The 55,832-nt window shown below is 76.0% G+C and carries 58 protein-coding genes (1 of these 58 running past the window's edge); 33 read left to right on the plus strand and 25 right to left on the minus strand.

Going from position 1 to position 55,832, the window contains the following annotated elements:
* Positions 1 to 278: 278 nt before the first annotated feature.
* Positions 279 to 758, minus strand: coding sequence for an Lrp/AsnC family transcriptional regulator (locus F1544_RS13005; RefSeq protein WP_167586020.1), 480 nt, complete (start codon positions 756 to 758; stop codon positions 279 to 281).
* A gap of 74 nt (positions 759 to 832) precedes the next feature.
* Between F1544_RS13005 and F1544_RS13010 the strand changes: the two genes are divergently transcribed.
* Positions 833 to 2,155, plus strand: a complete 1,323-nt coding sequence (locus F1544_RS13010; protein WP_308470055.1) for an ArgE/DapE family deacylase — start codon at positions 833 to 835, stop codon at positions 2,153 to 2,155.
* 21 nt (positions 2,156 to 2,176) lie between these two features.
* On the opposite strand, the gene F1544_RS13015 is transcribed toward F1544_RS13010, so the two are convergent.
* A complete protein-coding gene (locus F1544_RS13015; RefSeq protein WP_167586022.1) occupies positions 2,177 to 3,349 on the minus strand; it encodes an epoxide hydrolase family protein in 1,173 nt (390 codons plus the stop codon).
* Between the two features lie 78 nt (positions 3,350 to 3,427).
* Here F1544_RS13015 and F1544_RS13020 point away from each other — a divergent pair, with 78 nt between their 5' ends.
* Positions 3,428 to 3,928 (plus strand): MarR family winged helix-turn-helix transcriptional regulator, encoded by a 501-nt coding sequence (locus tag F1544_RS13020; protein ID WP_167586024.1) that lies wholly within the window; start codon positions 3,428 to 3,430, stop codon positions 3,926 to 3,928.
* Entirely contained in the window at positions 3,925 to 4,821 is an 897-nt protein-coding gene (locus F1544_RS13025) for an NmrA family NAD(P)-binding protein (protein ID WP_167586026.1), read from the plus strand. Before F1544_RS13020 ends, F1544_RS13025 begins: the two co-directional genes overlap by 4 nt.
* Positions 4,822 to 4,843: 22 nt before the next feature.
* On the opposite strand, the gene F1544_RS13030 is transcribed toward F1544_RS13025, so the two are convergent.
* Positions 4,844 to 5,710, minus strand: a complete 867-nt coding sequence (locus F1544_RS13030; protein WP_167586028.1) for a DNA-formamidopyrimidine glycosylase family protein — start codon at positions 5,708 to 5,710, stop codon at positions 4,844 to 4,846.
* Between the two features lie 68 nt (positions 5,711 to 5,778).
* On the opposite strand from F1544_RS13030, the gene F1544_RS13035 reads away from it, so the two are divergent.
* The 4 genes from F1544_RS13035 (at position 5,779) to F1544_RS13050 (ending at position 8,905) form a co-directional block, all read left to right on the plus strand.
* Positions 5,779 to 6,831 carry a CapA family protein gene (locus F1544_RS13035; RefSeq protein ID WP_167586030.1) on the plus strand — a complete coding sequence of 351 codons (1,053 nt, stop codon included), beginning with the start codon at positions 5,779 to 5,781 and terminating at the stop codon, positions 6,829 to 6,831.
* Between the two features lie 67 nt (positions 6,832 to 6,898).
* Complete coding sequence (locus F1544_RS13040; protein WP_208971812.1) at positions 6,899 to 7,261, plus strand: hypothetical protein; 363 nt, start codon at positions 6,899 to 6,901, stop codon at positions 7,259 to 7,261.
* Positions 7,258 to 7,692, plus strand: coding sequence for a hypothetical protein (locus F1544_RS13045; protein ID WP_308470056.1), 435 nt, complete (start codon positions 7,258 to 7,260; stop codon positions 7,690 to 7,692). The genes F1544_RS13040 and F1544_RS13045 overlap by 4 nt, the downstream gene beginning before the upstream one ends.
* 49 nt (positions 7,693 to 7,741) lie before the next feature.
* On the plus strand, positions 7,742 to 8,905 hold the full coding sequence (locus F1544_RS13050; RefSeq protein ID WP_167586032.1) for an MFS transporter: 1,164 nt from the start codon (positions 7,742 to 7,744) through the stop codon (positions 8,903 to 8,905).
* Here the strand turns inward: F1544_RS13050 and F1544_RS13055 are convergent.
* Together F1544_RS13055 and F1544_RS13060 are read right to left on the minus strand one after the other, a co-directional pair.
* Positions 8,902 to 9,282, minus strand: a complete 381-nt coding sequence (locus F1544_RS13055) for an ATP-binding protein (RefSeq protein WP_167586034.1) — start codon at positions 9,280 to 9,282, stop codon at positions 8,902 to 8,904. The two genes, F1544_RS13050 and F1544_RS13055, sit on opposite strands and share 4 nt — an antisense overlap.
* 139 nt (positions 9,283 to 9,421) lie before the next feature.
* Positions 9,422 to 10,114, minus strand: coding sequence for a Pr6Pr family membrane protein (locus tag F1544_RS13060; protein ID WP_167586036.1), 693 nt, complete (start codon positions 10,112 to 10,114; stop codon positions 9,422 to 9,424).
* Positions 10,115 to 10,141: 27 nt separating this feature from the next.
* Here F1544_RS13060 and F1544_RS13065 point away from each other — a divergent pair, with 27 nt between their 5' ends.
* The 3 genes from F1544_RS13065 to F1544_RS13075 all read left to right on the plus strand — a co-directional run bounded on the left by F1544_RS13065 (position 10,142) and on the right by F1544_RS13075 (position 12,652).
* Positions 10,142 to 11,029, plus strand: coding sequence for an Fpg/Nei family DNA glycosylase (locus F1544_RS13065; protein ID WP_167586038.1), 888 nt, complete (start codon positions 10,142 to 10,144; stop codon positions 11,027 to 11,029).
* A gap of 74 nt (positions 11,030 to 11,103) precedes the next feature.
* Positions 11,104 to 12,246, plus strand: a complete 1,143-nt coding sequence (locus tag F1544_RS13070; RefSeq protein ID WP_208971814.1) for a glycerophosphodiester phosphodiesterase — start codon at positions 11,104 to 11,106, stop codon at positions 12,244 to 12,246.
* A gap of 136 nt (positions 12,247 to 12,382) precedes the next feature.
* Positions 12,383 to 12,652 (plus strand): hypothetical protein, encoded by a 270-nt coding sequence (locus F1544_RS13075; RefSeq protein WP_167586039.1) that lies wholly within the window; start codon positions 12,383 to 12,385, stop codon positions 12,650 to 12,652.
* 9 nt (positions 12,653 to 12,661) lie between these two features.
* On the opposite strand, the gene F1544_RS13080 is transcribed toward F1544_RS13075, so the two are convergent.
* Positions 12,662 to 13,267 carry a helix-turn-helix domain-containing protein gene (locus F1544_RS13080; protein ID WP_208971815.1) on the minus strand — a complete coding sequence of 202 codons (606 nt, stop codon included), beginning with the start codon at positions 13,265 to 13,267 and terminating at the stop codon, positions 12,662 to 12,664.
* Between the two features lie 43 nt (positions 13,268 to 13,310).
* On the opposite strand from F1544_RS13080, the gene F1544_RS13085 reads away from it, so the two are divergent.
* Positions 13,311 to 14,315, plus strand: a complete 1,005-nt coding sequence (locus F1544_RS13085) for an isopenicillin N synthase family dioxygenase (RefSeq protein WP_167586041.1) — start codon at positions 13,311 to 13,313, stop codon at positions 14,313 to 14,315.
* A gap of 397 nt (positions 14,316 to 14,712) precedes the next feature.
* On the plus strand, positions 14,713 to 15,213 hold the full coding sequence (locus F1544_RS13090) for a hypothetical protein (RefSeq protein ID WP_167586043.1): 501 nt from the start codon (positions 14,713 to 14,715) through the stop codon (positions 15,211 to 15,213).
* Positions 15,214 to 15,378: 165 nt separating this feature from the next.
* On the opposite strand, the gene F1544_RS13095 is transcribed toward F1544_RS13090, so the two are convergent.
* Positions 15,379 to 16,680 (minus strand): HNH endonuclease signature motif containing protein, encoded by a 1,302-nt coding sequence (locus F1544_RS13095; protein WP_167586045.1) that lies wholly within the window; start codon positions 16,678 to 16,680, stop codon positions 15,379 to 15,381.
* A 123-nt stretch (positions 16,681 to 16,803) separates the two neighbouring features.
* Here F1544_RS13095 and F1544_RS13100 point away from each other — a divergent pair, with 123 nt between their 5' ends.
* Positions 16,804 to 17,466: an HAD-IA family hydrolase gene (locus F1544_RS13100; RefSeq protein ID WP_167586047.1), complete on the plus strand. Its 663-nt coding sequence runs from the start codon at positions 16,804 to 16,806 to the stop codon at positions 17,464 to 17,466.
* Here F1544_RS13100 and F1544_RS13105 read toward each other — a convergent pair.
* A complete protein-coding gene (locus tag F1544_RS13105; protein ID WP_167586048.1) occupies positions 17,463 to 18,287 on the minus strand; it encodes a phosphotransferase enzyme family protein in 825 nt (274 codons plus the stop codon). The genes F1544_RS13100 and F1544_RS13105 overlap by 4 nt on opposite strands.
* Before the next feature lie 5 nt (positions 18,288 to 18,292).
* The gene (locus F1544_RS13110) at positions 18,293 to 19,141 is read right to left on the minus strand and encodes a helix-turn-helix domain-containing protein (RefSeq protein WP_167586050.1); all 849 of its coding nucleotides are present in this window, start codon (positions 19,139 to 19,141) and stop codon (positions 18,293 to 18,295) included.
* 103 nt (positions 19,142 to 19,244) lie between these two features.
* Here F1544_RS13110 and F1544_RS13115 point away from each other — a divergent pair, with 103 nt between their 5' ends.
* Positions 19,245 to 19,940: an SDR family NAD(P)-dependent oxidoreductase gene (locus F1544_RS13115; RefSeq protein ID WP_167586052.1), complete on the plus strand. Its 696-nt coding sequence runs from the start codon at positions 19,245 to 19,247 to the stop codon at positions 19,938 to 19,940.
* 24 nt (positions 19,941 to 19,964) lie between these two features.
* Here the strand turns inward: F1544_RS13115 and F1544_RS13120 are convergent, their stop codons facing one another.
* Positions 19,965 to 20,501, minus strand: coding sequence for an SSI family serine proteinase inhibitor (locus F1544_RS13120; protein ID WP_167586054.1), 537 nt, complete (start codon positions 20,499 to 20,501; stop codon positions 19,965 to 19,967).
* Between the two features lie 147 nt (positions 20,502 to 20,648).
* Between F1544_RS13120 and F1544_RS13125 the strand changes: the two genes are divergently transcribed.
* From F1544_RS13125 to F1544_RS13140, 4 genes are all read left to right on the plus strand, one after another.
* Positions 20,649 to 22,703 carry a HelD family protein gene (locus F1544_RS13125; RefSeq protein ID WP_308470057.1) on the plus strand — a complete coding sequence of 685 codons (2,055 nt, stop codon included), beginning with the start codon at positions 20,649 to 20,651 and terminating at the stop codon, positions 22,701 to 22,703.
* 136 nt (positions 22,704 to 22,839) lie between these two features.
* Positions 22,840 to 23,850, plus strand: a complete 1,011-nt coding sequence (locus tag F1544_RS13130; RefSeq protein WP_167586056.1) for a hypothetical protein — start codon at positions 22,840 to 22,842, stop codon at positions 23,848 to 23,850.
* Entirely contained in the window at positions 23,847 to 24,239 is a 393-nt protein-coding gene (locus tag F1544_RS13135; RefSeq protein WP_167586058.1) for a hypothetical protein, read from the plus strand. Before F1544_RS13130 ends, F1544_RS13135 begins: the two co-directional genes overlap by 4 nt.
* Positions 24,236 to 25,579 carry a hypothetical protein gene (locus F1544_RS13140; protein WP_167586060.1) on the plus strand — a complete coding sequence of 448 codons (1,344 nt, stop codon included), beginning with the start codon at positions 24,236 to 24,238 and terminating at the stop codon, positions 25,577 to 25,579. Before F1544_RS13135 ends, F1544_RS13140 begins: the two co-directional genes overlap by 4 nt.
* 25 nt (positions 25,580 to 25,604) lie before the next feature.
* Here the strand turns inward: F1544_RS13140 and F1544_RS13145 are convergent, their stop codons facing one another.
* Positions 25,605 to 25,925, minus strand: a complete 321-nt coding sequence (locus F1544_RS13145) for a hypothetical protein (protein WP_167586062.1) — start codon at positions 25,923 to 25,925, stop codon at positions 25,605 to 25,607.
* 134 nt (positions 25,926 to 26,059) lie between these two features.
* Positions 26,060 to 28,120, minus strand: a complete 2,061-nt coding sequence (locus tag F1544_RS13150) for a patatin-like phospholipase family protein (RefSeq protein WP_167586064.1) — start codon at positions 28,118 to 28,120, stop codon at positions 26,060 to 26,062.
* A gap of 124 nt (positions 28,121 to 28,244) precedes the next feature.
* Here F1544_RS13150 and F1544_RS13155 point away from each other — a divergent pair, with 124 nt between their 5' ends.
* On the plus strand, positions 28,245 to 28,568 hold the full coding sequence (locus tag F1544_RS13155) for a rhodanese-like domain-containing protein (RefSeq protein ID WP_308470058.1): 324 nt from the start codon (positions 28,245 to 28,247) through the stop codon (positions 28,566 to 28,568).
* Between the two features lie 24 nt (positions 28,569 to 28,592).
* Here F1544_RS13155 and F1544_RS13160 read toward each other — a convergent pair whose 3' ends face one another.
* Complete coding sequence (locus F1544_RS13160) at positions 28,593 to 29,543, minus strand: glucosyl-3-phosphoglycerate synthase (RefSeq protein WP_167586066.1); 951 nt, start codon at positions 29,541 to 29,543, stop codon at positions 28,593 to 28,595.
* Positions 29,544 to 29,807: 264 nt separating this feature from the next.
* Between F1544_RS13160 and F1544_RS13165 the strand changes: the two genes are divergently transcribed.
* From F1544_RS13165 to F1544_RS26360, 5 genes are all read left to right on the plus strand, one after another.
* Positions 29,808 to 30,257, plus strand: a complete 450-nt coding sequence (locus F1544_RS13165; protein WP_167586068.1) for an ATP-binding protein — start codon at positions 29,808 to 29,810, stop codon at positions 30,255 to 30,257.
* A gap of 136 nt (positions 30,258 to 30,393) precedes the next feature.
* Positions 30,394 to 32,595: a SpoIIE family protein phosphatase gene (locus F1544_RS13170; RefSeq protein ID WP_167586070.1), complete on the plus strand. Its 2,202-nt coding sequence runs from the start codon at positions 30,394 to 30,396 to the stop codon at positions 32,593 to 32,595.
* Positions 32,596 to 32,605: 10 nt separating this feature from the next.
* The gene (locus tag F1544_RS13175) at positions 32,606 to 33,361 is read left to right on the plus strand and encodes a glycosyltransferase family 2 protein (protein WP_167586071.1); all 756 of its coding nucleotides are present in this window, start codon (positions 32,606 to 32,608) and stop codon (positions 33,359 to 33,361) included.
* Positions 33,351 to 34,823: an MptA/MptB family glycosyltransferase gene (locus tag F1544_RS13180; protein ID WP_167586072.1), complete on the plus strand. Its 1,473-nt coding sequence runs from the start codon at positions 33,351 to 33,353 to the stop codon at positions 34,821 to 34,823. The genes F1544_RS13175 and F1544_RS13180 overlap by 11 nt, the downstream gene beginning before the upstream one ends.
* A complete protein-coding gene (locus tag F1544_RS26360; protein ID WP_208971817.1) occupies positions 34,816 to 35,622 on the plus strand; it encodes a GNAT family N-acetyltransferase in 807 nt (268 codons plus the stop codon). The genes F1544_RS13180 and F1544_RS26360 overlap by 8 nt, the downstream gene beginning before the upstream one ends.
* Before the next feature lie 36 nt (positions 35,623 to 35,658).
* Here the strand turns inward: F1544_RS26360 and F1544_RS13190 are convergent, their stop codons facing one another.
* Positions 35,659 to 36,492: an LLM class F420-dependent oxidoreductase gene (locus tag F1544_RS13190; protein ID WP_167586073.1), complete on the minus strand. Its 834-nt coding sequence runs from the start codon at positions 36,490 to 36,492 to the stop codon at positions 35,659 to 35,661.
* A 220-nt stretch (positions 36,493 to 36,712) separates the two neighbouring features.
* Between F1544_RS13190 and F1544_RS13195 the strand changes: the two genes are divergently transcribed.
* From F1544_RS13195 to F1544_RS13205, 3 genes are all read left to right on the plus strand, one after another.
* Positions 36,713 to 37,108 (plus strand): helix-turn-helix domain-containing protein, encoded by a 396-nt coding sequence (locus tag F1544_RS13195; protein ID WP_208971818.1) that lies wholly within the window; start codon positions 36,713 to 36,715, stop codon positions 37,106 to 37,108.
* Between the two features lie 82 nt (positions 37,109 to 37,190).
* Positions 37,191 to 39,764 (plus strand): DEAD/DEAH box helicase, encoded by a 2,574-nt coding sequence (locus F1544_RS13200; RefSeq protein WP_167586074.1) that lies wholly within the window; start codon positions 37,191 to 37,193, stop codon positions 39,762 to 39,764.
* Between the two features lie 17 nt (positions 39,765 to 39,781).
* Positions 39,782 to 40,084, plus strand: a complete 303-nt coding sequence (locus tag F1544_RS13205) for a TMEM199/VMA12 family protein (protein ID WP_167586075.1) — start codon at positions 39,782 to 39,784, stop codon at positions 40,082 to 40,084.
* 7 nt (positions 40,085 to 40,091) lie between these two features.
* Here F1544_RS13205 and F1544_RS13210 read toward each other — a convergent pair whose 3' ends face one another.
* The 4 genes from F1544_RS13210 to F1544_RS13225 all read right to left on the minus strand — a co-directional run bounded on the left by F1544_RS13210 (position 40,092) and on the right by F1544_RS13225 (position 45,161).
* Entirely contained in the window at positions 40,092 to 40,835 is a 744-nt protein-coding gene (locus F1544_RS13210; protein ID WP_167586076.1) for a GAF domain-containing protein, read from the minus strand.
* Positions 40,836 to 40,931: 96 nt separating this feature from the next.
* Positions 40,932 to 41,693, minus strand: coding sequence for a GAF and ANTAR domain-containing protein (locus tag F1544_RS13215; protein ID WP_167586077.1), 762 nt, complete (start codon positions 41,691 to 41,693; stop codon positions 40,932 to 40,934).
* Positions 41,694 to 41,871: 178 nt separating this feature from the next.
* The gene (locus F1544_RS13220) at positions 41,872 to 44,568 is read right to left on the minus strand and encodes a SpoIIE family protein phosphatase (RefSeq protein WP_167586078.1); all 2,697 of its coding nucleotides are present in this window, start codon (positions 44,566 to 44,568) and stop codon (positions 41,872 to 41,874) included.
* Positions 44,569 to 44,675: 107 nt separating this feature from the next.
* A complete protein-coding gene (locus tag F1544_RS13225) occupies positions 44,676 to 45,161 on the minus strand; it encodes an Lrp/AsnC family transcriptional regulator (RefSeq protein WP_167586080.1) in 486 nt (161 codons plus the stop codon).
* 103 nt (positions 45,162 to 45,264) lie between these two features.
* Between F1544_RS13225 and F1544_RS13230 the strand changes: the two genes are divergently transcribed.
* The gene (locus tag F1544_RS13230) at positions 45,265 to 46,944 is read left to right on the plus strand and encodes an alpha-keto acid decarboxylase family protein (protein WP_167586082.1); all 1,680 of its coding nucleotides are present in this window, start codon (positions 45,265 to 45,267) and stop codon (positions 46,942 to 46,944) included.
* Here F1544_RS13230 and F1544_RS26365 read toward each other — a convergent pair.
* A complete protein-coding gene (locus F1544_RS26365) occupies positions 46,937 to 47,893 on the minus strand; it encodes a DUF389 domain-containing protein (RefSeq protein WP_167586084.1) in 957 nt (318 codons plus the stop codon). The genes F1544_RS13230 and F1544_RS26365 overlap by 8 nt on opposite strands.
* A gap of 200 nt (positions 47,894 to 48,093) precedes the next feature.
* Between F1544_RS26365 and F1544_RS26370 the strand changes: the two genes are divergently transcribed.
* Positions 48,094 to 49,653 carry a molybdopterin-dependent oxidoreductase gene (locus tag F1544_RS26370; protein WP_208971819.1) on the plus strand — a complete coding sequence of 520 codons (1,560 nt, stop codon included), beginning with the start codon at positions 48,094 to 48,096 and terminating at the stop codon, positions 49,651 to 49,653.
* 200 nt (positions 49,654 to 49,853) lie between these two features.
* Entirely contained in the window at positions 49,854 to 50,558 is a 705-nt protein-coding gene (locus F1544_RS13245; protein ID WP_167586086.1) for a fasciclin domain-containing protein, read from the plus strand.
* Positions 50,559 to 50,616: 58 nt separating this feature from the next.
* Here F1544_RS13245 and F1544_RS23555 read toward each other — a convergent pair whose 3' ends face one another.
* Entirely contained in the window at positions 50,617 to 51,159 is a 543-nt protein-coding gene (locus tag F1544_RS23555) for an SRPBCC domain-containing protein (RefSeq protein WP_208971820.1), read from the minus strand.
* A gap of 41 nt (positions 51,160 to 51,200) precedes the next feature.
* On the opposite strand from F1544_RS23555, the gene F1544_RS23560 reads away from it, so the two are divergent.
* Both F1544_RS23560 and crcB read left to right on the plus strand, forming a co-directional pair.
* Complete coding sequence (locus F1544_RS23560) at positions 51,201 to 51,620, plus strand: fluoride efflux transporter FluC (protein WP_208971821.1); 420 nt, start codon at positions 51,201 to 51,203, stop codon at positions 51,618 to 51,620.
* On the plus strand, positions 51,617 to 51,982 hold the full coding sequence (crcB, locus tag F1544_RS23565; RefSeq protein ID WP_308470059.1) for a fluoride efflux transporter CrcB: 366 nt from the start codon (positions 51,617 to 51,619) through the stop codon (positions 51,980 to 51,982). The genes F1544_RS23560 and crcB overlap by 4 nt, the downstream gene beginning before the upstream one ends.
* Before the next feature lie 22 nt (positions 51,983 to 52,004).
* Here crcB and F1544_RS13255 read toward each other — a convergent pair whose 3' ends face one another.
* Genes F1544_RS13255 through F1544_RS13265 form a run of 3 tightly spaced genes read right to left on the minus strand, consistent with a single transcriptional unit; the run spans position 52,005 to position 54,292 of the window.
* On the minus strand, positions 52,005 to 52,574 hold the full coding sequence (locus F1544_RS13255) for a TIGR03086 family metal-binding protein (protein ID WP_167586088.1): 570 nt from the start codon (positions 52,572 to 52,574) through the stop codon (positions 52,005 to 52,007).
* A 33-nt stretch (positions 52,575 to 52,607) separates the two neighbouring features.
* The gene (locus tag F1544_RS13260; protein WP_167586089.1) at positions 52,608 to 53,903 is read right to left on the minus strand and encodes an RNA polymerase sigma factor; all 1,296 of its coding nucleotides are present in this window, start codon (positions 53,901 to 53,903) and stop codon (positions 52,608 to 52,610) included.
* A gap of 32 nt (positions 53,904 to 53,935) precedes the next feature.
* A complete protein-coding gene (locus F1544_RS13265; protein WP_167586091.1) occupies positions 53,936 to 54,292 on the minus strand; it encodes a YciI family protein in 357 nt (118 codons plus the stop codon).
* 231 nt (positions 54,293 to 54,523) lie between these two features.
* Between F1544_RS13265 and F1544_RS13270 the strand changes: the two genes are divergently transcribed.
* Entirely contained in the window at positions 54,524 to 54,907 is a 384-nt protein-coding gene (locus tag F1544_RS13270) for a VOC family protein (protein WP_167586093.1), read from the plus strand.
* Positions 54,908 to 54,932: 25 nt separating this feature from the next.
* Here the strand turns inward: F1544_RS13270 and F1544_RS13275 are convergent, their stop codons facing one another.
* Positions 54,933 to 55,526: a TetR/AcrR family transcriptional regulator gene (locus F1544_RS13275; protein ID WP_167586095.1), complete on the minus strand. Its 594-nt coding sequence runs from the start codon at positions 55,524 to 55,526 to the stop codon at positions 54,933 to 54,935.
* Between the two features lie 16 nt (positions 55,527 to 55,542).
* Positions 55,543 to 55,832, minus strand: partial view of a DUF2705 family protein gene (locus F1544_RS13280; RefSeq protein ID WP_167586097.1) — the end only. 514 nt of this gene lie beyond the right edge of the window; the window shows 290 of its 804 coding nt (coding positions 515-804); its start codon lies off the right edge, out of view; the stop codon is at positions 55,543 to 55,545.

Here is a 55,832-nt window from a genome sequence, read left to right on the forward strand (position 1 = left end):
CCCCCCGACAGGGCGCCGCGCAGCAGGCCCCGCAGGGGCGAGGCCGCCGCCAGGGCGGCCACGACGACGAGGCCCAGCGCCACGAGGACCGCCGTGCGGCGGCCCCGGCGGCGCCGGGGACGCGGCGGGGACGGGGGGGTGGAGCTGGTCAACGGGGCCTCCCGGTCGTGGTGCGGACCTCGCACGCGCCGAGTCTCGCCCACCGCCACCCCGCCGGGGCGCGCGTCCGGGGGCGGTCCAGCAGTTCGGCCCAGCGGAACCGCCCGGCCGGCGGCCCGTCAGTCCCGGAGCGGGACGGGGAGCGGCAGGGGACCCGGGTCCTTCACCGACCCCAGGCGCAGCAGGGTGGTGGCGCGGCGGGCGCCGATGCGGGGCAGCGCCCGCAGGACCTCCTGCAGCTCCGCGGTCCCCGCGGCCGCCACGTGCAGGAGCACGTCCTCGGCCCCGCTGACGGCGTCGGCGCGCACGACCTGCGGCATCAGCGCCACGGCCCGGGCGAACCGCGCCGCGCTCTCCTCGTCGTGCTCGTCCAGCACCACCAGCACGAAGGCCTGCAGGGCGACGCCCACCTGCTCGGGGTCGACCCGGGCGTGCACCCCCGTGATCACCCCGTCGGCGCGCAGGCGCGCCACGCGCCGCAGCGTCGCCGCCGGGGACAGCCCGACGGCGCGGGCCAGCTCGACGTTCGGCACGTCGCCCCGCTCCTGCAGGACGCCGACGATCGCCCGGTCGAGGGCCTCGAGACCCGCTCTGCGCACAACACCATTGTGCGACGCGCCGGGAGCGCGGCGCGCGGTTGCGCCCCGGCCGGATCGCGTCGGACGGTGCCGTCGTGTCCGCACACCACGCGCCCCCGGTCCCGCCGCCCCCGTCCGGTCCGCCGCCGGGCCGGCTGTCCGCCCGCGAGGCCGCGGTGCTCGACGCCGTCGACGGGCCGTGGGCCGTCGAGCGGCTCGTGGAGCTGGTCGCGGTCCCCTCGCTCGGCGGCACGGCCGCCGAGGCCGAGGCCCAGCACCTGGTGGCGCGCCGGCTCGACGAGCTCGGCACCGACGTCGACCGCTGGGCCATCGACCTCGACGAGGCCGCAACCGACCCAGACGCCCCCGGCCAGGAGGTCGAGCGCAGCGAGGCGTGGGGCGTCGTGGGCACGCTGCCCGGCCGGGACGGCGGACGGCCGGGGCTGATCCTCTGCGGTCACACCGACGTCGTGCCAGCCGGGGACCCGGCGCAGTGGCCAGGGGACCCGTTCACCCCGCGCATCGCGGACGGGGCCGTGCACGGCCGCGGCACCTGCGACATGAAGGGCGGCCTGGTCGCCGCGCTGACCGCCGTGCGGGCGCTGCGGACGGCGGGGGTGCGGCTCGCCCGCCCGCTGGCGGTGCACGCCGTGACGGGTGAGGAGGACGGCGGGCTCGGCGCCTGGGCCACCCTGCGGCGGGGGCACCTCGGCGACGCCTGCGTCATCCCGGAACCGACCGCGGGGGCCGTGATGACCGCCCACGCGGGTGCGCTGACGTTCCGGCTGACGCTCACCGGGCTGGCCGCGCACGCCGCCAACCGCCACCTCGGGGTCAGCACCGTGGAGCTGTTCGAGCACGTGCACGCGGCGCTGCGGGGGCTGGAGGCGGAGCGCCAGCCCGCCGACCGGTCCCGGTTCGGGGACCACCCGCTCCCCTACGGGCTCTCGATCGGCCGGCTGCGGGCCGGGGACTGGGCGAGCACCGTGCCCGACCGGCTGGTCGCCGAGGGGCGCTTCGGCGTGCGGCTGGGGGAGTCGGTGGCGCAGGCCCGGGCGGTGTTCGAGGCGTGCGTGGCCGCGGCGTGCAGCGCCCACCCGTGGCTGGCCGACCACCCGGCCCGCGTCGAGTGGGTCGGCGGGACGTACGCCGGCAGCGCCCTGCCGGCCGGTGCGCCACTGCTCCCGGCCGTCCAGCGGGCCGTGGTCGACGCCGGCGGCGCGAGGCCGCCGGAGCGGGCGCTCACGGCCGGCACCGACCTGCGGTTCTACGCGGCTGCGGGGATCCCGGCGCTGCACCACGGCCCGGGGGACCTGCGGCTGGCGCACGGCCCGGGGGAGCGGGTGCCGGTCGAGGACGTGCTCCTGTCCGCGCGCACCCTGGCCCTGCTCGCGCTGCGCACGTGCGGGGAGGCGTGAGCAGGGCGGGCCGGGGGACGTCTAGCGGAGGCCGCGGAACGTGGTGCGGATGTCCGCGACGAGGAGTTCCGGCTGCTCCAGCAGCGCGAAGTGGCCGCCGCGCGCGACCTCGCTGAAGTGCACGAGGTCGGCGTACCGACGTTCGGCCCACCGCTGCGACCGGCGGACGTACTCGCCCGGCATGACGCTGAGGCCGACGGGGACGGTCAGGGGTTCCTCGACGGTTCCCGGGGACGCCCAGCCGGTCCGGGCGCTCTCCCAGTACATCCGCGCCGCGGAGGCGGCGGCGTTGGGCAGCCAGTAGAGCATGACGTCGTCGATCATCTCGTCGAGGCTGAACAGCGCTTCGGCGTCGCCGTGCTCGTCGTGGGAACCCCCGACGTCCTGGAACATCGCGTAGATCCAGGACGCCAGCCCGACGGGGGAGTCGCTGAGGGAGTAGCCGATCGTCTGCGGCCGGGTCGACATCTGCTGCGAGTACGCCGACAGCACCTGCCAGTAGTAGCCGCTCTCCTGCAGCATCACCCGCTCCTCGGCGGTCGCGTCGCGGGCCTCGTCGTCCGTGGGCTGGAACAGGGCCATGTTCAGGTGGACGCCGGCGAGGCCGATGCCCTCCGCGGCCTCGAGGGCCGCGAGTTCCGCGGTGACGGACGCGCCGAGGTCACCGCCCTGCGCGAACCAGTCCTGGTACCCGAGGCGCCCCATGAGGACGGCCCAGGCCCGCGCGGTCCGGGCGAGGTTCCAGCCGGTCGCGGTCGGCTTCCCCGAGAACCCGAACCCGGGCAGGCTCGGGATGACGAGGTGGAACGCGTCCGCGGCGGAACCCCCGTGGGCCTCCGGGTCGGTCAGGGGTCCGACGGCGTGGCGGAACTCCAGGACGGACCCCGGCCAGCCGTGCGTGAGGAGCAGCGGGCGTGCCCCCGGCACGGCGGAGCGGACGTGCAGGAAGTGGACGTCGAGACCGTCGATGCTCGTCGTGGACTGGCCCCAGCCGTTCAGCAGCGCCTCGGTCCGCCGCCAGTCGTAGCCGGTCGCCCAGCGCTCGACGAGCGCCCGGACCTTCTCCAGCCGGGGTCCCTGCGACGTGTCGTCGACGGTCTCGGCGTCGGGCCACCGGGTGGCCAGGAGGCGCCGCCGGAGGTCGTCGAGGTCGGCCTGCGGGACGTCGAGCAGGAAGGGCGTGACGGCGGTCATGGGGTTCCTCCGAGGGTAAATCGTCTTGTGGAGAGACAATCGTTGCACGAGACGATCAGCGCGGCGTACAGTCTCGGTATGAGACGTTCTGTGGAGGTCGACTGGGACGCCGGCGGGATCGAGACCGAGCTCGGCTGGGCGCTGCCCGCCGTGTACGCGGGCTTCTCGCGGTCCGCGACGGGTGCGGTCGCCGACGTCCCCGGCGGCCCGCGTGGGTACCAGGTGCTGGTGGCCGTCACCACCGAGGAGCCCTCCTCGCAGCTGGCGCTCGCGCACCGCCTCGGGATCGACAAGACGCAGATGACCTACGCCGTCGACGCCCTCGAGGCCGGCGGGTTCGTCGAGCGGCGCCCCGACCCGGCCGACCGGCGCGTCCGCCAGGTCCACCCGACCGCGGCGGGCCGCTCGCTGCTCGCCGCCGCCCGCGTCGCCCTCCGCGACGTCGAGGGCGCCCTGATGCGGAACCTCACCGCGACCGAGCAGATCCACCTGCGCCGCCTCCTGGCCCGGGTCGCGCTGACGGCCGGCGACCCCCAGCCCTGCACCCCCGACACCCCGAAGGACGACCCACGCCCATGACCACCACCCTCGTCGCCGGCGCGACCGGCGACCTCGGCCGACGCATCGTCCGCGAACTCCTCCTGCGCGACGCCCGCGTGCGCGTCCTCACCCGCCCCGGGAGCGCGACGGCCGCCGAGCTGTTCGGCGACGAGCCCCGCGTCGAGGTCGTCACCGCCGCCTACTCCGACTCCGCCGCCCTGACCGCCGCGGCGACCGGCGCCGACGTGGTCGTCTCGGCCGTCAGCGGCACCCGGCCCGTCATCGTCGACGCGCAGCGCGCGCTGCTCGCCGCGGCCGTCGCCGCCGGCGTCCCGCGGTTCGTCCCGTCGGACTACTCCGCGGACTACCGCCGGATCACCCCGGGCAGCAACCGGAACTTCGAGCTCCGCCGGGAGTTCGCCGCCGACCTCGACGCGGCGCCCGTCCGGGCGACCTCGGTGCTCAGCGGCATGTTCACCGACCTGCTGACCGGTGAGGCGCCGATGGTCCTGTTCGGCCGCCGCCGGGTCCTGTTCTGGGGCTCGGCCGACCAGGTGCTCGACTTCACGACGAAGGACGACGTCGCCCGCACCACCGCGCTGGTCGCCCTCGACCCCGACGCCCCCCGCGTCGTCGAGGTCGCGGGTTCCCGCGTCACCGCCCGGGACGTCGCGCGGACCATGACGGAGCTGACGGGAACCCCCTTCCGGCTGCAGTGGGCCGGCACGGCGGGAACCCTCTCGGCGATGGGCCGGATCGGCCGCGCCCTCTCGAAGGACCCCGACGAACCCTTCCCGGCCTGGCAGGGCCTGCAGTACTTCGCCAGCATGTTCAGCGGCCAGGCGCAGCTGCACCACGTCGACGACGACCGCTACGGCCCGCAGACCTGGACGACCGTCCGCGACGTCCTCCGCACCCACCTGGCGGCGTAGCCCGCGCCCCGGCGGGCGGGGCTCAGACCTGCTCGGCCGGGCACCACCAGGTGCTGCGCCCGCCGACGGTGGCGTGCACCATCTCCGCGCCGCAGCGCGGGCAGTGCCCGCCGGGCTTGCGGTGGGGGACGACCTCGCCGGTGTGGACACCGCCGTGGCGGACGGCGTGCCGGATCGAGGCGCGCAGCTCCCGCCGCAGCTCGTCCAGCTCCTCCTCGCGCAGCGTTCCCGAGAGGTGGCGGGGGCTCAGGCGGGCGCGCCACAGCACCTCGTCGGCGAGGAGGTTGCCGATGCCGGCGATCGCGGACTGGTCCAGCAGCCGGGCCTTCAGCGGCGCGCTGCCCCTCCCGATCCGCTCGCGGAACTCCTCGCGCCCGATCTGCTCGGCGTCGGGGCCGAGCGCGTCGACGTCCGGGTCCAGCCGCACCCTCCCGAGCCGGCGCTTGTCGAACAGCCGCAGCTGCCCGCCGTCGGCGTAGACCAGCGTGAACCGGTACCACTCGGGCTTCACGGGGTTGCGGCTGACGACCCGGTCGTTCCAGGGCGCCCAGGAACCGTCGTCCCCGCTCTCGTCGCGGCTGTCGCCGCCGTAGTCGCCGCCGACCACGACCTCGCCCGCGCCGTCGGCCGGCGGGCTGACCACGATGCGCCCGCTCATGCCGAGGTGGATCCCCAGCGCCGGCCCGTCGCCGGAGGTGTCGCACCACATCGTCTTGCCCCGCCGGTGCGCGGCCGTGAGGCGACGGCCCACGAGCGCCTTCCGCAGGTCGCCGGGCGCGTGCGGGCGGCACTCGAACGTGTCGCTGTCGTCCACGTCGGCGATGGTGCGCTCCAGCCCGGCGCGCTCGATGACCTGGCGGGCGGACTCGACCTCGGGCAGTTCCGGCACGGCGTGAACGTAGCAACGGCGATCGGGTGCACAGTGGCCGCACCCACCGCCGAAGGACAGGTCGTCTCGTGCGTCACCGCTCCCGCCCGCGTGCCCTGCAGACCGCCGGGGCACTGACCCTCCTGCTGCTCGCCACCGCCTGCTCGGACCCGGAACCCGAGGCGCCCCCGACGCCGCCCGACATCACGCTGAACGTGGCGGGCGACGTCCACTTCGCCGGCACGAGCGCGAAGGCCCTGGAACCCGGCGGCCTCGACGCCGTCGCGGGCGTCCTGGGCGACGCCGACGTCACGGTGGTCAACGTCGAGACGGCGATCACCGACCGGGGGACTCCCGCCGGGAAGAAGTACACGTTCCGCGCGCCGCCGAGCGGGCTGCGGGCCCTGAAGGCCGCGGGCGTCGACGTGGCGGGCGTCGCGAACAACCACGGCCTCGACTACGGCCGGGTCGGGCTCACCGACACCCTGGCGGCGGGGAAGGCCGAGGGGCTGCCCCTCATCGGCATCGGCACGGACGCGGCCGCCGCGTTCCGGCCGTGGACCACGACCGTGCGCGGGCACCGGCTCGCGGTCTTCGACGCGACCCAGGTCCTCGACACCTCCCTCGCCCGCGCGTGGACCGCGACCGACGACCAGCCGGGCCTCGCGTCGGTGCAGGACGCCGCCGGCCGCGACCGGCTGGTCGCGGCGGTGAAGGCCGCCCGGGGCGGGGCCGACTCGGTCGTCGTCCTCCTGCACTGGGGCAAGGAGCTCGACGAGTGCCCGCTGCCCGCGCAGCAGGAGCTCGCGGACGCCCTCGTCGCGGCGGGGGCCGACGCCGTCGTCGGCTCGCACGCCCACCGCCAGCTCGGCCAGGGCTGGCTCTCGGCGGGGGAGCGGCGCGCGTTCGTCGACTACGGGCTCGGGAACTTCGTCTTCTACGCCCGCGGCACCGGCGCCACCACGCAGAGCGGCGTGCTGCACCTGACACTGGCCGGCCGCGGCGGCGTCAGCGCCGCGCAGTGGCGGCCGGCGCAGATCCGCTCCGGGCTGCCCGTGCCCCTCGAGGGCGCCGCGGCCGACGCCGCCGTCCAGGCGAAGGCCGCGCTGCGCCCCTGCACGGACCTGTCGGGAACCCCCTGACCCGCCGTGATCATGCAGGTAATCCCTGCATGATCACGGAGGGAGGGGGGTCGTAGAGTGGCGTCTCGTGTCCGGGACCCTCGTCGCCGTCGTCTGCGCGCTGGCGTTCGCGATGACGGTCTGGGCCGTGGTGACCGTGGCGCTGGACAAGCGCGTGCAGCGCCCGCACCTCGTCGGTCTCGCCGTCGTCGAGCTGGCCCTGCTGGTGCTCGTGGTGTCCGCCGTCGTCGCCCTGGTGACCGGGACCCGGCCCGTCGAGCTCGCGACGTCCATCGCCTACCTCGTCGTGGCGCCGTTCATGATCCCGGCCGCGACGTTCTGGACGCTCGCCGACCGCTCGCGGCCCAGCACCCTCGTCCTCGCCGTCGGCTGCTTCGCGGTCGTCGTCGTGGTCTACCGGATGTACCTGCTGTTCGAGGTGACGGCGTGAGCGAGCGCGGTCTGAACAGCGAGCGGACGCAGCGCCCCGCGCGGCGCACCACGGGCCTCGGCCGCGCGCTCGTCGCCCTCTACGCGGTCTTCGCCGTGGCCGCGGTGTCCCGCGCGGCCGTCCAGATCGCCACCGACTTCGACGCGGCCCCGCTGGCCTACGTGCTGTCCGCGTTCTCGGGCGTGGTCTACGTCCTCGCCACCCTCGGCCTCGCCCGCACGGGTGCCCGCTGGCGGCGCGTGGCCTGGGCGGCCTGCAGCGTCGAGCTGCTCGGGGTCCTCGTCGTCGGGACGCTCAGCCTCGCCGACGCGCAGGCGTTCCCCGACTCCACCGTCTGGTCCGGCTACGGCAGCGGCTACGGCTACGTCCCGCTCGTCCTGCCCGTCCTCGGCCTCGTCTACCTGCGCCGGGAGTCCCGCCGCCGGTCCTGAGCGGTGCCGTCGCCCGGGGCCGCCGTTGCCCTGGGACACTGGAACCACCATGGGACCGCGCCGCTCCACCGCTCTGCTCCTGGCCGGGATCGTCCTCGTCGCCTGCGTCATGCGGGCCCCCATCACGGGGGTCGGCTCGCTGCTGCCGACGATCTCCGCGGACGTCCACCTCGGCTCCACCGCCGCGGGGCTGCTGACCGCCCTGCCGCTGCTCGCCTTCGCCGCGGCCTCCGGCGTCGTGCCGCGCCTGGCCGGCCGCCTCGGCCTGCGCCGGACGCTGTTCGCCGCGCTGCTGCTCCTCGTCGCCGGCTGCGCGCTGCGCTCGGCGCCCGGGGTCGTGCCGCTGTTCGCCGGCACCGCGGTGCTCGGGGTCGCGATCGCCGTCGTCAACGTCCTGCTGCCCGCGCTGCTGCGCCGGGAGTTCCCGTCCCGCGTGGCGGTGATGACCAGCGGGTACGTCGTGGTCATGGGCCTCGTCGGCAGCGTCGCCGCGGGCGCCGTCGTCCCGCTCGCGGACACCCTGCCCGGCGGGTGGCGCACGGCGCTGGCCGTCTGGGGGGCGCCCGCGCTGCTCGCGGCCGCGGTGTGGACGGCGCAGCTGCGGCGCGCGGAACCCGTCACCGCCCCGGGCGCGCACGTCCGCGCGCCGTGGCGCTCGCCGTTGGCCTGGGCCGTCACGGCGTTCATGGGCTGCCAGTCGGTGACGTTCTACGTGCTCGTCGCGTGGCTCCCGACGGTGCTGCGCGACCGGGCGGGTCTCGGCGCCGCGGCCGCGGGCTGGCACCTGTCGCTCATGCAGGGCGCGGGGGTCCTCGCGAGCCTCGCCATCCCCTTCGTCGCGAGCAGCGTGACCCGCAGCCGCCGCGCGTCCGTCGCGACGTCGCTCGTCACCGCGCTGGGGTTCCTGCTGCTGCTCGTCGCGCCGCACCAGACGGGTCTCGCGAGCGTCGTCGTCGGGCTCGGCGGCGGGGCCACGGTGGTGCTGGCGCTGTCGGCGATCTCCGCGCGGGCCGCGGACGCCGCGGGCGCGGCGGCCCTGTCGGGGATGGCGCAGTCCGTCGGGTACCTGCTGGCCGCGGCGGGGCCCGTGACGATCGGCGCGCTGCACGCGGCCACCGGGTCCTGGACGGTGCCGCTGGCCGTCCTCACGCTGCTCGCCGCCGTGCAGGCCGCGGTCGCGTGGGCGGCGGGCCGCGACGCCGTCGTCGCCTAGGCGACGGGGACCTCGAACCAGACGACCTTGCCGAGCGGGCCCACCGCGAGGTCCGTGCCCCAGCGGCTGGAGAGCAGCTCCACCATCGCCATCCCGCGCCCGCTCTCGGCGTCCTCGCGCTGCGCGCCGATCAGCGGCATCCCGCCGCCGTCGTCGGCGACCTCGATGCGCAGGGCGGAGGACCCCGGCCGGTCCAGGCTGACGTGCACCATCCCGTCGCCGTGGACGACCGCGTTGGTGATGACCTCGCTGGCCAGCAGCAGCACCGACTCGACGGTGTCCTCCTCGACCTCGTGCGCCCGCACCCAGGGCGCGCACCACTCACCGATCAGCCAGCGGGCGACGCCGACCGACTTCGGGGTGGGGGGGAGGACCACGCGGAACAAGGGGCCCTCGACCTCCAGGTGCGTCGGGGGCGCGAGGTGTCGCCCCGCGCCGGGTGCCTTCCGTGCCAGTCGAGTCATCACGGCGTCACTGACAGTCAATCACCCGCCGCGTCCCTTGTCCCCACACCCGTCATTCCCGTCCCACCGGAGCCCGCTCCTCCGGGGCGTCGGGCGCGGGTCGCCGGGCGCGCGTGCGGCCCAGGAGGTGGTCGATCCCCGAGAAGGCGAGGGCCAGCACCGCGAAGGACGGGGCCAGCACGGCGAACGAGCGGGCGATGCCGTCGTAGCCGATCTCGTCGACGTCCACGAAGGGGTACGGGTAGTGCGGCGGACCGAGCGTCAGGGTCCCGCGCACGAGGACGAAGACGAGGTAGGCGATCGGGTAGGCCAGCCACAGCAGGCTCCGGCGGGCCCGGACACCCGGGTGCGGGCGGAAGGCCACCCAGTCGACGATCGCGAGCAGCGGCGCCACGACGTGCAGCAGGTCCGAGCTCGGCCGCCCCGAGAACAGCAGCACCGCGCCCTCCCCGCCGCCCGGCACGAGGACGGTGTTGTAGATCACGAACGTGATGGTGACGAAGAACGTCGCCCCGCCCACGACCCACCCCGAGGGCTGCGCCCGGTGCCGGAGCGCGGCGAGGACCGAGACGGCCTCCATCGCGGCGAGCAGCAGGTTGCTCTGGATCGTGAAGAAGACGAGCTTCGTGCCGAGGCCCGCGAAGCCCAGCTGCGGGTCGTCGAAGCGCGCCGCCGGCTCCCACAGGACCCCGGCCAGCACCACGAGCACGATCACGGACCGGTAGGTGACGAGGAGGGGACGCACGGTAGGACTCTGCCCCACACTGGTCGGGTGCCGGAACTCCCCGAGGTCGAGGCGCTCGCTGCGTTCCTGCGCGAGCGGCTGGTGGACCGCGTCGTCTCGAACGTCGAGGTCGCCGCCATCAACGTGCTGAAGACGTTCGACCCGCCGCCGACCGCGCTCGCGGGGCTGATGGTCGCGGGCGTCACCCGGCACGGGAAGTGGATCGACGTCGACGTCGACGGCCTCCACCTCGTGGTGCACCTGTCCCGCGCGGGCTGGCTGCGGTACTCCGACGCCCTGCCGAAGGCGCCGCTGCGACCCGGCGGCAAGAACCCCGTGGCGCTGCGGGTGCGCCTCGCCCCGCAGGACGACGAGGCCGAGGACCGGCCGCCGGGGTTCGACCTGACCGAGGCGGGGACGCAGAAGCGCCTCGCGGTGCACATCGTCCGCGACCCGCTGCAGGTGCCGGGCATCGCCTCGCTCGGCCCGGACCCCCTGGCCGCGGACTTCGACCTGCCCGCCTTCGCGAAGCTGCTGGCCGGCTCGCGCCAGCAGGTCAAGGGGCTGCTGCGCGAGCAGTCGGTCCTGGCCGGCGTCGGCAACGCCTACTCCGACGAGGTGCTGCACGCCGCGAAGCTGTCGCCCTACGCCTCCGCCGGGAAGCTCTCCGACGCCGAGGTCGAGACGCTCTACACGTCGCTGCAGGAGGTCCTGCACGAGGCGATCGCCGCGGCCGGCGGGAAACCCGCCAGCGAGCTCAAGGACGCCAAGCGGGCCGGGATGCGCGTGCACGGCCGGACGGGCCTGCCCTGCCCCGTCTGCGGCGACACCGTGCGCGAGGTCTCCTTCGCCGACCGGTCGATGCAGTACTGCCCCACCTGCCAGACGGGCGGCAAGACGCTGGCCGACCGCCGGATGTCGCGGCTGCTGAAGTAGCGCCGCCTCCCCGCCACCGGGAGTTCACCGTCCTCAGGTCGCGCACAGCAACCCGGGAGAGTTCACTGCGGCGCGTGACCACACCTCAGAGCCCCCGCCGGCACCGCCGCCGGCTCCGCACCGTCCTCGCGGTCGGCGTCAGCGCCGCCGTCCTGCTGCCCGTCGGGCCCGCGACCGCGAGCCGTTCCGAGGAGCCGACGGTCGTCGGCCACCGGGGAGCCTCCGCGTACCGCCCCGAGCACACGCTGGCCTCCTACGACCTGGCTGCGCGGCAGGGCGCCGACGTCATCGAGCCCGACCTCGTCTCCACCTCCGACGGCCAGCTCGTGGTGCGGCACGAGAACGAGATCTCCGGGACGACCGACGTCGCGAGCCACCCCGAGTTCGCCGACCGGAAGACGACCAAGACCGTCGACGGGGTCGAGCTGACAGGCTGGTTCACGGAGGACTTCACCCTCGCCGAGATCAAGACGCTGCGCGCCGTCGAGCGCCTGCCCGACCTGCGCCAGGAGAACACGATCTGGAACGGCCGGTTCGAGGTCCCGACGTTCGAGGAGGTCCTCGACGAGCGCGAGGACCTGTCCGCCGAGCTCGACCGCAGCATCGGGATCATCCCCGAGATCAAGCACTCGACGTACTTCCAGGGCCTCGGCCTGCCGATGGAGGCCAAGGTCGTCGCGGCGCTGAAGAAGCACCGGCTGAACCGCCCGGGCTCCGTCGCCACCGTCCAGTCGTTCGAGCTGACCAACCTCCGCGAGCTGCGCCGCCGCTACGGCCTGCGCGCGGACTCGGTGTTCCTCACCTCGGCCACCGGGGCCCCCGCCGACCTCGTCGCCGCAGGCGACCCCCGCACGTACGCGGACCTGCTGACGCCGGAGTCGCTGAAGACCATCTCCCGCTACGTCACCGACCTCGGGCCGTCGCTGGACCAGGTGATCCCCCGCAACGCCGACGGCACGCTGGGCACCCCCAGCCGCCTCGTGGCCGACGCGCACCGCGCCGGCCTCGACGTCGTGCCCTACACGCTGCGCCCGGAGAACTCGTTCCTGCCGGTGGACTACCGCACGGGGACGGACCCGGCCGCCTACGGCCGCGTGCTGGACCTGGGGGTCGCGTACTTCGCCACCGGGATCGACGGCCTGTTCACCGACGCCCCCGACATCGGCGTCGCGGCCCGCGACGAGTTCCTCGCGAGCGGGGAGGAGGCCGCCGCCTGAGCGCGCCTCCACCTCCCGCGACGCGGTGTCCTCCCCCGGGAGGACACCGCGTCTCCGTCTCTCCTCCGATGCCGGGGCACGGGGTTCCGGCGCACCCTGGAGGGGTCGGAACGAGGGTGTCGAGGAGGTGGTCGGGGTGGGTGCAGTGGCAGCGGTCCTGACGGGGGTGGTCGTGGTGGTCGGAGTGCTCGTGGTCGCCGTCCTGGCGCTGGGCGGTCGCGCGGCGCGCGCGGGACGGGAGTCGGGGCACCTGCTCGTCGCGCCCCGCGGGGCGCGCTTCGGCGACGCCTCCCGGCTCGTGGTCGTCACCGCGCGGCCGGCGGTCGTGCGGCCCGCGGTCCCGGAGCGGGTCGTGGTCCCCGTGCACCACGCCGGGCCCCGCAGCTGGTTCCACCGCGCCGCCTGAGCGTCCTCCTCACGCGGGCCGGCGGGAGCCGACCAGCACGAGGTGGACCGGGGCGTCGCCCGCGGCGGTCCAGCGGTGGGGCAGGTGGCCGGGCTGGTGCAGCAGGTCGCCCGCGGCCAGCCGCCACGTCCCGGCGCCGGTGACCTCGACGTCGAGGGCGCCCGCGAGGACGAGCACGGCCATCTCCCCGGGAGCGTCGAACCACCCGCCGAGGTGCTCGCCGGGGGCGACGCGGTACTCCACGACCTCCAGCCCGAGCCCGGGCCGCGCCAGCCGGGCCAGGCCCACGGCCGCCCCGGGGTCGTCCGAGGCGGGCAGCGGGAGCGCCTCGCCGGACCGGACGACCGTGACGCCGCCCCGGTCCGCCGTCGGGGCGGGCGGGCCGGGGAGCAGGTCCCCGGGGGCGACGCCGAGGCCGGTCGCGATCCGGTAGAGCGTCGACATCGACGGCGACGACAGGCCCCGCTCGATCGTGGACAGGAACGGCTGGCTGATCCCGACCCGGGTCGCCAGCGCCCGCATGGACAGGCCCGCGCGCTCCCGGCGGTCGCGGACGGCCGCGCCCACGAGCGCGGCGAGGCCGTCGTCCTCGGCGGGGGTCTGGTCGGCAGGCACCTCCGGATGATATCTCTGAGCTATCACCCACCGAGGAGGGCCCATGGCCGAGCAGTTCACCGTCCCCACGGTCGACATCAGCCCCTACGTCGGCGACGGCACCGACGACGAGCGGGCGGCCACCGCACGGGCCCTCGACGAGGCCTGCCGCACGGTCGGGTTCGTGCAGATCACGGGGCACGGCGTGCCGGCCGCGGCCGTCGACGGGCTCACCCGCGCGATGGACGGCTTCTTCGCCCTGCCCGCCGACGTCAAGGGCACCTACCGCTCCCCCGCGAACCGCGGCTACAGCCCGCCCAAGAGCGAGTCGCTGAGCCTCAGCCTCGGGGTCGAGTCGGCGAGCCGCATGAACGACTTCTTCGAGGCGTTTAACGTCGGGGTCGAGGACCAGGCCGCGAACCTCTGGCCCGCCGAGGCCGCGGGGTTCCGGGCCGGGGTGGAGGCCTGGTTCGCGGAGGCCGGTCGCGTCGCCCGCGTCCTGACCACCGTGTTCGCCGACGCGCTGGGCCTGCCCCGCGGGTTCTTCGACGCGTCCACCGACCACTCCCTCGACGTGCTGCGGATGAACAACTACGCGCTCCCGCCCGGCGAGGTCGAGCTGGACGGCGACCTCACGGGCATGGGGGAGCACACCGACTACGGCATCGTGACGGTGCTGTGGGCGGACCAGGTGCGGGGGCTGCAGGTCCTCGCCTCCGACGGCACCTGGCACGACGTCGCGCCCGCGGACGGGGCGCTGCTCGTGAACCTCGGCGACCTCATGGCGCGGTGGACGAACGAGCGCTGGACGTCCACCCTGCACCGGGTCAAGCCGCCGATCGTGGACGGGACGATCGAGCGCCGCCGTTCCGCCGCGTTCTTCCACGACGGCAACGTGGACGCCGTGATCGCCGCGCTCCCGACGTGCGTGGACCCGGGCGCGGACCCCACCTACCCACCGATCACCGTCGGGGAGCACATCGCCGCGAAGCTCGCGGGCTCGCGCGCCGGGACGGCGAACACCGCGGCCGAGCGCGACGCCGCCCGCGTCCTGGCCGCGGGGCGCTGACCGGTCGCACGAGCGCGGCCTGGAGGTCCAGCGGGAGAGGCGGTCCGGGCGAGCGCGCTGCGCAGGACGGACCGCTGACGCCGGCCCCGGACGGTGCTCGACGCGCGCGATGCCCCGAAGGTGTGCGACAGTCTGGTTGCAGGTAGTCCTAAAGGACTACCTCCGCCTTCTCCTCCGGGCGAGCACGACCACTCCAGACACGGGTGGGATAGAGACGAACAGCTGGGCCACGACGCCAGACGGCGGCGACCAGCTGCAGGGCTGCCCAGGACGCGTTCCGCACCTGTGCAGCGCGGCCAGCGCATCGTGCCGCGGCCCCTCCGGGGCCGCCAGGTGTCATCGAGCCGCGAACCCTGCACCCTTCGTCACGCCACACACGATCACTGAGGACACCACCATGGCCAACACCGCCACGCCCAACACCACGACCCGCACGGTCCGCACCGCGAAGAAGAGCGGACTGGCCGTCGCCGCGCTCGGCATCGTCGTCTTCAACATCTCCCCGCTCCTGAACTGGGTGCACCTCGAGAACACCGACACCTCCCGCACGGGGTACGAGACGGACTCGCTGGTCCCCTTCATCGCCTACCTGGGCATCGGCCTGCTGCTGGCGATGGTCTACGCCGGCAAGCGCGCCCGCCGCGGCCAGCACCGCGGGCTGACCCTCGTCTCCATGGCGGTCGGCATCGCCGCCACGCTGCAGTGCATCCTGTTCGCCCTCAACCCCATGGGTGGCCTCGAGCGCGGCGACGAGCTCAGCGCGCAGATCGGCGTCTTCGTCGGCATCATCGGTGCGGCGATCTGGGCCATCGGCTCGGGTCTGCTCGCCAAGGAGATCGAGGGCGACGACCACGAGGACCGCGACCACACCGGCCGCGCGGACTCCGCTCACCGCTGATCCTCTAGAACCACCTGCACGGAGCCACCCCGGCCGGCCACGCGCCGACCGGGGTGGCTCTCGTCGTCTCACCGGAACCTGGAGCCGTTGCGGTGGATCACGTCCCGTTGATGGCCCCCTCCGGGGCACGCCTCGCCGAGTCGCGGCTGGTCGCTCCTCCAGCCGTCAGTAGGGCGGGGGATCGGTGCTGGTGTCGTAGGTGTGGCCGGTGGGGGAGGTCCACCGCCAGCCGCGCTTCGGCAAGGGTTTGACCTGCCAGCGGGTGTGGGTCTTGAGGCGGTGGTGATGCCGGCACTCCGGCGCCAGGTTCTCCGCGGTGGTCCCGCCACCCTGGGCGAACGGGACGACGTGGTCTAGGTCGCAGTTCTGTGCCGGTCGCGTGCAGCTGGGGAAGATGCAGGTCGTGTCCCGGGCTTGAACTCTGCGGGCGATCCTCGCGGAGGGTCGGTAGGTGCGGTCCCCCACGTCGATCACGGTCCCGGTGGGGTCGGTGAGGATGCGACGCCAGGTGCCGCAGGCCGCGAGGTCGCGGGCGACCTCAGCGGGAACGGACAGGGACAGGGTCGGGGTGACGACTTCGGCGGGTTCGTCGTCCAGCCCGAGCAGGGTGGTGGCCGCGACGGTGACGTTGACCTGCACCGACGGGGAGGTTCCGCGGCCGGTGTTCAGGTCGAGCAGCGCGTCGACCCGGCGGGCCGCGTGGGAGCGACCGTCGGCGTCCACGCCACGGGGGTTCTCCGGGTTCGTGGCGTCGGCGCATCCGGTGAGGAACGTGTCGAGCCGCAACGCCTCAGCGAGCGGGAGCACCCCGGTCAGGTGGGCGGTGACCCCGTCGTCGCAGGCCTCGATCCGGACGAAACGGCCTGCCTCGCGCGTGGCCCTGGTGCGGCGGGTGTGCCCGGCCGCGAGGCTGTGCAGCTTCCGGGTGAGGCGTCGGCTGAGCTGGGCGCGGCTGAGGCGCTGAACCCCCTCCAGGCAGGTCTTCTCCAGCTCCGCCCGCGCCACGCGCAGGGCGTCCTCGGAGTACAGGGGTTCGCCCTCGTCGCCGTCGACGGCCACGACGGGGGCGGTCAGCAGAGCGGCCGCGTCCTGCATCGCGTTGACGTGGCCGTGGTGGAGGTCCCCGGCGGTGTACGCGTCCAGCGTGGCCGGCAGGTCCTCGGTCAGCGTCTTCGCCTGGGTGATGCGGTGGTGGGCGGTGCCGTGCCCGATGCGCAACGCGGCGCACAGTTCACTGGCCAGGACCTGCTCCCCGGTGAGCTGCACCGGCTCAGCGGAACCTCCGTCCGCGGGGGCGAGGCCCGGGTGTTCCGCAACTCGCCGCCGGCGGAGTTCCTCCACGGCGTGCAACCCGAGGGCGTCCATGCGGGAACGTTCGCGGTCGAGGGTGATCAGCAGGTCGACCAGTGCGGCGTCCCCGGCACCCGGGAGGGTGTCGGGTGCGGGGAGCGCAGCTGCTTCGAACACGTGTACGAGTCTACGGGAACCACTGTCCCGCAACCAGAGTCACTTCCGTGAGGGTTCCTCACCCGTCGTCGTGGGTGTCCCCCACCCCGGCGCGGATGCGGAGCTCGTGGGGGAAGATGAGGCGTGCCGTCCTCGCAGAACTCCCGGGTGGTCCTCTTCGACGCCGACGGGGTGCTGGTGAACTCCCACCAGGGGTACCGCAGCGTCTGGGACCGGTGGTCGGCCCTGCACCGGCTGGATCCCGTCGCGGTGCTCGCGGCCACTCCCGCGCGCCGGCCCGTGGACACGATCGCCGAGGTCGCTCCGCACCTGGACGCCGACGCCGAGTACGCGCGGCTGGTGGCCCTCGTCGCCGAGCTGCCCGATGCGTTCCCGGTGTTCCCCGACGCGGCGCCGCTGCTGGCGCAGCTGCCGGCCGACCGCTGGGCGGTGGTGACCAGTGGCGACGCCGCCTCCGTGCGGGCCCGACTCAGCGCGGGGGCACTACCGCTGCCCGCGGTGCTGGTGGACGGGCGTTCCGTCACGCGCGGCAAACCCGACCCGGAGGGGTACCTGCTGGCCGCCCGGCTGCTCGGGGTGCGGCCCGAGGACTGCCTGGTCGTGGAGGACGCGCCCGCCGGCGTCGACGCCGCGCGAGCCGCGGGGATGCGGGTGGTGGCCGTGACCACCTCCCACGAGGCAGGCGACCTGCGGGCGGCGGACGCCGTCGTCGCCTCGCTGGCCGAGGCGCAGCTCCTGCTGCTCTCGTGGGTGAGCTCAGGAACCGGCCTGACACCTGGTCACTAGACCATCGACCGGATCCGGGCGAGCCACTCGAGCCCGAGTTGCCGTCCGCCCGGCAGGCGGTCGTCGCGGTCCCAGCGCCACGTCGTGGCCAGCGCGAGGGTCAGCACCCGGCACGCGCGCAGGACGTCCGGGTCGAGGCCGGGGTAGTGGTCGGCGACCGCGTCGGGTGCGTGGGCGACGTCGAACTCGACGGGGCCGCGGCAGCAGGTCTCGAGGTCGATGAACAGCGGACCCTCGGCGGTGGTGAGGACGTTGCCCGGGTGCGGTTCGCCGTGCAGCAGCTGCTCGTCGCGGCCGGCGCCGTCGATCACCCGGGGCAGGCCTCGCAGCGTCCGGGTCAGCAGTTCGCGGCCGGCGTCGTCGAGGTCCGGGGTGAGCTCGCGGTCCGCGAGGAGCGCCAGAGCCTGCTGAACCCGCCCCGCGTAGTGCGGCGCGGGGAGGTCGACGCGGCGCAGGCCGTCGTGCAGCCGCGCGAGGGCGTCGGCGTAGGCGGCGGGTTCCGGAACGGACGGGTCGGCGGTTTCGTGGTGCGCCCACAGCGTCACCCCGAGACCGTCCCGCTCGTGCATGCGGGCCGGCACGCGGGGTTCGGGTGCGGCCACCGGGCTCCCGTCCTCGGCGAGGCGCCGGACGAGTTCCAGCTCGAACGCCGCGACCCGGTGGGCCGTCGACGTCACGCGGGCCACGGTGTCGCAGGGCAGGAGCCGCACGGTGAGCCGGTTGGAGTCCTGCAGGACCACGGCCTCGTCGACCACGAGGCCCAGCGAGGACGCGCTGGCCGACGCGGCGGCCAGGGCGCGGGCGCGCTCCGCGGCCTCCACCCGTCTCAGACCTCGGGGGCCACGGGAACTCCCCGCGTGACGCGCAGGAACTCCAGCTTCTCCGCGTCCGCTGAACCCGCGGCGACCGTGTAGACGACCAGCCGCAGGTCGCTGCCGGGGACGGACAGGACGTCGCAGTCGCAGGTGATGTCCCCGACGTCGGGGTGCTCGACCGTCTTGCGGGACGAGACGTGCCGGCCCACGGCGCCCTGCTCCCACAGCGCGGAGAACCGAGGGCTGGTGGTGCGCAGCTCGGTCACCAGTGCGGCCAGGCCCCGGTCGTGCGGGTAGTCGAGCAGGGCGCCGCGCAGGTCGGAGACGAGCGCGCTCGGCAGCCCCTCCTCGGCCTGGCGCACGGGCCACGACGACAGCCCGCTGGACCCCTTGGTGAAGACGGCGCGGAGGAGGTTGAGCTCCCTCGTCGTGCGGTGGCTCGGGTCCCCGATCAGCGCGGCCCAGGTCGGCGTCCACGTGAGCAGGGTCCAGTCGGCGCTGAACACCCCGACCGCGAACTCCCCGAGCTGGGCGACGATGCGCTGCACCCCGGCGGGGACGTGCGTGGAGATCGTCCCCTGGGCCGGCGGGAGCAGGCCCGCGAGGCGGTAGGCGTGGTCGCGCTCCCCGGGCTGCAGCTGCAGCGCCCGGGCCAGCGTCGCGACGACCTGCGCCGACGGGTTCGTCGCCCGGCCCTGCTCGAGCCGGACGACGTAGTCCACGGACAGGCCGGCGAGGTCGGCCAGCTCCTCGCGGCGCAGCCCCACGGCCCGCCGGCCCGGGCGCTCGGGCAGGCCGACGTCGCGGGGGGACAACCGGTCGCGCCAGCGGCGCAGGGCCGCACCCAGGGTCTCGTCCACGCGGACCATGGTGCCCCGGGCCGGGACGGCCGTCCTGGTACTGCCCGTCCTACCGTCGGGCAGGGCACTGGTCGCCCCTCCCGCTCGGCCGCACAGTGGGCCCATGACCACCACGTTCATCACCGGAGCCAACAAGTCCCTCGGTTACGAGGCCGCCCGCCGTCTCATCGCCGCCGGGCACACCGTCCTGGTCGGCGCCCGCGACGTCGAGCGCGGCCGGGCCGCCGCCGACGCCCTCGGGGCGCGGTTCGTCCAGATCGACGTGACCGACGACGCGTCCGTCGCGGCGGCCGCCGCCGACGTCGCCGCCCACGAGGGGACGATCGACGTCCTCGTCAACAACGCGGGCGTCAGCGGCCCGCACAAGCCCACCGACGAGCTGACCGCGGCGGACGCCACCGCGGTGTTCGACGTCAACGTCGTCGGGATCGTCCGCGTCACGCACGCGTTCCTCCCACTGCTGCGCACGTCCGCGAACCCCGTGGTCGTCAACGTCTCCAGCGGCATGGGCTCGTTCGAGGCCACCCACGACGCGGCGCGCGTCGAGTCCTCGTTCGCGGCGCCGCTCTACACGTCGTCGAAGGCGGCCGTGACGATGCTGACCACGCAGTACGCGAAGTCCCTGCCCGGCGTGAAGGTCAACGCCGTCGACCCCGGGTACACGGCGACGGACTTCAACGGGAACAGCGGCCCGCAGACGATCACGGAGGGCACCGACGCGATCGTGGAGCTCGCCTCGATCGGTTCCGACGGCCCGACCGGTCAGTTCCGCGACCGCCACGGCGTCGTCGGCTGGTGACCGCCCCGCGCCGGCCGGGGGGACTCAGCCGGCGTGGGTGCCCGCCGTCACGGGCTGACCGGGCTGCAGCAGGGGGGCGATCCGGTTCCACCGGGCGATCTCGCAGCCGTCGGTCCGCTTGAACGTCGTGAGCACGTCCTTCCCGCCCCACCGGCCCTGCACGGTGGCGGTCTGCGGGCCGCCGTAGACCATCGTGCAGGCCATGTCCTTGGGCACGGGCCGGAACGGGTCGGGGAGGGCGGCCAGGGCGGCGCAGGCGTTCGCCGCGTCGGGGTGGTCCCCGCCGGGGGCGCCGTCGGCCCCGCACGTGAGCGTCCAGGTCTGCTTCCCGCCGCTGCCGTCGTCCACCGTCACGGTGATCGACTGCTCCGCCGCGGCCGTCGCGTCGCCGGCGGCGGGACTGCTCGCGCTCGGGGTGACGGCGTCGCCGCTGCTGCTGCTGGTCACGGGCGGACCTCCTGCCTGCTGCTCGCCGCACGCCGCGAGTCCCGCGAGCGCGAGGGTGGCCGCGAGGACCACCGCTGCGCGTGCGGTGCCCCGCGTCGTGCTCCTGCTCACCATGGTGACCTCCTGCGTCGCGGGCCGCCCCTGCGGGGCGTGCCGGGGGTCCGACGCGAGCCGCGCGGCGCCGGTTCCCTCGCGTCGTCGCTCAGCGTGCTCCTCTCGTGCCAGAGTCGTGGGCCCACCCCCACCCCCTGCGGAGGATCCGTGCCCGACGTCCCGCCGTCCGACGTGCTGGCCGAGGAGCAGCGCTACCTGGACCGCGCCCGCGCCGAGCTGGAGCGCATGCGCCTGCACACGCTGTCCCTGACGCCCGACGGCGGGGACGCGATCGCCGACGAGGCGCTCGCCTGGGCGCTGGCCCAGCGCGCGGCCGGCCTCGTGGACGACCCGGCGACCACGCTGTTCTTCGGGCGCACCGACCACGACGGCGGCGAGCGGTTCCACATCGGCCGCCGCCACGTCACCGACGACGCGGGCGACCCGGTCGTCGTGGACTGGCGCGCCGAGGTGTCCCGGGCCTTCTACCGGGCGAGCCGCGCGGAGCGCGAGGGCGTGGTGGTGCGGCGGCGCTTCGGCGTCGAGCAGGGGCGCCTGACGGCCTACGAGGACGAGCACCTGCTGGCGACCGTCGCGCCCGACGAGGACGGGCGCGCCAGCGCGATCCTGGCCCGGGAGATCGAGCGGCCCCGCTCCGGGCCCATGCGCGACATCGTCGCGACCATCCAGCCCGAGCAGGACGTCCTCGTGCGCGCCGACGTCGCCACGACCGTCTGCGTGCAGGGGGCGCCGGGGACGGGCAAGACCGCCGTGGGGCTGCACCGCGCGGCCTGGCTGCTGTACGCCCACCGCGACCGCCTCACCCGCCAGGGCGTCCTCGTGGTCGGGCCGAACCACGCCTTCCTCAGCCACATCGCCGCGGTGCTGCCCGCGCTCGGCGAGGTGCAGGTCGAGCAGAGCACCGTCGAGGACCTCGTCACCCGCGCCGCGGACGGGCGCAAGGCCGTGCTCGTGCGCGGCGAGGACCCCTCCGACGTGGCGACGCTGAAGGGCGACGCCCGGCTCGCCGAGGTGGTCCACCGCGCGGTCTGGTCCGCGGTCGCGGTGCCGCGCGACGTGCTGCCCGACGGCGCGGTCGTCGTCACGCGCGGGACCCGCCGCTGGCGCGTGCCCGGCTACCTGGTCGAGGACCTGCTGGCCGAGCTGCGCTCGCGGGGCATCCGCTACGAGGCCGCGAGAACGCTGCTGCCGCAACGCCTCGCGCACTCCGTGCTGCAGCTGCTCGAGGCGGCGGGGGACGCCCCGGACGACGCCGTGCAGGACGCCGTGGCCCGCAGCGCCGAGGTGAAGCGCGCCGCCAAGCTGCTCATGCCGCCGCAGGACCCCGCGAAGGTGCTGCACCGCCTGCTGTCCGACCCGGACTTCCTCGCCGCCAACTCCGAGGGCGTCCTCGACGACGCCGAGCGGGCCCTGCTGGCGTGGGCGAAGCCCCCGCGCACGCCGGGGGCGGCGCGGTGGACCCCGGCCGACGCCGTCCTGCTCGACGAGGTCGCGGAGGCGCTGCAGCGCACGCCGTCCCGCGCCCACGTCGTCCTCGACGAGGCGCAGGACCTCTCCGCCCTGCAGCTGCGCGCCGTCGGCCGGCGGTGCTCGACGGGCGCCGCGACCGTCCTCGGCGACATCGCGCAGGGCACGACCCCGTGGTCGGCGCGGTCCTGGGAGGAGGTCCTCGGCCACCTCGGCAAGCCCGACGCGACGCTCGAGGTCCTCGACCGGGGTTTCCGGGTGCCGTCCGCGGTCATCGACTACGCCGCGAAGCTGCTGCCCCGCATCGCCCCCGACCTGAGCATCCCCACGTCGGTGCGCGAGGACCCGGGCCACCTCGACGTCGTCGCGACGCCGCACCCGGTCGCCGACGCGGTCGCGGTCGTCGCGGGCCTCGTCGCGCAGGAGGGTTCCGTCGGCCTCGTCGTCGCCGCGGCCGCGCTGGAGGAGGCGGCCGCGGCGCTGACCGCGGCGGGCGTCGAGTTCGCCCGGCTCGACCGGCCCGACGAGGACACCCCGCGCCGCGTCGCGCTCGCCCCCGCGAGCCTCGTCAAGGGCCTGGAGTTCGACCGGGTCGTCGTCGTGGAACCCGCCGCGATCGTCGCGGGCGAACCCGACGAGCGCACCGGGCTGCGCCGCCTCTACGTCGTCCTGACCCGGGCCGTCACGGGCCTCACCGTCCTGCACGCCGAACCGCTGCCCGCAGAGCTGCGCTGAGGTACCGGCTGCGCTGAGCCAGGCGGTTGCGCCGATCGGGCGGTGTCCGGGGCGGAAGTCCCGCGCCCGGGCCGCGCGGCGCACCCGGCACCTACCGTGGACGCCAGTCGCCCGCCGTCCCCGGAGGTCCCCGCTCGTGCCGCTCGTCGCCATCGACCCCGACGGCGTGCTCGCCATGTCCGCCGCCACCGCGACGGCCGCGGCCGCGCTCGGCGGCCGGGCCCGGGAGCTGCAGCAGCGCCTCGACGGGCTGAGCGCGCTCGCCGGCCCGGGACCGGCCGTGCGCAGCCGCGCGTGGGCGGTGGAGGAGGACCTCGCGGCGCTGGCCGGGGTCGCCCGCGAGCGGGCCCAGCAGTACGTCGACGTCGAGGTCCCGCTGCGCGAGCTCCTCGGCCTCGGGTTCTGGATGCCCGACCCCGGGAACCTCGCCGTGCGCACCGACGAGTCGGTCACCGCGAACATCGAGCGGATGCTGCGCTCCGACGAGTTCGGCGCCGTGCCCCTCGGGCTGAGCCAGAGCCTGCTCACGGCTTACCGGAAGCCCCTGCTGGCGCTCCCGGCCCCCGGGTCGATCCTGCTCGACCTCGACTTCACCCGGCCCGCGAACGTCGTCGACCAGGTGCGGGGCGTCCCGCTCGTGCAGCGGCCCTCGGGCCTGCTGGTGCCGGTCGGGTCGTCCGCCGACCCGGCCGTCGAGGTCGTGACTGCCCTGTCGAAGGGGCCGGACGTCCACCAGCCGGGCGAGCGGTTCCTCACCACCGGGGGCTTCGGGCGCCCGCCGGCGTGGGCGCGCACCAGCGGCAGGGCCCTGGGCGTCGTGGGCGCCGGGCTGACCGTCTACGACTCCTTCGCCGGCCAGTGGGAGCACGACCAGCGGTACCACCCCGAGTACGGCACGGGCCGCCGCGTCGCCGAGGCGTCCGCCGTCGCCGCCACCGAGGGCGTGGGTGCGGTCGCGGGCGGCATCTACGGCGCCCAGCTGGGGGCGACCGTCGGCAGCTTCATCCCGATCCCCGTCGTCGGGACCGTGGGCGGGGCCCTCGTCGGTGGGGCGATCGGCGCCTTCGTCGGCAGCAAGGCCGGCAAGGCCGGCGGCCGCGTCCTCCGCGAGGGCGGTCACGCGCTGTGGAAGAAGGTGTTCGGGTGATCGCGCCCGCGCTCGTCGGGGCCGTCTGCTCGCTGGCCCTGCTGACGTCCGGGGCGCTCTACGCGGCGGGGTTCGCCCGCGTGCTGGCGGTGACCGGGGTGTTCGGGCCGTACACGCCGCTCGGCGTCCTGTGGCTCGGGGCGGGTGGCCTGCTCGGCTCCGTCGTCGCCCTCCTGTCGTCCTCGCCGGGCCGCCTGTCGCCGCCCGCCGCCGTCGGGCTGGGCGCCCTGTTCGTGGCGGCCGTCCTCTGCTGGGCCGTGGGCCTGGTCGGGCTCGTGTGGCTGCCCCGCTTCCTGCGCCCCGCGTGGCTGCGCACCTGGGTCGACGCCGGCCGCCCCGAGGCGGAGGCCGCCCGGTGGCGGCCGCTGCGGCGCGGGACGCGCTGGTGAGCGCCGACGACGTCCGCACGGGCGGCAAGGTCTCCGACCCGGCGTCGGGCCTGCGCCTGCCCCTGCCCGCCGGCTGGTCCCGCGTCGACGGCCCGCCCGGGCACGTGACGATCGCGGCCGACCGCGCCTGGTCCGCGGGCGGCGCCGAGGTCCGCTTCCGCCCCACCGTCACCGCGTCGCGGGTGCCCCTGGCCCCCGGCGTCGACGCCGCCGCCCTCGGCACGGCCGCGCTGGCCGGCGCCCTCGCGAGCGTCGAGGACGGCCGCGTCCTGGCCTACGACGTCAGCGCGGACGACCCCGCGACGGGACCGCTGACCGGCCGCCGCCTCCTCTTCGCGCACCGGCAGGGGCGGGCCACGATCGCCGTCCTGCAGGCCGTCACCGTCGTGGACGGCCACGGCGTGACCGTCACCGCGAGCTTCCCGCTGCTGCAGTGGGCCGCGCTGCGGCCGCTGGTCGGGGCCGTCGTGGACGGGGTCCGCGCGGACGCGCCGACGGCTGCCGAGGTCCCCGCCGCCGGGGAACCGGCCGAGGGCCCGCGCCGGGACCCCTGGTTCGCCGCCCGCGGCGAGGACCTCGAGGACCTGGCCCGCGTCGCGGAGGCCCAGCCGGCGCCGGCGGCCGGGCTGCGGCTGAGCCGCGCGGCGTTCGACCACCTCGCCGGCGCCCGCCGGCGGGTGGCGCCGGAGTTCCGGGACGAGCTCGTCGCCGCGGGCCTGCTGCGCGCCGGGGGCCGGCCGAGCGAGGACGGCGCGGGGCTCGTCGCCCTCGCCCGCGAGCGCACGGGGCACCTGCGCCTGGAGTCGGCCCGCGGGGCCGCGCCCCTCGCCCTCGACGTCTCCCTGCACGGGGCGGACGCGCTCGTGGTGACCACCGCGGCGCCCGGCGAGCTGCCCGCGGACCCGCGGGGCGGAGAGCTGCGGGACGCGGCGGGCGTCGTGACCGTGGACGTCGTCGACGCCTCGCTGCTGCCCGTCGTGCTGGCGGGCTTCGTCGGCCTGGGGCCCGCGTGGTCGGCGGGCGGTGCCGTGGAGCTCCCGCAGGACCTGCTCGCCCGGCGGGCCGCCGACCCGCGCACCCCGCCGCCGGCCGACGCCGACGCGGCCCTGCTGCGCGCGTGGGCCCAGCCGTGGTTCCTCTGCACCCTGCACGCGGACGGGCTGGACGCCGACCGGCTGCTGCTGAACGCCGGCGCCGCCGGGACCTACGTCGTCCGCACGCAGGGCGAGGGTCCGGCCAGCGTGGCCAGGCTGCAGCCCGTGCCGTCGGCGCTGCTGTTCGAGGACCTCGTCCGGATCTGCGACGCCGTCGTCGACCGCGCCCAGCTGTCGCCGCGCTGACCGGCTCCCTCTCCTCAGCCGCTCCTCAGGAGGGGGCGAGCGCCGCGGCGCGCGCGGCCAGCTCCAGCTGGTCGGCCTGGCGCTCGCGCGCGACGGCCAGCGCCTCGCAGTGCTCGGCGTGGGCCACGACGTCGCGCGCGACGGCCCCGAGGGCCGCGCGGGCCCCGGTGAGGCCGGTCGCGAAGGTGTCGGCGGCCGGGCCCGACCAGAGCGTGGGGCTCGGCACGGGGTAGTGGGCGGCGACGCCGCGGACCTCGGTGTCCAGGTCCTCGGCGCCGGCGCGGAGCGCGCGAGCGCCCTCCCGCAGCCGGGAGGCCTCGACCCGCAGGGCGTCCGCAGCAGTCACGTCCCGCACCGTAGGGCGGCGCCGGGCCGCGTCGCGGGCCGCGCGGCAGCCGCTCGCCCGGGCGGCGCAGGGCCGACCACCCCTCCGGGTCAGCGGCCCCACGCTGCGGAGCGGCCCGTCACCTCGGGTCGGCGTCAGAGCTCCGGCTGGGCCCGCCAGTGCGGCACGGGCGCGGGTTCCCCGTCGGTGAAGGAGCCCTGCTGGACGCCGTCGCCGGTGACGACGGGCGCGGGCCAGGTGCGGGCCAGCGCCACCAGCTCCGCGGCCCGCACCTCCGCCCAGGCCTGCTGCTCCGGGGTGAAGGGGCTGACGTCCGGAGGGAAGGCACCCTCGCGCATCTGCTCGTAGGTCGGAACGGGCGTCGCGGGGTCGGGCCGGTCGTCGGTGCGGTCGACCGTGGCGAAGAGGCGTTCCAGCATCGCCATGAGCGACCGGTAGCGGATCCACCGCTGGTCGACCCAGCCCTCGGCCGTCCCGTCGTGGTAGCTGCGCAGCAGCAGGCCCGCGGCGTCGCGGCCGAGCCCGGAGAGGGTGCGGATCAGCGGCGCCGGCATGGCGAGGTTCAGGCCGCCCTCGTCGGGGCGCAGGTGCACCGAGACGATGCGCTCGCGGTAGCCGGGGATGCGCATCTGCTCGTTGTCGACCCAGTTCTGCATGGTCCGCGCGATCGCCGCGACGAACGGCGGCAGCGTCGGCACCGCCGCCTGCGCGAACGGGTTGCGCAGCCGCGACCCGCCGCCGTCCCCACCGCGCGGGAGGCTGACCCGGGGTTCTCCCGGCCGCTGCGCCTGCAGGTTGATGGCGAAGCTCGGTCGCGTGGGCAGGGGCGCGTCGAAGAAGTGCAGCGGCATGTTCGACGTGATCCCGCCGTCGGAGATCCACGTGCGCAGCAGTTCCGGCTCGACGCCGACGTCGGGCGCCCCGGTCAGCACGTCGGCGGCGGACGTCGCGAGCCCGGCGGCCCGGCGGTCGTCGAGCCAGCGCGCCCACGCCGCGACCGCCGTGGAGTTCCCCGGCGTCGCGGCGTCGAACTCGTGCAGCGGGACGGCGCTGACGAGGCCGGGGAAGCTGAGGCTCATCCGGGTGGCCACGACGACGGGCAGCCCCGCGCGCGGCAGCCGGTGCAGGCCGCGCCGGGCGGCGAGCACCGCGACGACGTCGTGGACGCCGGTGACGACGGTCGGCGGCGCGGCCTCCGGAGAGCTCAGCACCGCCTCGAGGACCCGGGCAGGGAACAGGCCGCGGAACTCCGCGACGTCGAAGAACAGGTGCTCTTCGGCGGGGGTCCCGACGTCCAGCACCGGCAACCGCCGCGGCCGGCCCTGCACGAGGTCCGTCGTCATCACCTCGAGGTTCACGCGGCGGGACCGGCGGTCGCGCAGCAGGGCCTGCTCCTCCTCGGGGGTGCGCGCGCCCCACAGGTGGGCGAACGTCAGCGGGCCCTCGTCGGGGCGGCGCCCGGCGATCTCGTCGAGGCGCTGCGTCAGCCACGGGGTCAGCGCCGGCTGCGGGTCCGTCCCGCCCATGCCGTTGACGAGGCCGAAGCCGTTGGCGGGCACCTCGCGCAGCAGGCGGTGCACGAGCGCCCACCCGATGCCCGCCGCGAGGCCGCCGACGAGCAGGGCGACCCCCAGCACCGCCACGACGACGGCCAGGGCGGCCGGGGCCGCCGCCGCGCGCAGGTCGTGGACCGCCAGGGCCGTGACGAGGACGCCGGGCACGACGGGCAGCACCGAGCGCCACCACCCCGACGACGACGTGACCTCCTGCCGCAGCGCGGTCGCCAGGGTCCGCGTCCACCGCCCGGTCGCGGCGGCGTCCAGCGCGGCGCGCAGGACGCCGAACAGCGGGCGCGTGCGGGGCTCGGGCTGGAACAGCGCGAGCAGGCCGGTCGCCGGGGCGGTCGCCGCGCTCGCGCCTGCGGGGACGGCACCGGCCAGCTCGGCCGACACCGCCTCGAGCCGGTCGTACCCGGTGGGGTCGCCCCCGGCGCGGGCGTGCTCCGCGGCCGCGGTGAGGGCGGCCGCGATGGCCCCGGCGGAGGCGCCGCCGACGTTGACGATGCGGTAGGTCCGGGCCAGCCGGGACACGGCCGCGGGGTAGACCACCCCGCTCGTCACGCCGCCCTTCATCGTGAGGTCGCACGTGGCCACCGGGTCCGCCGGGTAGGGGGTGGTGTCCACCGGCTCCGTCACGACGCCCTCCGGGGCCGCTCCCGGAGGTCGGGGGGTGGACCGGTGAGCGGGCGTGCCGAGCATGCCGCACCGCGGGGGGCCGCCGCCCGCGTGGGCGCCGGGCGCGTGTCCTACCGTGGCGCTCGTGCCCGAGCTGCCCGCGGTCCCCGCCGCCGCCCTCCCGTCCGACGCCCAGGTCCTCGACGTCCGCGAGGACGACGAGTGGGAGGCCGGCCACCTCGCCGGCGCCCTCCACATCCCCCTCGCGCAGGTCCCGCAGCGCCTCGCGGAGCTGCCCGCGGGCCAGCTGCACGTCGTGTGCCGGGGCGGCGGCCGCTCGCAGCGCGCCGCGGAGTGGCTGCAGGGCCACGGCTACGACACGGTGAACGTCGAGGGCGGCATGGGCGCGTGGGCCGCGTCCGGCGGCGCGATGGTCTCGGAGAACGGCCGGGAGCCTGAGGTCATCTGAGGGGCGGCCGCCGTCGGGCCGGGGTCAGGAGACCTTCGCCGTGCGGTGCCGGTAGGCGTCCACGCTGATCATGGGCGGGCGCTCGGAGACGTCGACGGCGTGCGTGACCGGGGCGTAGTGGCCGTAGCCGTCGCGCGCGAACTGCGTGATCGACGGCGCGTCACCGGCGTCGGCGACGCCCGCCCGCTGGTGCACGACGTGGGTGACGTGGGCCGCCATGCGGCCGAGCGCGGCCGTGTCCTGGTGGCGGTGCTGGCGGCGGCCGAGGTCCACCTGGGCGATCGCCGCGACCCCGCGCAGCTCCAGGGTGTCGATGAGCATGGCCATCTCCACGCCGTGGCCGCCGGAGAACGGAATCGCCTCGAACAGCCGGCGCCGCCCCGCGTACTCGCCGGTGAGCGGCTGCACGACCCCGGCGAGCTCCGGGTAGAACCGGCTGACGAGCGGGCGGGCGACGAGCTCGGTGACGCGGCCGCCGGAGGTCTCCCCCGTGCCCTTGAGCGGCTGGTCGTAGCAGCCCTTGACGAGCTCGACGCCCTGGTCGTGCAGCAGCGGGCCGAGCAGGCCCGTGATGAGCTGCGGCTGCGGGTCGAGCAGGTCGGCGTCGACGAAGACGAGGACGTCGCCGGTCGTCACCGCCAGGGACTTCCACAGCGCCTCGCCGCGGCCGGGCCGCGAGCCCGTCTCCGGCAGCACGTCGTCGCGGTGGTGCACGACCGCGCCCGCGGCCTCGGCGACCTCGGCGGTCGCGTCGCGGGAGCCGGAGTCGACGACCACGACCTCGTCGACCAGGCCCGTGTCCTCCGCGAGCTGGCGGGCCATGCTCACGACGCGGCCGACGGTCGCCTCCTCGTCCAGGGCGGCCAGCACCACGCTCACGCGCGTCCCGGCCTTCTGCGCGCGCAGGCGGTCGATGGGCCAGTCCCTGGCGCGGGACGTCGACCTGTCGAACCAGGTCTGCACGGGCAGCTTCATGCGCACCTCCACGATCACCGTGGCACGCGCGCCGCGGCGGCGGCAGCTCCGGGCGCAGGTGTTCACCGGCGCGTCACACGGGACCGGCGCGCGGTGACGGGCGTGTTTCGGCCCTGTTGCCGCCGCCGGGCCTCCGGTCGCACACCGCTGACCACCGGTGGCGCAGCGTCGACGAAGTGGCGTGTTTGACCTGTCGCCCGCCCGGGTACCACTTCGTGCGTCATGCTCCTCACACCACTGGTCCCACTGTCAGAGGAGACCTGGATGCGCACGGGCCCCCGCACCGTGCCGGCGACCCACTGGGCCTCCTTCGCGCACGACCCCGCCTCGGTGCCCCGCGCCCGGCACGTGCTGCGACGGGTCCTCGACGGGGCCGGGCTGGACGAGACGGCGCAGGCCGAGATCGAGATCGTGCTGTCGGAGATCGTCGGCAACGCCGTGCGCCACGCACGCCCCCTGGGCGACGGCGGCATCCACGTGCAGTGCGAGGTCGTCGGCGACACCGAGCCGCACGTCGAGATCGCCGTGACCGACGGCGGCGCCCCGGGCCGCAGCGTGACCCCGCGCACGGCCGACGCGTCCGCGACGTCGGGCCGGGGTCTGCGGATCGTCGAGGGCCTCGCCGACGACTGGGGCGTCGTGGAGAACCTCAAGGACCTCTCCCGCACGGTGTGGGCGTCCTTCGGCGGCCCCACGCGGCACCACCCCCGCTGACGCTGGGGCGGTGAGAGCGCTCACCCGTGCGGCCCAGTGACCCCGAACCACCTCCCCAGGCGCGCCGTCTCGCGTTAGAGTCCCTCAACTACTGCGCGTAACTAGATGTGCACGTGATGAGACGGAGTGCCGAGGGATGGAGCCCAGGTCGGCGCCCGCGTCGCGCGGCGCCCTCCACGTCCACCTCCTGCAGCGCACCGCGACGGAGCTCGCGGCGGCGCTGGACGTCGCGGGGGCGGTCTCGGCCGTCCTGCGCTCCGCCCACGCCGTGCTCGGCACGAGCAGCTGCGGCGTCTCGGTGCACGACCCCGACTCCGACCTCCTCCTGCCGCAGCTGCCCGACGCCGTCGACGGCGCGGACCCCTACGGGCCCGGGCACCCGGTGCCCCTGGACTCCTCGACGCCCAGCGCCGAGGCGGCCCGGACCGCGCGGCCCGTCCTCATCCGCTCGGTGGAGGAGCTGCGCACCCGCTTCGACGGGGGGCTCAACGACCTCGTCGTGGCGACGGGGGAGCTGTCCTGGGCGATGGTCCCGATGCTCGCCCGCGGCCGGCTCGTCGGCGTCCTGCGCTTCGGCTTCGACCGTCCCGGCTCCCTCGACGAGCTCGAGCTGGAGTTCGCCACCGCCCTCGCCGGGCAGTGCGCCCTCGCCGTCGAGCGGGCGGAGCTGCTGGACACCGCCCGCGACGCCGTCCAGGCCGCGGCCCGCTCCGAGCAGCGCTACCGGACGCTGGCCGAGGCCGGCAGCCTCGACGTCTTCACGGCCGAGCCCGGCGTCGGGCTCACCAGCGACCTGCCGGGCTGGCGCGCCCTCACGCGCCGCGACGGACCCGTGATGCCCGTCGGCTGGCGCGACGACGTCCACCCCGACGACCTGCCGGCCGTCATCGAGACCTGGAACCGCGCCGCCGTCGAGGGCACTCGGCTCGCCTACACGCTGCGCCTGCGCACGCCCGACGGGTGGCGCTGGATCTCCACCTCCGCCGTCCCCGTGCGCGCCGAGGGCGCCGGCTCCGACGCCCCCGTGCAGGAGTGGATCGGCTCCGCGGTCGACGTCACCGAGCGCGTGCGCGGGGAGCGCCGCACGCGCACGCTGCAGGCGCTGACCAGCGCGCTCGCCTCCGTGCACACCCACGACGACGTCGTGGCCGCCGTCCTGGCCGCCGCCGTCGACGGCGCCGACGCGGTGCGCGCCGCCCTCACGGTCCTGCCCGAGGACCCGGGCGGCCACGAGGTCCCGCTGCACACCTGGCAGCGCGACGCCGGGCGCCAGCCGCTGGACGCCATGCCCTGGAGCGGCGCGCAGCACCTCGAGGTCGTCGCGGCGCTGGAGGTCTCCGGCGGGGCCTTCCTGACGGAGCAGTACGTGGCCGACGACCGCTCGCACTGGGCGCCCGAGGCCTTCGCCGACGCCGTCGCGCGCGGCGAGGTGGCGTGGGCGCTGCTGCCGCTGTGCTCGCGGCCCCGCCAGGTCGGCGTCCTCCTGCTGTCCTTCGACGAGCCCCAGCCCGAGGACGCGGCCGAGCGCGAGTTCCTCGCCGCCTTCGCCCGCCAGGCCGCCACGGCCCTGGAGCGCCAGCTGCTCTCCGACGCCGAGCGCAGCACCGCCTCGATCCTGCAGGAGGCGCTGCAGCCCGGCCCGCTGCCCGCCGTGGACTGGCTGCAGGCCCACCGCCGGACCGCGACGAGCGTGGGCAGCGAGGTCGGCGGGGACTGGGCCGAGATCATCGCCCTCGACGACGACCTCGTCGCCGTCGTGCTCGGCGACGTCATGGGCCGCGGGGCGCGCGCCGCCACCGCCATGGGCGAGGTCCGCACCCAGGTGCGCACGCTCGCGCTCATCGACCCGCGGCCCAGCGCCGTGCTGCGCGGGCTCGACCAGTGCTTCGCCGTCAGCGGCACCGACGACCTCGTCACCCTCTTCTACGGCCTGCTCTCCGCCGACGGGCACCTGCGCGCCGCGAGCGCCGGGCACCTGCCCCCGCTGGTCGCCGACGCCGCCGGCAGCCGCTACCTCGACGTCCCGCCCGGGGTGCCGCTGGGGGTCGCGGGCGACGAGCGCGCCGACGTCCTCGACGTGCACCTGCAGGACGGGACCGTCTTCTGCGTCTTCTCCGACGGGCTCGTCGAGACGCGCACCCGCGGCCTCACCGAGGGTCTCGACGCGGCGCTCGCGGTGCTGGGGGACGCGGCCGGGCGCTGCGAGGCCGGCCGCCCGGGCGCGCAGGACACCGCCGCGGCGGTCGCGGACGAGCTCATGACCGAGCTCGGGCGCGGGGTCGAGGTCGACGACGACGTCACGGTGCTCGTCCTCCGCCTGCTCGGGGCGGAGCGCTAGCCTCCCCCGTGTGACGTCCCCCAGCGCCTCGGCGAGCGTCCGCCCGTCCCCCACCGTCGCCGTCGTCGTCCCCGCCAAGGACGAGGAGGAGCGCATCGCGCGGACCGTGGAGTCGCTGCGCTCCCTCGAGGTCGCCGACCTGGTCGTCGTGGTCGACGACGGCTCGCGCGACGGCACGGCCCGCCGGGCGCGCGACGCGGGCGCCCTCGTGGTGGCCCACCGGCGCAACCGCGGCAAGGCCGCGGCGATGCAGACCGGCGCCCGCGCCGTCGCCGCCGCCGAGGCCTCGACCCCGCGCCCGGGCACCGGACCCCGCCCGCTGCTCTTCGTCGACGCCGACCTCGCCGAGACCGCCGTGCGGACGGCTCCGCTCACCGGGCCCGTCCTGGCGGGCGCGGCGGACCTGACGATCGCGGTGCTGCCCCGGCAGTCCGCCGCGGGCGGGGGCCGCGGGCTGGTCGTGGGCCTGGCCCGCCGCGGCACCCTGCGCGCGGCGGGCTGGTCTCCGCAGCAGCCGCTGTCGGGGATGCGCTGCCTGACCCGCCCCGCGTTCGAGGCCGCGCTGCCCCTGGCCCGCGGCTGGGGCGTGGAGACGGCCATGACGATCGACCTGCTCCGCGCGGGCCTGCGGGTGCAGGAGGTGCCGTGCGAGCTGCAGCACCGCGTGAGCGGCACCGACTGGCGCGCCCAGCTGCACCGCGCGGCCCAGTACCGCGACGTCGCCCTCGCGCTGGGCCGGCGCCGGCTGCTGCTCGGTGGCGGCTGAGGTCCCCGGGGCCCCGCCCCGGACCACACCGCCCCGGACCGCCCTCGCGGCCGCCGCGGTCTCCCTGCTGCTGTGGGCGGCCGTCGCGGCCGCCGGCCCCTCCGCCGCCTCGCCCGACCTCGGGCCGGGCGGCGGTCCGCCGTTCGACCTGGGCCTGCACCCCTCCTCGGCCGTCGTCAGCGTCCTGCTCGCGGCGTCCTGGCTGCTCGGCGGCACCGCCGTCCTGCTGGGCCTCGCGGCCGTCGGGCGCGGGTGGCGGCCCCGGCCGGGCCGGGTCCTGCTCACCGGGGGCCTCGCGGCGCTCGTCGTGCTGCTCGTGCCGCCCGTCGGGTCCGCGGACCACCTGAGCTACGCGGCCTACGGGCGGATCGCGGCCCTGGGCGGCGACCCGTACGTGCAGGCGCCCGACGCCTTCGCGGGCGGGAGCGACCCGGTGGCCTCCGCCGTGCGGGCCCCGTGGCGCTCGACGCCGTCGGTCTACGGGCCGGTCGGCACGGCCCTGCAGGCCCTCGCGTCGCTGCTGGGCGGTCCGTCGGTGCGGGCCACGGTGTGGTGGGGGCAGGCCCTGGTGGTCCTGGCGTGGACGGGGGCGGCCTTCGGCCTCGACCGCGCGCTGCGGGACCGGCCAGCGGCCCGGGCCCGCGCGGGGGTGCTGTGGACGCTGAACCCGCTGCTGCTCACCGTCGGCGCCGGTGGTGCGCACGTCGACGTCCTGGCCGGGGCGGCCGCGCTCGCGGCGCTGCTGCTCGCCCCGCGCCGGCCCCTGCTCGCGGGCCTCGCCCTGGGGGTCGCGGTGGGCACGAAGCTGCCCTACGGCGCGGTCGCCGCGGGGGTCGTCGTGGCCTGGGTGCTGGCCCGGCGCCGCGGCGACGGCCCCGGTGCCGGCCTCCTGCTGCGCGGGGCGGTGGGGGCGCTCGTCGTGCTCGTGCCCGCCCACGTGTGGGCGGGGGCGCACGCCTACGACCAGACGCGCACCGCGAGCCGCTACGTCTCGCTCGCCACCGTCTGGCGCCCGCTCGTCGAGGCCGGGCTGCCCCGCGGCGCGCTGCTGCCCGGCACCCTCCTGCTGATGGCCGCGGTCGCCGCGCTGTGGTGGCGCCGGCTGGTGCTCGACGTCCCGCCGGACCGGCAGGCGGCCGGGGTGACGGCCGTGCTCGCGCTGGGCTACCTCGTCGCCGCCCCCTACGAGCTGCCCTGGTACGACCTGCTCCTGTGGGGTCCGCTCGCCCTGGTCGCCGCGGCGCCGGTGGTGCTCGAGCGCGTGCTCGTCGTCCGCCTCACCCTGCTGGCCGTGGCCTACGTCCCGGGCCTCGTGGAGGGCATGTCCCCGGCCGTCGAGGCGGTCACCCTCGGCTACCGCCGGGAGGCCGGGCCGTGGATCGCGTGGGCGGCCCTGGTCGCCGTCCTGGCCCTGCCCCTGCTCATCGGGCGCCGTCGTGTCCTAGCGTGTGACGGTGCCTGACGCGATCGCCCCGGACACCGCCTCCCTCCTCGCCGCCTACGACGCGGCCGCCCGCCGGCCCCACGTGGCCGCGCTGCCCACGGGGGTGATCGCCGAGGAGGACGGGCCGCTGACCCGGGTCTGGTACCCCGAGCGGGGCTTCGTCAGCACCCCCGCGGACCTCGGCGTCACCGGCCCCGAGCTCGACGCCCTCATCGCCCGCCAGCGCGACGCCTTCACGGCCCGCGGCCGGTCGCTGGAGTGGAAGACCTGGGACTACGACACCCCCGCCGACCTGCCCGAGCGCCTGCGCGCCGCCGGGTTCGCCGCCGAGGACCCGGAGACCGTGCTGGTCGCCGAGGTCGACGCGCTGCTGCAGCTGCCCACCGACGTGCCCGAGGGCCTCACCGTCCGCGAGACGTGCAGCGAGCAGGACGCCCGGCGGGTCGCGGAGCTGCAGACGGAGATCTGGGGCGACGACTGGTCCTGGCTCGCCGAGGACCTGTTCTCCCGCTCCCAGGGCGAGCAGCCGCTCGTGCGCATCCTCGTCGCCGAGGAGGGCGACCGGATGGTGGCCGCGGGCTGGCTGTCGCTGGTCCCCGAGTCGGGGTTCGCGGGCCTGTGGGGCGGCTCGACGCTGCCCACCCACCGCCGCCGCGGCGTCTACCGCTGCCTCGTCGCGCGCCGGGCGCAGCTGGCCGCCGGGCTCGGCGTCCGGTACCTGCAGGTGGACGCCTCGCCCGACAGCCGGCCGCTGCTCGAGCGGTTCGGCTTCGTCGCCGTCGCCACGACGACGCCGTTCGTCTACCCCGCCCCCTGAGCACCCGACCCCTGAGCCGGGCGCTCGTGAGCGCGCTCAGGCGAGGTGCAGCTCCTCGGCGATGGCGGTGAGCACCGGCACGATGTCCACGCCCGGCGCGGTGAGGACCTGCGCGCACACGTGGTCCGCGCCCGCGTCGACGTGCGCGGTGAGGCCCGCCGCGACGGTGGCGACGTCGCCGTGCACGCTCAGGACGTCGATCAGCTCGTCGCTGCCGCCGTCGGCGAAGTCCGCGTCGCTCCAGCCGAACCGGCGCAGGTTCGACAGGTAGTTGGTCAGGTGCAGGTAGGGCTGGTCGACCACGGGGCGGCCGACGGCGCGGGCCCGCTCGGGGTCGGTCTCCAGCACGACCTTCTGCTCGGGCGCCACGAGGACGCCCGGCCCGACGGCCTCGCGCGCGGCCGCCGTGTGCTGCGGCGGGACGAGGTAGGGGTGCGTGCCGCGGGTGCGCTCCGCGGCGAGGGCGAGCGCCTTCGGGCCGAGCGCCGCGAGCACGCGGCCCTCCTTCGGCACCCCGGCCCGGTCGAGCGCGTCGAGGTAGTCGACCATCGTCTCCATCGGGCTGCGGTACTCCTGCGTGGCCTCGGGGTGGCCGATGCCGACGCCCAGCAGGAAGCGGTCCGGGAAGCGCTCGGCCAGCCGGTGGTAGGAGGGCGCGACCTCCTCGGCCTTCGTCGCCCACATGTTGACGATGCCGGTGGCCACGACGATCCGCTCCGTCGCCGCGAGCAGCTCCTCCGCCAGCGCGAGGTCGCCCGCGGGCGAGCCGCCGATCCAGACGGTGCCGTAGCCGAGGCGTTCCGCGGTGCGCGCGAAGTCGGCGTCGACGACGGCCGCGCCGCGCCAGAGGCCGTAGGTTCCGAGGTCCATGCCGTCACTGTCCCAGCCGTCCGACGTCCCGGCACGCGCGGACCGTGACATCCGCTGCTCCGGGCAGCGTGGCGAACGGGTGGTGGTGTCAGCCCACGGTCAAGGATGGTCCTGGGGGCGACGAGTCCGTAGCGTGACGTCGGGTGACCCCCTCGTCGTCGAGGCCTCCGAGAACCGGGGCCCAGCACCACCGGGGCACGCCACGAGGAGACCCGCACCAATGCCTGAGCACTGCAGCGTCCTGACCGAGCAGACGGTGTCCCTGCCGCCGGAGTGGTGGGGTTCCGTCCTGGACGGCGTCGCCCTCGGCGACCGCCGCGTCGTCGTGGAGGACGCGGCCGGCAACCGCTTCGTCCTGCTCGCCGAGAGCAGCTACCGCGCCCTCGAGCGCACCCGCGAGGGGGCGCCGGCGCGCGCGAGCGTCACGCTGACGGGTCGCGAGCGCGAGGTCCTGCAGCTGGTCGCGGACGGCTGCCCCGGCTCCGTCGTCGCCCAGCGCCTCGGCCTGGCCGCGAACACCGTCGCCCAGCACCTCGCGGGCGTGCGCCGCAAGTACGGCGTGAACTCCAGCGCCGCGGCCTGCGTCGCCGCGCGCGCCGACGGCTTCATCGTCTGACGGACCCCCCACGAGGCCCCCTGCACGCAGGGCCGGGCTCCGTCCGGTCGCCGGCCCCGCCAGCTGAGACCATGGGGGGGCCATGACCACCACACCCGCCGCCCCGTTCCTCCCGGACCTCCTGCCCGTCGCGGGCAGCGCCGCCGCCGCCGACCCCGACGCCGTCCACGAGGCGTTCACCGACTGGGTCACCTCGCGCGGCATCGAGCTGTACCCCGCGCAGCAGGAGGCCCTCATCGAGGTCGTCTCCGGCAGCAACGTGGTCCTCTCGACGCCGACGGGCTCGGGCAAGTCCCTCGTGGCGGCCGGGGCGCACGCCGCGGCGCTCGCGGCGGGGGTCCGGTCCTTCTACACGGCGCCGCTGAAGGCCCTGGTCAGCGAGAAGTTCTTCGCCCTGGTCGAGACGTTCGGCGCCGACCGCGTCGGGATGATGACCGGCGACGCGTCGGTCAACCCGCAGGCGCCGATCATCTGCTGCACGGCGGAGGTCCTGGCCAACGTCGCGCTGCGCTCGGGCGCCTTCGCCGACGTCGGCCAGGTCGTCATGGACGAGTTCCACTTCTACGCCGACCCCGACCGCGGGTGGGCGTGGCAGGTGCCGATCGTCGAGCTGCCGCAGGTGCAGTTCGTCCTCATGTCCGCGACCCTCGGCGACGTCGACTGGCTGCGGGAGGACCTGACCCGGCGCACGGGCCGGCCCACGGCCGTCGTGACGTCGGTCGACCGCCCCGTCCCGCTGCACTACTCGTGGGCCACGACGCCGCTGCAGGAGACCGTCGAGGAGCTGCTGCAGACCAACCAGGCGCCCGTGTACGTCGTGCACTCCACGCAGGCCGCCGCGGTCGAGCAGGCGCAGTCGCTGACCAGCGCGAAGGTCGCGACCCGCGAGCAGCGCGACGCGATCGCCGAGGCCATCGGCGGGTTCCGGTTCGCGGCCGGGTTCGGCAAGGTCCTGTCCCGGCTGCTGCGCATGGGCGTCGGCGTCCACCACGCGGGGATGCTGCCGAAGTACCGCCGCCTCGTGGAGACCCTCGCGCAGGCGGGGCTGCTGAAGGTCATCTGCGGCACCGACACCCTGGGCGTCGGCATCAACGTGCCGATCCGCACCGTGCTGTTCGCGGGGCTGACGAAGTTCGACGGCCGCCGCACCCGGCACTACCGCGCGCGGGAGTTCCACCAGATCGCGGGCCGCGCCGGGCGCGCGGGCTACGACACGGCGGGCACGGTCGTCGTGCAGGCGCCGGAGCACGAGGTGGAGAACGCGCGCCGCGTCGCGAAGGCCGGCGACGACCCGAAGAAGCTCAAGAAGGTGCAGCGGGTCAAGGCGCAGGAGGGTTTCGTCTCCTGGTCGCAGGCCACGATGGACAAGCTCGTCGTCGCCGAGCCCGAGCAGCTCACGTCGCACTTCCGCGTGACGACCTCGATGCTGCTGAACGTCCTGCAGCGCCCCGGGAACCCGGTCGAGGCCATGCGGCACCTGCTGCTGGACAACCACGAACCCCGCAAGCTGCAGGTGCGCCACGTGCGCCGTGCGGTCGCCCTGTTCCGCGCGCTGCTGGACGCGGGCGTCGCGGAGGTCCTGCCGCACCCGCTGCCCGACGGGCGCACCGTGCGGCTCGTGGTGGACCTGCAGCTGGACTTCGCGCTGAACCAGCCGCTGTCGCCGTTCGCCCTCGCGGTGCTCGACGACCTGCTGGACAAGGAGTCCCCGACCTACGCCCTCGACGTGGTCTCCGTCATCGAGAGCACCCTCGACGAGCCGATGAAGGTGCTGCTGGCGGAGAAGTCGAAGGCCAAGGGCGAGGCCGTGGCCCGCATGAAGGCGGAGGGCATCGAGTACGAGGAGCGCATGGTGCTCCTCGAGGACGTCGAGTGGCCGCAGCCCCTGGCGGAACTCCTGCGCGCGGCCTACGAGGAGTACCGGGCGGGGAACCCCTGGGTCGCCGACTACGAGGTGCGCCCGAAGTCGGTGGTGCGCGACATGTACGAGCGCGCCATGACGTTCGGCGACTTCGTCGCGTTCTACCAGCTCGCCCGCTCTGAGGGCCTGGTGCTGCGCTACCTCGCCGACGCCTACAAGGCGCTGCGCCAGACCGTGCCCGAGGACGCCCGCACCGAGGAGCTCACCGACCTCGTCGAGTGGCTCGGGGAGGTCGTGCGCCAGACCGACTCCAGCCTGCTCGCGGAGTGGGAGCGGCTGCGCTCGGGGCTCGACGGGAGCGAGGCGGTGGAGAACGCCCTCGCGCCGCAGGAGGACGAGGTGCCGCCGGTCACGAAGAACGCCCGCGCGTTCCGCGTGCTCGTCCGCAACGCGATGTTCCGCTTCGTCGAGCTGGCGGCGCTGGACCGTCCCGCGGCCCTGGCCGCCCTCGACGGGTCCCCGTCGGAGGACGCGTGGGCCGACCAGCTCGACGCCTACTACGAGGAGCACGACGCGATCGGCACGGGCCCCGACGCCCGCGGCCCGCACCTGCTGCAGGTCGACGACGGCTCCGGCCCGGACCCGAAGGGCTCCCCGCGCGCCTGGTACGTCCGGCAGGTGCTCGACGACCCGGCGGGCGACCGGGACTGGGCCGTCGTCGCCGAGGTGGACCTCGACGCCTCCGACGAGGCCGGGACGGCCGTCGTGCGCGTGGGCGGTCTGCTGCGCCTCTAGGACCGTAGGATCCGCGGGTGCGACAGCTGGCGGCTCCGTTGGTGGTGGCCGCCGTGCTGGCGGCCTGGTGGGTCCTGCGCAGCCGCCGCATGCCGGGCGTGAACGCCCGGGTGGTGCTGACCGTCACGGTGGCCGTGGGCCTCATCGTGGCCGTCTGCCTGGCGTTGGCCGTCACGGGCCTGGTCGAGGCGGTCGGGGGCCGGTCCTCCGGCTGGGTCTCGGCGCTCGGCTACGGGATCCCCGGCCTGGCGCTCGGCAGCTCCGTGCCCCGGCTCGTCGCCCGCTACCGCGCCTACCGGGGGCTGGAGGCCCGGCGCTGAGCGCGCCTCAGGTCTCGACGTCAGCGCGCAGGCCCTCGAGGTCGACGCCGCCCGCGACCACCTCGTGGGCCAGCTCGTCGAGGGTGCAGCCCTCGGCGTAGGCGTGCGCCCGCAGGGTCGCCAGGGCGTCGTCGCTGGACTGCCGCAGGCTGAGGTTGGCCATGCCGACCGCCACCCACACGTCGCGGCGGCGGCGGATCGCGGGGGAGTCCAGCCACGCCGCGGGCACCCCGTCGGCCGGGGCGTCCCCGTTCTCGGCGTCCGGGCCGAGCGTCTCCAGCAGCACCCCGGCGGTGACCTCGGCGATGAGCTGCGCGGCGATGACGTCGTGGCCCTGGGGCGCCTCGGGGCTGGTGAAGTACAGGTCCAGGACGCCGAAGCGCTCGGCGCCCTGGCGCAGCGGCGTGCTGATGCCGGCCCGGAACGGGGTGCACCCCAGGTGCTGACCCGCGAGCACCGGCCAGCGCTCGGTCAGCTTCTCCACCGTCACGGTGACCGGCCGGCCCTGCTGGTGCGCCTCGAAGCACGGCCCCTCGCCGATGCTGAACTGCAGCCGCTCCGCGGTCGCGGCGTCCTCGCCGCTCGCCCCCAGGGGCAGGCGCAGCCCCGGGCCGCTCATGAGGCTCAGCCCGGCCCCGTCCGCGGACAGCACCCGCGCCGCGGCCCGCGCCAGGAGGCTCGGCAGGAGCTCGTCGCCCGTGTCCGAGGCCTCGGCGGTCCAGGTCCGGGTGAAGCGCTCGACCAGTTCCACGGTCTGCTCCTGGGGGGTGCGTGCGGGAGCCTGCACGGGTTCTCGACAGGAGGTCCGTCCACCGTAGTGGGGGAGGGCGGGAGGTGCAGCCGGGCGTCAGGGCGCGCCCGGCGGCCCGCCCCGGTCGAGGTCCGCGACGACGGCGGCGGCGACCTCCAGCAGCGGCCGGTCCTGGGCGCGCGCCGCCGCGACCAGCCGGTCGTAGGCCTGCTCCGCGTCGCAGGACTCCCGGGCCATGACGACGCCGGTGGCCTGGTCGAGGACCGCGCGGTTGCGCATCGCGACGTGCACGTAGCGGACCCGGTGCTCCCGGTCGGGCCCCGCGGCGTTGACCAGGGCCACGGCCGCGAAGCTCGCGAACAGCTCGGCGAGCCGGGCGCCCTCCTCGTCGACGTCGTCGGGTTCCTCGACGCGGTACAGGTTCAGCGCGCCGGGCGCCCGCGGCCCGCCCGGCAGGCCGACCGAGAAGCTCGAGCGCACGCCCGCACGCTGCGCCGCGGCGGCGAACTCCGGGTAGCGGGCGTCGTCCGCCGTGTCCGGGACCCGGACGACCGCGCCGTCGTGGGCCGCGTCCAGGCAGGGCCCGGAACCCAGCCGGTACTGGACGTGGTCGAGGTCGACGGCCAGGGGGCCGCTCGACGCGGCGGTGCGGGCCCCGCCGTCGCCGGTCAGGGTCAGCGACACCTGGTCGGCACCGGACACGGTCGCCGCCACGAGCTCGGTGAGGCGGGACAGCACCTCCTCCAGCGTGCGGCCCCGCAGCAGCAGGCGGCCCAGCTCGTCGAAGGCGTCCTGGTCCGGGCCGGGTCCGCCGGGCTCCCCGGGGACCCCGGCCCCGCGCTCCTTGCTGGCGTCCACGTCGTGCTCCGTCCACCCCGCTGCGTCCACCGGCGAGGCCGGTGGTCCCCGGCGTCCACCGCCGGAGGCGCTGCGGGCTGTGGCTCCAACCCTCCCGCCGGATCCCGGGCTTCTCCGGCCGGGTCCCGCGGACGTGCAGTGGCCGAAGACTAGCGAGGAGTTCGCCTGCGCGCGCCGTTCACGGCGGGGACCCGGCGGTGCCCGGCACGTCCCCGGGCGGGCCGGGCACGTGCGGGGGCGTGCGCTCCGGGCCCGCCTCGGCGGGGCGGGGGCGGTCCTGGCGGTGCAGGCGCACCGCGACCACGGCCACGTCGTCCTCGCTGCGCGAGGGCAGGAGCCCGGCCAGGAGGCGGTCGACGAGGGTGTCCAGGTCGAGGTCCTGCGCGGCGAGGCGCTGCAGCAGCGCCCGCAGCCGCTCCAGGCCCACCGCCAGCGACTGGTCGCGGCGCTCGACCAGGCCGTCGGTGTAGAGCACGACGGTCGACCCGCGGTCCAGGACGACCTCGTAGTCGGTGCGCTCCGTGCCGGGCACGACCCCGAGGAGGAGGTCGGCGTGCAGGCCGGTCAGGGGGAGCACGCTGCCGTCGGCGTTGACGACCATGGCGGGCGGGTGGCCGGCGTTGGACCAGCGCAGGCGGGTGACGCCGCGCGCCCGCTCGTCCTCGTCCTGCTCCAGGCGCGCCGCGATGGCCGTGGCGGTGGTCGGGATCTGCAGGGTGGCGAGGACCCGGTCGGCCGCGGTCAGCACCTGCGCGGGGGTCTCGTCGTCCATCGCCCCCAGCGTCCGGACGATGGTCCGGACCTGGCTCATGGCCGCCGCGGCCTGGGTGTCGTGGCCGACGACGTCGCCGATGACCAGGACGGTCGCCCCGCCCGGCTGCAGGAACGCGTCGTACCAGTCGCCGCCCACCTGCGCGGCCTCGGCGGCGGGCACGTAGCGCACCACGATCCGCCCGTGGTCGGGCTCCGGCGGCTCCGACAGCAGGGAGCGCTGCAGCCCCTCGGCCAGGTCGCGCTGCTGGCGGTACAGGCGCGAGGAGTCCAGGGCCAGGCCGGCGCGGCTGGCCACCTCGCCCGCCGTCGCGAGCTCCTCGGCGCTCAGGGGGGCCCGCTCGGCGCCCGCGAAGAGGGTCATCAGGCCGACGGTGCGGCCCCGCCCGCGCAGCGGGTAGACCGCCGCGGAACCGGGGGCGAGCGCGCGCAGGTGCCCCACGGCCTCGCCCTCGGGGCGCAGGACGGCCGCGATGGAGGCGGTCGCGTCCTGCAGGTGCACCGGGGTCGCCTCGCGCAGGGACCGCTGCAGGAACGCGCCGTCGGTCAGGTCGCCCAGGCGCGCGGCGGTGTAGGCCTCCAGGAGGGGGAGCTGCGTCTCGTCGCGGTGCCAGCTCCCGACGTCGCGCAGCCCGCGGCGCCAGTCCGGCGCCCGGCCGGAGGGACGGCCGGCCCGCCCCGGCGGGAGGGTCGAGGCGTCGTCGTCGACCAGCGTGACGATGCACCAGTCCGCGATCGCGGGCACCACCAGCCGGGCCAGCCGGGCGACGGCCTGGTCGGCGTCGAAGGTCTCCGTGAGCTCCGCCGTCACGCGCGCCAGCAGGTCCAGACGCGCGGCGGCGGCCTCGGCGGCCTGCTGCGCCCGGGTGCGGGCGGTCACGTCGAGGAAGTACATCGCCAGGCCGTCGGCCTCCGGCACGGCCCGGACCTCGACCCAGATGTCCAGGGGGGCCGGGTAGTGGGCCTCGAAGACCTCCGGCCGGCCCGTCTCGACCGCGTGGCGGTAGCGCTCCTCGAACTCCGTGCCGACCGTGGCGGGGAAGGCCTCCCAGAGGGTGCGGCCCAGGAGCCCCGAGCGGTCGGTGCCGGTGATGCGCTCCGCCTCGGCGTTGACGTAGACGAAGTGCCACGCCGAGTCGAGCACCACGTAGCCCACGGCCAGCGACTCCAGCGCGGAGGCGATCCGCTCGCTCACCTGCCGCTGGGCCGTGACGTCGTGCACCGCCCCGACCAGGCGCACCGACCGGCCCTCCGCGTCCACCAGCGTCCGCCCGCGCCCCTCGAGCCAGCGCCACGCCCCGCTGGGCAGCAGCACCCGGTAGTCGGAGACGAACACCCCGCTCTCCAGGGCCGCGGCCACGTCGTCGGACACCTGCTGCCGGTCGTCGGGGTGGACCCTCGCCATCGCCTCGCCGAGGTCCTCCCCGAAGTCCTCGCGGAGCAGGCCGAACAGTGCGTACATGACGTCGTCCCAGACGAGGCGGCCCGTGGCGACGTCGAGGTCGAAGGTGCCGATGCCGGCGGCCTGCACCGCGACCTCGAGCAGCGCCTGGCTCGTGCGGTAGTCGTCGCCGAGCGCCGCGAGCTCCAGCTCGACGCCCACGGCGGCCGCGACCTGCTGCAGGACGTCGACGTCCTGCCCGGTCCACTTCCGCACGTCCGCTCCGCCCACGCACACCGCGCCGACGACCTCTCCGCCCACGCTCAGGGGGACCCCGAGGTAGGAGCGCAGGCTCCCGGCGCTCACCGGCGCCAGCTGCGAGACCCGGGCGTCGGACCACGTGTCGGGGATGGCCAGGGGGCCGCCGGCGGCGGCCGTGAGCGAGCACAGCGCCTGGTCGAGCGGGCCCTCGTCCCCCGGGCGGTGGGCCTGGGGGCCGGTTCCCCCCACGACGTCGTCGACGTCGGTCAGCAGCGAGACCTGCGCGGAGGACGTGCCGAGCAGCTGCGCGGCCAGGCGCGCCAGCCGGTCCAGGCCGGGCAGGTCCCGCCCGGGCCGCAGCCGGCGTGCGGCCGTCGTGCGCGCCGCGTCCCCCGTGAGCGCGGCGGCGGCGAGCGCGGCGTCGCTCCGGTCGGCATCCTCGCCGGGGGGCTCCTGCGCCACGCGTCCTCCTCGCTCGCCTCCTCGCCGGGCGCCTCACCGGCCGGGCAGTGCCCTCCATCCTGACCGATCGCGGCCCGCGCGCCGAGTCGTCGCGCGCCTCCGGCGCGTCAGGACGGTGGGCCGGCCGGGGTGAGCAGGTGCTCGACCCGGAAGCCCAGCAGCTCGCGCAGCACGATCGACGTGGCCGTGCGGCGGATGCCCCGGCAGCGCAGGATCCGCTGGGTGATGTCGTAGATGTGGTCGGCGTCGCGGGCGGCGATCTGGATCATGAGGTCGCTCTCGCCCGACATGCCCAGGCACTCCACGACCTCGGGGATCTGCGCCATCTCCACGATCATCCGGTCGAACTCGTCCTGGTCGACGTCGGCCGTCACCACGGCGCGCAGCGGCAGCCCGAGGTGGGCGAGGGGGACCCGCAGGGAGTGCGCGTGCAGGGCGCCGTCGCGGCCGAGGCGCTCCAGCCGGGCCTGCACGGTGCCCCGGGCCAGGCCGAGGTCCTGCGCGAGGCGCTGCACGGTGGCGCGCGGATCCGCGTCCAGCGCCAGCAGCAGCCGCCGGTCGGTGGCGTCGAGCGAGGCCGCGGACGTGGTCATCCCGACCACTCTAGGGGCTCGTGAGGGAGGCCCACTGGTCGATCCGACCAGCGCACGCGACGGCGGTTGCCCACATCGACCGGGCTGGGGTCTCATCGCTGGCATGGACGCCTCCACGCCCGCCGGCACGGTCACCGTCGGCGCCTACCTCGCCCGCCGCCTGCAGCAGCTGGGCGTCGCCCACCTGTTCGGCCTGCCGGGCGACTTCAACCTGGCCCTGCTCGACGAGCTGCTGGCCGACGGCGGCCTGGCGTGGGTGGGCTCGGCCAACGAGCTGAACGCCGGCTACGCGGCCGACGGCTACGCCCGCGTGCGGCGCGGGGTGTCCGCCGTCGTCACGACGTTCGGGGTGGGGGAGCTGTCCGCCGTCAACGCCACGGCCGGCAGCTACGCGGAGGACGTGCCCGTCGTGCACGTCGTCGGCATGCCCGCGACGACCGCCCAGGCGTCCGGCGCGCTGCTGCACCACACCCTCGCCGACGGCGACTTCTCCCACTTCGTGCGCATCGCCGCCGAGGTCAGCGCGAGCGCCGTGGTCCTGCGGGCCGCCACCGCCGCCCGGAGCATCGACCAGGCGCTGCTGACCGCGGTCGGCACGTCGAAGCCGGTGTACCTGGGCATCCCCGTCGACGTGGCGCGCTCGCTGGTCCCCGCCGGGGCGCTGGCCCGGCCGCTGCGCGTGCTGCGCAGCGACGCCGACACGGCCGCGGAGTTCGCCCGCGCCCTCACCGCGTTCCTCGACGGCACCGCGGAGCTGACCGTCCTGGCCGGCCCCCGGCTGCACCGGCGCCACCTCGAGGAGCGCGTGCGCGCCATCGCGGCGCAGCCCGGCGTCGCGGTCGCGACGCAGTCGGCGTCCAAGGCGATGCTCGACGAGTCCCACCCCGCGAACCTCGGCGTCTACGCGGGCGCGCACACCACGGCGCCGGCGACGCGTGAGCGGGTCGACACGGCCGACCCGCTGGTCCTCGCGGGCGTCGTGCTGACCGACCTGCTCACGGGTTCCTTCACGCACGCCTTCGACCCGGGCGCGGCCGTGGACCTGCAGCTGGACCACGCGCGCATCGCGGGCGACGTGTTCTACGGCGTCTACCTCGACGAGTCCCTGCGCATCCTCGAGCAGGTGCTGCAGGCCCGGGAGCTCACGAGCGCGCCGCCCGCCGCGGGGCCCGGGGCGCCCGAGCGGGCCGCGGTGCCGCAGGCGGGCGACACCCCGCTGCGGCACGCGGAGCTCTGGCCGCTGCTGCAGGACTGGCTCGCGCCCGGCACGCTGCTCGTGGCCGACGCCGGCACCGCGTTCTACGGGGCGCTGGAGCTCACGCTGCCCGACGGCAGCGACCTGCTGGGCCAGCCCGTCTGGTCCTCCATCGGCTACACGCTGCCCGCGACGCTCGGCGCGGTGCTGGCCCGGCCCGAGCGCGAGACGGTCCTCGTGATCGGCGACGGCGCGGCCCAGCTCACGGTGCAGGAGCTCGGGCGGCTGCTCACGTGCGCCTCGGCGCTCACCGTGATCGTCCTGAACAACGACGGGTACACCGTCGAGCGGGAGATCCAGAGCCCGCACGCCGTCTACCAGGACGTCCTGGCGTGGAACTGGACCCAGCTGCCCGCGGCGCTCGGCGCACCGGGGACGGCGACGCACCGGGTCTGCACGGGCGCGGACCTCGTCAAGGCGCTCGCCGAGGTGCGCGCGGTCCCCGGGCGCCCCGCGCTCGTCGAGGTCGTCCTGCCGCCCGACGACACCCCGGACCTGCTGCGCCGCATCGCCCGCAGCCTCAGCTGACGGGGACCTGCGCGGGGTCGCGGCGCTGGGCGCGGTGCCAGAACGCGCGCTGCACGGCCAGCGTCGCGACGGCCGCCACGACGATGCAGGTGAGGTTCACGAAGAGCTGGACGACGGCCCCGGCCGACGTGCCGTACTGACCCGTGACGGCGCCCGCGGCGATGTCCGCGGCGGCGGGGACGGTCGTGACGCTGATGAAGACGCCGACCAGCGGGCCCGCCTTGGCCGACGTCAGCGACAGCGTCCCGGCGATCCCGGCCAGCAGGGCGACGATGACGCTAAACGCGTCGGGCGCGGCCACGAACGACGTCAGCGGGCGGCGGCCGTCGAGGAACTCCGGCGGCACCAGGCCGACGGCGTCCAGCAGGGCGACCCCGCCGGCGGTCACGAGGATCGCGAGGGGGAACCCCAGCAGGATCGCGCGCAGCGGCCCCGCGACCAGGTCGCGGCGGCGCCGGACCACCGCGATCGCCAGCGCGGCGAGCGGGCCGAACTCGGGGCCGAGCACCATGGCGCCGACGATGAGGACCTGGCTGTCGGTGAGCAGCCCGACGGCCGCGATGAGCGTCGCCAGCACGAGGAACGCGTAGTAGCTGAGGGAGTTCGTCGCCCCGCCGTCGGCCGCGGCCGCGAGCTGGTCCCAGACCACGGCGTCGTCGCCCTCGCCGGGGGCGTCCTCCTCGGCCCGGCGCACGTCGGAGCCCACGGCGAGCTCGACGGTCTCCAGCACGATCGAGCCGGCGTCGGTGACGCCGAGGCGCTTCAGCCGCCGCAGCACGCCGTCGGCGGCCTCGCGGGCGACCTCGGCCTGCAGCAGGTCCCCGGCCGGCTCGAGCGCGGCCCCGGGCAGCGCGACCACGTTCGTCGACCCCGGCTCGGCGCGCAGCACGTCCAGCACGGCCGGGGTCAGCGCGGGCGGGCAGACGACGCGGACGTGGACGACGCTCACGGGCGCGGCTCCCCGGGCGTGCGGGAGGGGCGGGGACGGGGTGCGGTCACCCGGCCATGATGGCGCCGCGTCGAGAGGCCCCGCGGTGACGTCGCGGGAAAGAGGTGCCGCGTCGGGCTCATCTGCGGGCCCCTCCGTTCCGAAGGAGGGAGGTGAGCCGACGGCAGTTCGCCGCCGGCCGCCCTGGACGAGGAGACGACGTGCACCGTCGAGCAGACCCGGACGCCAGGGCCACCAGGCCGAGCCGCCACCGGTCGCGCCTGGCGGCGGTGCTGGCCGGACTGCTGTCCGGCGGCCTCACCCTCGGCGTCGGCACCCTGCTGGCCTCCTTCGTCACCCGCTCGGCGGACCCGGTGCTGGGGGTGGGCCAGGAGTTCATCACTCGCACCCCGGAGTGGCTGAAGGAGTGGGCGATCCGGCAGTTCGGCGAGGCGGACAAGGCGGTCCTGCTGGGCAGCCTCTACGTCACCCTCGTCCTGCTCTTCGTCGTCATCGGCCTGGTGGCGCTGCGCCGGCTGCGGGTGGGGCTGGCCCTCGTCCTGCTGCTGGGCCTCGCGGCCGTGGGGGCGACCGTGAACCGGCCGGACGCGACGGCGCTGAGCTGGCTGCCCTCGACCGTCGGGACGCTCGCGGGTGCGGGTGCCCTGCTCCTGCTGGTCCGGGCGCTGCACGCCAGGACGCCGGCCGCGACGGGCCCGCTGTCGCGCCGCTCGGTGCTGTTCGGCGCCGTGGCCGGCGCGGCGGCGCTGACCGCGGGGGCCGGCACGGCGGTCAACCGGTCGAACTCGGTGGCGGCCACCCGCGCCGGGATCGTCCTGCCCCGGCCCTCCTCCGCGGCCCCGGCCCTGCCGGCTGGCCTCGACTCCGTGGACGCCATCACGCCCTACGTCACCAGCGCCAAGGACTTCTACCGGGTCGACACGGCGCTGTCGGTGCCGCAGGTCGACGTGGCCGGGTGGACGCTGCGCATCCACGGCATGGTCGACCGGGAGATCACCGTGACCTTCGACGACCTCCTGGGCGAGGACCTCGTCGAGCGGTGGATGACGATGACGTGCGTCTCCAACGAGGTGGGCGGCAACCTCGTCGGCAACGCGCGCTGGCTGGGGATGCCGCTGGCGCGCCTGCTGGAGCGCGCCGGGGTGCGCCCCGAGGCCGACATGCTGTTCTCCCGCTCGGTCGACGGGTTCACCATCTCCACCCCCGTGGCCGCCGTCACCGACGGGCGGGACGCGATGATCGCGATCGGGATGAACGGCGAGCCGCTCACCGACGTCCACGGCTTCCCGGCCCGCATGATCGTGCCGGGCCTCTACGGCTACGTCTCGGCGTGCAAGTGGATCACCGAGATCGAGGTCACCCGCTTCGACGCCCAGACCGCCTACTGGACCGACCGCGGGTGGGCGGAGCAGGCGCCCATCAAGACGGCCACCCGCATCGACGTGCCGATGTCGTTCGCGATGATCCCCGCCGGGCAGACCGTCCCGATCGCGGGCGTCGCGTGGGCCCAGACCCGCGGGATCAGCAGGGTCGAGGTCCGCATCGACGACGGGGACTGGGCCGACGCGACCCTGGTGCCGACCGTCAGCACGAGCACCTGGGTGCAGTGGACGTACGCCTGGGACGGCGCCACCGCGGGCAGCCACACCATCCGCGCCCGCGCCACCGACGCCACGGGTCAGGTGCAGACCGAGGACGTCGTCAAGCCGATCCCGGACGGGTCCTCGGGCTGGCCGAGCAAGTTCTTCACGATCACCTGAGCATCACTCGTTGCTGTTAACCTGTCACTGAGCGCAACGGTCGGGCCACGAACGGCTGATCGTCCGCCCCGACGGAGCACGGTCCGCCGCCGCGACGAGCTGTCCGAGGAGGGACTCTCGCCGCGTCGCGGAGGTCGGGGGTGGTGGCGACGGATCGCCGTCGGCCTCGACGGCGAAGACGACTTGAGGAGCTCCAGCTGATGACGACCTCGACCCGCACGCGCACCTTCTCCGCCCTGGCCCTGGCGGGTGCTCTCGGTCTGAGCCTCGCCGGCTGCGGCGGCTCCGACGACGCGGCCGGCACCACGGCCTCGAGCTCGTCCAGCTCGATGTCCTCGAGCTCCTCGACGTCCTCCAGCCCCAGCGAGAGCATGTCGTCCAGCTCCACGATGGCCGCGGGGACCCCGGTGGGCGCGGGCTGCGCCGACTACGCCGCCCAGGTGCCCTCGGGTGCCGGGTCGGTGGAGGGCATGGCCCAGGCCAACGTCACCACGGCCGCCTCGAACAACCCGCTGCTGACGCAGCTGGTCGCCGCGGTCTCCGGGAAGCTGAACCCGCAGGTGAACCTCGTCGACACCCTCAACGGCGGCGAGTTCACCGTCTTCGCCCCCGTCGACTCCGCCTTCGCGGCCCTGCCCGCGGACGTCGTGGCCACCCTCAAGACCCCCGAGGGCGCAGCGACCCTGAGCAGCGTCCTGACCTACCACGTCGTGGCGGGCAAGATGACCCCCGAGCAGCTGATCCAGGCCGGGGCCGTGCCGACGGTGCAGGGCAAGACCGTCCAGGTCGCCGGCACCCCCGAGGCGATGACGGTCAACGGGTCCGCCAAGGTCATCTGCGGCAACGTGCAGACCTCCAACGCGACCGTGTACCTGCTCGACTCGGTCCTCATGCCCCCCGCCTGAGACGCCTGACCTGCGCCGGTGACGTCTCGACGTCACCGGCGCAGTCGCGTCCCGGGGGTCAGCCGCCCAGCGGGAGCGTCGCGGCGTAGGCCGCCCGCAGGTGCCGCAGGCGCAGGTCGTGGTCGGCGGGCCACGTGGTCCAGTGCGGCGACTCGCCCTCGAGCGCGCGCTCCAGCTGCTCGAGCTGCAGCTGCCACGCGGCCAGCGACATGGGGACCCACTCGTCGTCGCCCTCGAGCTCGTTCGTCAGCGTCAGCCGGGTCCGCGCGCGCAGCGCCCCCGCGTCCAGCGGTTCCAGCTGCCAGCGCAGACGGCCGTGCTCGGAGTTCGTGTGCTCCAGCAGCCGCGGCGGGTCGAGGACGACGACCTCGCCGGGCCACCACTCCAGCCCGTCGGGCGGCCCGTAGAGCCACATGAGCGAGAAGTCGCCGCCGGGGCGCAGGTCGGCCCGCAGGTCCGCCCACCACTGGCGGGTCACCTCGGGCACGGTCAGCGCGGTCCACAGGGTCGCGACGGAGTGCGGGTACTCCCGCACCCACTCCAGGGTGGCGCGGTCCCCGCCGTGCAGGACGGCGCCGCCGATCAGCTCGGACGTGCTCACGCCCCCATCCTCCCGCACCGCGCCCCCGCTAGCGTCGGGCCGTGCCCACCCCGCCCCACCGGGACCCCCGCCTGCTCGCGCTCGTCGCGGCGGGCGGCGCGCTCGGCACCCTGGCCCGCTACGGGACCGCGCGGCTCGTGCCGGCCGCCGGGGCGTGGCCGCTGGCCACGCTGGCGGTCAACGTGGCCGGCTCGTTCCTGCTCGGCCTGCTGCTGGAGGCCCTGGCCCGCCGCGGCCCCGAGGACGCCCGCGGCACCGCCCTGCGGCTGGGGCTGGGCACCGGGTTCTGCGGCGGGTTCACGACGTTCTCCAGCCTCGCGGTCGAGGTCGACGGCCTGCTGAGCGACGGGACCGCCGGCACGGCCCTGGCCTACGGCGCCGGCAGCGTCGCGGCCGGGCTGCTCGCGGCGCTCGCCGGCGTGGCCGTCGCGGGCTCGCGGCACCGCGGGCGGCCGGCGTGATCCTCCTGCTGGCGTTCGCGGGCGGGCTCGGCGCCGTCGCGCGGTTCGTCGTCGACGCGGAGCTGCGGGCGCGGCGGCCGGGGACGTTCCCCCTCCCGATCCTGCTCGTGAACGTCCTGGGGTCGTTCCTGCTCGGCCTGCTGACCGGACTCGTGCGCGACGGGGCCGACGACGCCTGGCGCCTCGTGCTCGGCGTCGGGTTCTGCGGGGGCTTCACGACGTTCAGCACCACGAGCGTCGACACGGTACGGCTGGCCCGCAGCGGGCACGTGCGGGCCGCGGTGGGGAACGCGGCGGGGACCCTCGTCCTGGCGGTCGCCGCGGGCGGTGTGGGGCTGCTGCTCGCGGCCGCCGCGTCCTGACGCGCCGCTCAGTCCCTGTTGATCACCCGTTGCTGCGCAGCGGGTCCCGGCCGATGAAGGCCAGCAGGCGGGTCTGCACGTCGGCGTCGGCCGGCACGGGGACCGCGGGCCCGTACTGCCCGGAGGTCCGCAGCAGCTCCTCGATCGGCGTCATCCCGGCGAGCAGCTCGGCGCAGTGCTGCTCGTCCAGCCGCTCGTCCTGCCCGGTGGCGCGGGCCAGGTCCCAGGTGTGCAGGAACACGTCGGTCGTGCAGAACCGGTCGACGGCGTCCGGCAGCGGCATCTCCCCGACGTGGGGGTGCCGGAACGGCGTGGCCGCGTCCGGCCCGTCGAGCAGCCGCTGCACCGCGTCCACGTGCACGAGCCAGGCCGCGACGGGGTCGTCCTGCGGCGACGGTCCCCGGTCGAGGACCAGTCCGGTCCCGCTGCGCAGGAACTCCGGGACCCACTCGACGAGGTGCGCGACGACGTCGCGGGCCCGCCAGCCGGGCACGGGAGCCGGTGCGTCCCAGTCGCTCGCGCCCACCACCCGGGTCGTGAACCCCGCGGCGACCGCGCGGTGCCGCTCGGCCGGTTGGGTGGGCAGCGTCACGGGTTCTCCTCCAGCGGGGTCGGAGCGCCGAACCTAGCGGGTTCGTGGGGGTGCGTGTCCTGGAGTGGCGCCGGCGACGCGGCTGACCTCGGCCAGGCGCTGCTCCAGGAAGGCGCGCTCCGCGGCGTTCGCCGTGAGCTCCACCGCGCGCCGGTACGCCCGGGCCGCGCCGGCGGCGTCGCCGAGGCGGCGCAGCAGGTCGGCGCGGGTGGCGGGGAGGTAGGGGTAGTCGGCGAGCCGGGGATCGGTGGCCAGCTCGTCGAGGAGCGGCAGGGCGGCGGCCGGACCGTCGGCGAACGCCACGGCGGCGGCCCGGTTGAGCGCGACCACCGGGGTGTTCCACACCGCCAGGAGCCGGTCGTAGAGGTGCACGACGCGCGGCCAGTCGGTCTGCTCCAGGGACGGCGCCACCGCGTGCACGCCGGCGATCGCCGCCTGCAGGGTGAACCGCCCCGGTGGGCCGGAGGCCAGCGCCCCGGCCGTCACCGTGAGTCCCTCCAGGACGGCGCGCTGGTCCCAGCGCGTCCGGTCCTGGTCGGCGAGCAGGAGCAGCCGGCCCTGCTCGTCGGTCCGGGTGGCCCGGCGCGCGTCGGTGAGGAGCAGCAGGCCCAGCAGGCCGCGGGTCTCGGCCTGCTCGGGCAGCAGCGCGGCGAGGGTGCGCGCGAGGTGCAGGGCCCGGTCGCAGAGCTCCCCGCGGACGAGCGCGTCCCCGTCGCGGGCCGTGTGGCCGGTGCTGAAGAGGAGGTGGACGGCGGTGAGCACGCTGTCCAGGCGCTCGGGCAGCTCCGCCCGGTCCGGGACCCGGTAGGGGATCCGCGCTGCGGAGATCTTCTTCTTGGCCCGCGTGATCCGTGCCGCCATCGTCGGCTCGGACACCAGGAAGGCCCGGGCGACGTCGGGCGTGGGGACGCCGCAGACCAGGCGCAGGGTGAGGGCGACGCGGGCCTCGGGGGCGAGGGTGGGGTGGCAGCAGGTGAACACCAGCCGGAGCCGGTCGTCGGGCACCGCGGCGTCGGGCCGGTCGGGGTCGGCCGTCTCGTGCGGGTCGACGGTCGCCGGCTCGACGAGCAGCGGGAGCTTGCGCCGGAGGGTGGTCTCGCGACGCAACCGGTCCAGCGCCTTGTTCCGCGCGGCCGTGGTCAGCCAGGCGCCGGGCCGCTGCGGGACGCCGTCCCGGGTCCAGGCCTGCAGCGCGCTGACGTACGCCTCCTGCGCGCACTCCTCCGCGAGGTCCAGGTCGCCCGCGACGCGCACCGTGGCGGACAGGACGACGGCCCACTCGGAGCGGTGGGCCTGCGCCAGCGCGGCAGCGACCGCGTCCGCCGGCACGGCGGACGCGGTCGGTCCTTCGCCGGGAGCGGTCAGAACGGGTTGCTCGTCGCGTCCACGACGGGGCGGACCTCGACGCCGCCGCCGGGGGCCGGGCACAGCCTGGCCATCTCGAGGGCGTGGTCGAGGTCGCGCGCCTCGACGACGTAGAAGCCTCCGAAGGCCTCCTTGGTCTCGACGAACGGTCCGTCCGTCACCGTGCCGCCACCCCTGATCGTGGTGGCCGTCGTCGTGGGCGCGAGTGCTTCCCCACCTGCGAGGCACCCACCGAGCGCGAAGACCTGGTTGACGAACGCGGTGTGCGCGTCCGTCACCGCGGCCCACGCCTCGGGTGACCCGTTCGCGTAGGAGGTCGGGTCTTCGTAGATGAGGATCGCGTACTTGGCCATGGAGCTGCCTCCTGCACTGAGTCGCGGGCCGGTCAGTCCGGCTCCGTCATCAGCGACGACGAACATCGTGCCGCCGGATCGACAGCTCGGCCTGGATCTCCCCCGAAGATCTTCCGTCGCCGGTTCCCGGCGAGGTGGTGGACCAGCCCTGGGACGCGACCGGTCGTGTCGCACCCCCGGGGGAGCATGCGCGCAGCGGCGGTCGCCCGACCGCCCCCGGAAGGACACGCCATGTTCCTCGGACTGCGCACGGTCATCCACCCCGCCCCCGACCTGGCGGCCAGCACCGCCTGGTTCCGGCGGGTCCTCGGCCTCGAGCCGTACTTCGACGAGCCGTTCTACGTCGGGTTCTCGGTGGGCGGGTACGAGCTCGGGCTCGACCCGGAGGCCGACCCGGCCACCGGGCCGGTCGCCTACTGGGGCGTCCCCGACGCCGAGGCCGCCCTGGCGGAGCTGCTCGCGTCCGGGGCCACGCCGCACGGCGACCTGCGCGACGTCGGCGACGGCATCCGCACGGCGACCGTGCGTGAACCGGGCGGTGGGGTGCTCGGCGTCATCGAGAACCCCCACTTCGCACTGCCCCCGGGGGCGCCGTCCGGCGGTTCCGGTCGCTGACCGCGGCGCTCTCGCCGGCCACGGGTCAGGAGCCCGGCGCGAGCCCCGTCAGCAGCAGGTCCACCGTCCGCCGCACGGTCAGCACGGGGATCCCGGCGGCCGGGGTGGGTGGTGAGGCGGCGAGCCCGAACAGCGTGACGAGCAGCAGGACGGCCGCCTCCTGCGGGTCGACGTCGGGACGCAGGCGCCCGCGGGCCTGCTCCGCGGCGAGGTAGGCCCCGAGCAGGCGGGGCGGGTCCGGCGTGCCGGGCGGGGGACCGCGGCGGTCGCGGGCCGCGGCGAGCTCGGGGTCGGTCAGCATCGCGAGCTCCAGCGGCAGCACGCTCTCCCGCAACCCGGCCAGGCGGGTGAGGCAGTCGGTGAGCGTGTCGGCCACCTCGCCCACGCCGGCGCGCGCGGGCAGCGTGGTCATCCACTCGACCACGGGCGCGCTCTGCTCGCTGACGACCGCGAGCAGGAGGCTCGCCTTGTCCGGGAAGTGCCGGTAGATCGTGCCCTCCGCGACGCCGGCGGCCTGGGCCACGGCCCGGACCGTCGTCCCGCTGTAGCCCACCTCGCGCACGACGGTGCTCGTGGCGTGCAGCAGCTTCGCGCGCGTCGTCTGTCCCCTGGCCGTCACGGGCCCATCCTCCCGCTCAGTCGGTGATGTCCCGGCGGGTCAGGACGACCAGCGCGGCCCCGAGCCCCACGACGACGTAGGCGGCGCCGCTGAGCAGCGCGGTCGCGTGGGTGACGGTGGCGGTCCCCCCGGCGGCCAGGGCCGTCAGCGTCGCCCCGGGCAGGTGGTCGCCCAGCGACCCCAGCGCCGAGCTCAGCACCCCCTCGACGACGAGGACGTACCCGGCGCCCACGGAGACGGCGATGGCCGCCGAGCGGGTGAGCGTCGCCAGCACGAGGCCGATCACGCCCCAGACGAGGAGGGTCA

This window comes from Kineococcus rubinsiae, from assembly GCF_011839805.1.
Classification (GTDB): Bacteria; Actinomycetota; Actinomycetes; order Actinomycetales; family Kineococcaceae; genus Kineococcus; species Kineococcus rubinsiae.

Bases quoted from the DNA above. Each gene is read 5' to 3' on its own strand.
- F1544_RS13165 (WP_167586068.1), top strand. From the start codon at position 29,808: ATGCGCACGGGCCCCCGCACCGTGCCGGCGACCCACTGGGCCTCCTTC.
- F1544_RS13245 (WP_167586086.1), top strand. From the start codon at position 49,854: ATGACGACCTCGACCCGCACGCGCACCTTCTCCGCCCTGGCCCTGGCG.
- F1544_RS13115 (WP_167586052.1), top strand. From the start codon at position 19,245: ATGACCACCACGTTCATCACCGGAGCCAACAAGTCCCTCGGTTACGAG.
- F1544_RS13225 (WP_167586080.1), bottom strand. From the start codon at position 45,161: ATGACCACGTCCGCGGCCTCGCTCGACGCCACCGACCGGCGGCTGCTG.
- F1544_RS13160 (WP_167586066.1), bottom strand. From the start codon at position 29,543: ATGAAGCTGCCCGTGCAGACCTGGTTCGACAGGTCGACGTCCCGCGCC.
- F1544_RS13200 (WP_167586074.1), top strand. From the start codon at position 37,191: ATGACCACCACACCCGCCGCCCCGTTCCTCCCGGACCTCCTGCCCGTC.
- F1544_RS13085 (WP_167586041.1), top strand. From the start codon at position 13,311: ATGGCCGAGCAGTTCACCGTCCCCACGGTCGACATCAGCCCCTACGTC.
- F1544_RS13020 (WP_167586024.1), top strand. From the start codon at position 3,428: ATGAGACGTTCTGTGGAGGTCGACTGGGACGCCGGCGGGATCGAGACC.
- F1544_RS13195 (WP_208971818.1), top strand. From the start codon at position 36,713: ATGCCTGAGCACTGCAGCGTCCTGACCGAGCAGACGGTGTCCCTGCCG.
- F1544_RS13270 (WP_167586093.1), top strand. From the start codon at position 54,524: ATGTTCCTCGGACTGCGCACGGTCATCCACCCCGCCCCCGACCTGGCG.
- F1544_RS13025 (WP_167586026.1), top strand. From the start codon at position 3,925: ATGACCACCACCCTCGTCGCCGGCGCGACCGGCGACCTCGGCCGACGC.
- F1544_RS13090 (WP_167586043.1), top strand. From the start codon at position 14,713: ATGGCCAACACCGCCACGCCCAACACCACGACCCGCACGGTCCGCACC.
- F1544_RS13050 (WP_167586032.1), top strand. From the start codon at position 7,742: ATGGGACCGCGCCGCTCCACCGCTCTGCTCCTGGCCGGGATCGTCCTC.
- F1544_RS13265 (WP_167586091.1), bottom strand. From the start codon at position 54,292: ATGGCCAAGTACGCGATCCTCATCTACGAAGACCCGACCTCCTACGCG.
- F1544_RS13015 (WP_167586022.1), bottom strand. From the start codon at position 3,349: ATGACCGCCGTCACGCCCTTCCTGCTCGACGTCCCGCAGGCCGACCTC.
- F1544_RS13120 (WP_167586054.1), bottom strand. From the start codon at position 20,501: ATGGTGAGCAGGAGCACGACGCGGGGCACCGCACGCGCAGCGGTGGTC.
- F1544_RS13170 (WP_167586070.1), top strand. From the start codon at position 30,394: ATGGAGCCCAGGTCGGCGCCCGCGTCGCGCGGCGCCCTCCACGTCCAC.
- F1544_RS13190 (WP_167586073.1), bottom strand. From the start codon at position 36,492: ATGGACCTCGGAACCTACGGCCTCTGGCGCGGCGCGGCCGTCGTCGAC.
- F1544_RS13230 (WP_167586082.1), top strand. From the start codon at position 45,265: ATGGACGCCTCCACGCCCGCCGGCACGGTCACCGTCGGCGCCTACCTC.